Raw genomic sequence first — 54197 nt, 5'->3', positions numbered from 1 at the left:
GGCCCGCGGCCTTCAGGTCGCGGATCGCTCCGGGAGTGGTGGCCTTGATCGGATCGGCGATGCCCAGAACGCCCGCGGCCGCGCCGTCGAGGGCCACGAAGATCGCGGTCGCGCCGTCGCTTCGCAGGCCATCGGCCTCGACCTCGAGCGAGGCGACGTCCACGCCGGTCTCGCTGAGATATCGGGCGTTGCCGAGGGCGACGCGTCGCCCGTCGACGACGCCGGTGACGCCGCGCCCGACCGGGCTGTCGAATTCGGTCGGCTGCGAGAGAGTCAGATTGCGCTCGGCGGCGGCGCGCACGATCGCGCCCGCCAAGGGATGTTCGCTGCTCCGCTCCAGGCTGGCCGAAAGGCGAAGCAGCTCCGCCTCGTCAACGCCGGGCGCCGGGCGGATGACGGTCACCGAGGGCCGACCCTCGGTAAGGGTGCCGGTCTTGTCGATCACCAGGGTGTCGACCTTCTCGAAACGCTCCAGCGCCTCGGCGTTCCGGATCAGGACGCCGGCGCGGGCTCCGCGTCCCACCCCGACCATGATGGAGATGGGGGTGGCCAGGCCGAGCGCGCAGGGACAGGCGATGATCAGCACGGAAACCGCGGCCACGAGGGCGTAGGACAGGCGCGGCTCCGGCCCGGCCAGACCCCAGACCACAGCGGCCAGCACCGCGACGCCGACCACGGCCGGCACGAACCAGCCCGAAACCTGGTCGGCCAGGCGCTGGATCGGCGCCCGGCTGCGCTGGGCCTCCGCCACCATCTGGACGATGCGTGCCAGGAGGGTGTCCGCCCCGACCTTGTCGGCCCGCATCACGAAGGAGCCGGTCTTGTTGAGCGACCCGGCCACCACCCGGTCGCCGGCCGTCCTGGTGACCGGCATCGACTCGCCGGTGACGAGCGACTCGTCGATGGCGACCCGGCCCTCAAGGATCTCGCCGTCGACGGGAATCTTCTCCCCCGGACGCACGCGAAGGCGATCCCCCACGACGATCAGGTCCAGCGCCACATCCTCATCCACCCCGTCGTCGCGGAGGCGCCGGGCCGTGCGCGGCGCGAGGTCGAGCAGGGCGCGGATCGCGCCCGAAGTCTGCTCCCGGGCCCGCAACTCCAGGATCTGGCCGACCAGCACGAGGACGGTGATCACCGCCGCCGCCTCGAAATAGACGGGCGCGCTGCCGTCCATGCGCCGGACCGCGGATGGAAACAGCGCCGGGGCCAGAACGGCGACCACGCTGTAGATCCAGGCCGCGCCCACGCCGAGAGAAATCAGGGTGAACATGTTGAGGCTGCGGTTGCGGACGGAGGCCCAGCCGCGCTGGAAGAAGGGCCAGCCGGCCCACAGCGCCACCGGCGTACCCAGGGCGAGCTGGATCCAGTTGGACGTCTGGCCGGGGACCCTCATCGCCAGTCCGGTCACATGCCCGCCCATCTCGAGGGCGAAGACCGGGATCGTCAGCGCCAGACCGATCCAGAATCGCCGCGTGAAATCGATCAGCTCGGGATTGGGCGGCGTCTCGGCCGTGAGCGTCACCGGCTCGAGCGCCATGCCGCAGATGGGGCACGAGCCCGGCCCGCGCTGGCGGATCTGCGGATGCATGGGGCAGGTGTAGATCGCGTCCGGTGAGGCCGGCTCCGGGGGAGAAGCGCGCGAGCCGGTCGGGTCGCAGCAGTCATAGGTCATTGTCTCGCTCCTCATACCCGACCGTCGAACGCACCCTGGCCGCGGGTTCAGCCCTTCCGGGCGCCGGCCGGACCTCCTCGGGATGGAGCAGCGGAGTCCCTCGGAACCGGGAAGACAGGCCCGGACTGTCCTCGTGTCAAGGCGCGCGCGCCTTGCGCTCGATCAATGTCCAGCGCGCACCGGAACGGCAGACTGATGGAAATGGAGGTCGCCATGGACAAGTCCATACGCCGGATCATCGTCTGTCTGGACGGCTCGCTCCATGGGGACCTTCTGGGCCGCCAGGCCGCCGCCCTGGCGCGGCGGCTGGGCGTCGGACTCACCGGACTCCGGGGTCTGCATCGTCCCTTTCCGTCCCCGCCCGAGACCTTCGCGCGCGGCGCCGAAGCGATCCACGAAGTGCTGGAGCATCAGGCGGACCGCGAACAGGCGCTCGTCTCCGCAGCGCGACAGGCCTTCGACGCCCTCGTCCAGCCTTACGGGGTCGAGGCGGAATTCCGCCCCGCGTGGGACGACGATCCGGACGCCGGCGAATTCGCGACCACCGGCGACCTGATCGTCGTCGGCCACCCTCGCCTGCCCGGCTTGTCCGAGGCCCTGTCCGCGGACAGGCTCCTCCTGCGCGCCGCCCGGCCCATCCTCATCATCCCGGCCGCCTGGACCGGAGCTATCGGCGGCCGCGTGCTGATCGGGTGCAACGGCAGCATGGCGGCGCGGCAGGCCGTCGACGACGCCTTGCCGCTGATGGCCGCGGACGCGCTGGCGATCGTCCTCGTGGTCGATCAGGCCGCACGGCCCGACGCCACCGCCGAACTGACAGCCCTCCTGGAGGCCGTCGGCGTGCGCGCCACCGTGAAATCCATGGAATCGGGCGCCGCCGCCGTGGCCGAGACGATCATCGAGGCCGCGGAGGACTTCACCGCCGACCTCGTCGTCGTCGGGGGCTACAGCCGATCCCCCACGGCAGAAAAATGGTTCGGCGGCGTCACGCGATCGCTCCTCGCGACCGCGCCCCGGCCGCTCCTGCTCTCGCACGTCCCCGACGACGTGCGCAGGGCGATCGCGGCGGATCGGGATGCGGGTCCCGCCGTCCACGGCCCGCGCCCGACATTCAGATAACAAAAATCGCCCCGCCGGGGTGCGCCGGCGGGTGGCCCCGTCGACGTCAAATTTCGTCGACGGCCGCCCGCAGATGCTCGCCCACCGTTCGCGCGTGACCCAGCAGTTCGGCATTGTCGATCGCGGCCATCGAGGCGGCGGGGTCGACGGCGAAGACCTCGACGCCGCCTTCCGCCTGCTGCACCACGACGTTGCAGGGCAGCATGACGCCGACATGAGGCTCCATCTTCAGCGCCTCGTGCGCCATGACCGGATTGCAGGCGCCGAGAATGCGGTAGGGGCGGAAGTCCTGCCCGATCTTGGTCTTCAGCGTGGCCTGGACGTCGATCTCGGTGAGGACGCCGAAGCCGTGCTTCTGCAGGGCGGCGCGGGTGCGCTCGACGACGGCTTCGAAGTCGCCCTCGATGGTGCGGGCATGGAAATAGGTCATGGAGTCGGGTCCTTTGGTTTGTCGCGGTAGAGGTCGCAGAGCAGGGCGATGACCCGGGCCGCGGCCGGATCGGCGATGCCGTAGTAGATGGTCTGGGCGTCGCGGCGGGGGGCGATGACGCCGGCGTCGCGCAGGCGGGCGAGGTGCTGGGAGCAGGCCGACTGGGACAGTCCGACGTAGTCGGCCAGATCGCCAACGGGGCAGTCGCCCTCGCTGAGCCGGCACATCAGCATCAGCCGCTGCTCGTTGGCGAACAGGCGCATCAGGCGCGCGGCAGGCGCGGCGCTGGCTTCGAGCCTGGCCAGGGCGTCGGCGTTGGGCGTGGGCAGGGTGTCGGTCATGGCGCCTCTTCGGCGGCCAGGGGGCGGCCGTCGTCCTTCAACGCGATATAGATGGCCGGGATCACCAGCACCGTCAGAATCGTCGAGGAGATCAGGCCGAACAGCAGCGAGATCGCCAGACCCTGGAAGATCGGGTCGAACAGGATCACCGCCGCCCCGATCATGGCCGCCAGGGCGGTGAGCAGGATGGGCTTGAAGCGGATGGCCCCGGCCTCCAGCAGGATCTCGCGCAGGGGTCGTCCCGGGGTTCGGGCGTGGCGGATGAAATCGACCAGCAGGATCGAATTCCGCACGATGATCCCCGCCAGGGCGATGAAGCCGATCATCGAGGTGGCGGTGAAGGGCGCGCCGAACAGCATGTGGCCGATGACGATGCCGATCAGGGTCAGGGGGATGGGCGTCAGGATCACCAGCGGAATGCGGAAATCCTTGAACTGGGCGACGACCAGAACATAGATCCCCAGCAGGGCCACGCCGAAGGCGGCGCCCATGTCGCGGAAGGTGACCCAGGTGATCTCCCACTCGCCGTCCCACAGCACCGTGGGCCGGGTCTCGTCCGTCGGCTGGCCGTTGAGGCGGACCTCGGGACGCGGCAGGCCTTTCCAGTCGTGGTCCTTGATGGCCGCGTCGATGGCCAGGATGCCGTAGATCGGGGCCTCGAACTGGCCGGCCAGTTCGGCGGTGACCATCTCGGCGGCGCGGCCGTCGCGGCGGTAGACCGGCCAGCTCGCCAGCTCGTGACGGGCCTCGACGATCTCGCCCAGTTCGACCAGGCGCCGGCCGCCGTCGAGGGTGGTCACGGCCACGGGCATGACGGCCATCTGTTCGTTCCAGGTCCGGGCCGACTGGGGCAGGCGCACGGCGATCTCGACCGGGGTCCGCTCGTTGTCGCGGGCGGCGTAGCCCAGGATCTGGCCGCCCATGACGGCGGCGATGGAGTCGTGCACCTCGCGTTCGGACAGGCCGAACCGCTCGATCTTCTCGCGGTCGGGAATCAGGCGCAGGACCGGCCGACGTACGCCGTAGCTGTTGTCGACATCGACCACCGAGGACTCGGCGCGGAACAGGGTCTCCAGCTCGGCGGCGACGGCGCGGCGCGTCGCGGGATCGGGGCCGTAGACCTCGGCCAGCAGGGTCGCCAGCACGGGCGGACCCGGCGGGGCCTCGACCACCTTGATCGACGAACCCGTCGGCAGCGGCAGGTCGGCCAGACGGCGGCGCAGGTCGAGCGCGATGGCGTGGCTGCTGCGGCTACGTTCGCCCTTGGGCGCCAGCATGACGGCCAGATCGCCCTGCTCGGCCCCGGCGCGCAGGAAGTAGTGGCGCACCAGGCCGTTGAAATTGAACGGCGCCGCCGTCCCCGCGTAGCTCTCCAGCGATTCCACCTCGGGCAGGAGGCCCGCCACGGCCGCGGCTCCGGCGAGGGTGCGCTCGGTGGCCTCGAGGCTGGTCCCCTCCGGCATGTCCAGCACGACCTGCAGCTCGGACTTGTTGTCGAACGGCAGCAACTTCACCGGCACGGCCCGGAAGCCGAACATCGACATGGCCAGCAGGGTGGCGAGGCCGACGACGATCAGGAAGGTCCAGGCGCTGCGGCGCGAGCGGATGACCGGTGTCGCCACCTTGCGGTAGACGCGGCCCAGCAGGCCCTCGCCGTGCTCGTGGCCGTGGCCGCCGGCCAGGGTCTTGCGGGCCAGGCGGATCATCAGCCAGGGCGCGATGACCACGGCGACGAAGAAGGAGAAGACCATGGCCGCCGAGGCGTTGACCGGAATCGGCGCCATATAGGGGCCCATCAGGCCCGAGACGAACAGCATGGGCAGCAGGGCGGCGACCACGGTCAGGGTGGCGACCACGGTCGGATTGCCAACCTCGGCCACGGCCTCGACGGTGGCCTGGGCGCGGCTGCGGCTGTCGTCCATGGCCCAGTGCCGGGCGATGTTCTCGATCATGACGATGGCGTCGTCGACGAGGATGCCGATCGAGAAGATCAGGGCGAACAGGCTGACGCGGTTGATGGTGTAGCCCATCAGGTTGGAGGCGAAGAGGGTCAGCAGGATGGTGGTCGGGATCACCACCGCCGTGACGCCCGCCTCGCGCCAGCCAATGGCGAAACCGATCAGGATGACGATGGAGATTGTCGCGAGGCCGAGGTGCATGAGCAGCTCATTGGCCTTTTCATTGGCTGTCTCGCCGTAATCGCGGGTGACCACGACCTCGAGGCCGTCCGGAATCAGCGTGCCCTTCAGCGCCTCGACCCGCTGCATCACCCCGTGCGAGACGACCACGGCGTTGGCGCCCTGGCGCTTGGCCACCGCCAGGCTGACGGCGGGCGTGCCCCTCCAGCCGTCGCCGACGCGGGCGTAGTGGGCGGCGCGGGCCTGGTCCTCGCGCGGGGCCTGCACGACGGCGGCCACGTCGCGCAGATAGACGGGCTCGCCCGCCATCGAACGGACGGTCAGCAGGGAGGCGTCGTCCGGGGTGGCCAGCCGCTCGCCCGAGCGCAGGGCGACGGCCTGGCCCTGGTCGCGGAAGGCGCCGGCGGGGAAGCTGCGGTTGGCCTGGGAGACCGTCTCGAGCACCGAGGACAGGGCCACGCCGCGCGCGGCCATGCGGGCCGGATCGGGCTCGACCCTGATCTCGGACGGTCGTCCGCCGACGATGAAGGTCAGGCCGACGTCCTCGACCTTCCCGATCTCGGTGCGGAGGCGGGCGGCGACGTCGTACAGGGCCTGGTCGCTCCAGCGCCCGGCCGCGTCGGCGCGCGGCGTCAGGGTCAGGACCACGGCGGGCACGTCGTTGATGCCCCGGGTGACGATCTGCGGCTCGGACACGCCGACGGGGATGGAGCCGTAGCTGGCGCGCACCTTCTCGTGGACGCGAACCGCCGCGTCGTCGGGATCCGAGCCGACCACGAAGCGGGCGGTGACCATCACCTGGTCGTCCTGCACCTGGGTGTAGACGTGTTCGACGCCGTCGATGCTGCGGACGATGGCTTCCAGCGGCTTGGCCGCCAGTTCGGTGGCGTCGGAGGCGCTCAGCCCCGGGGCCGCGACCATGATGTCGACCATCGGCACGCTGATCTGCGGCTCCTCCTCGCGAGGGATCGACAGCACGGCCATCAGGCCGACGGCGATCGCCGCCAGCAGCATCAGGGGAGTCAGCGGCGAATTGAGCGTGGCGCGGGTCAGGCGTCCGGAAAGGCCGAGGTTCATCGGGCGCGCTCCGGTGCGGGCGCGCTTGCAGGGGCGAGGACGATGTCGCCGGCCCTCAGGCCCGACAGCACCTCCACCCGATCGCCCGGGACGCGCCCCCCCAGCTGAACGGGCGCCTCGCTGACGCGGCCGGCGCGGTCGACGGTGCGGACGAAGTCGATGCCGAAGCGGGTGGCGACGAAGCGAAGCGGCAGGACGAGGGCGCGGCGCTGGCCGACCGGCACCTGGACGATGACCCGCTGTCCGACCCGGTCGCTTGCGAGGCCGTCGACGGCGATGTCGGCCGTGGTCCGCCCGGCCGTCGAGGCTGGATAGACCTGGGCGATCGCGCCGCTTGTCACGCCGGGCAAGTCCTCGCCAGACAGGGCGACGGTCTGGCCGACCCGCAGGTTGCGGCCCTGGGCCTCGGGCAGCTCCAGCCTGAGGACCAGCGGGCCGGCGGTGATGGTGGCGACGGATTGTCCGGCGTTGACCACCGAGCCGGCGGGCACGTCGGCGGCGAGCACCCGACCGGACGTCGGGGCGAGAATCCGGCCTTGGGCGCCGGTCTCGGCGCTGGCCGAGCGCACGGCGCGCGCCGCCCGGACCTGGGCGTTGGCGGCCTGGGAGGCTGCGAGGGCCTGGTCGAGCCGCGCCTGGGCGTAGATGCCCCGATCGAACAGGGTCTGGATTCGCGACAGGTCGGCCCGGGCGCGCGCGGCCTCGGCCTCGGCCGCCGCGACCTGTGCGCCGAACGCCGCCGTCTCGAGGCCGACCCGGTTGTCGGTGACCACGCCGATGACCTGGCCCTGGCGCACGGTATCGCCCTCGCGCACGTTCAGCTGCGTGAGCGTGCCCGGAATGCGGGCTCGCGCCTCGCCGAGGTCGCGGGAAGCGACAATGGCCGAAGCCGGCTTGACCGCGTCTATCAGGGCCTCGGTCACGGCGAGGCGTTCGCCTCGTACCGGCGCGGCCGCCACGACCTCGGGCTCCCCGCCGCAGGCCGACAGGCCGCCGGCCAGAAGGGCGGCGGTGGCGAGGGCGGCGAACAGGGCCGTGGGCTTCGTCATCGGATGTCCTTATGTAAGTTTGCGCTAATATTAGGCAGTGCTAATATGAATGCAAGCCCGAGAACTGTCCTCCCGGCGCCGATCCCTGGCCTTGACTACGATCAAGGCGCGACGGTCCGGGCGGCGCAGGATCAGGCATCGGAATCGTCCCGGGAAGGAAACCGCGCATGAACCGGCCCACCATCGTCATCCTCGGCGCAGGCCTCGGCGGCGCCATCGCCGCCTATGACATCCGCCACGCGCTCGGCGACCGGGCGCGGATCGTCATGGTGTCGAAGGGCGACACCTTCCACTTCACCCCCTCCAACCCCTGGGTGGCGGTGCACTGGCGCAAGCGCGAGGCCATCGAGGTCAGCCTGACGGAGGTGATGAAGCGCAAGGGCGTCGAATTCATCAATGTCGGCGCCAGCCGCATCCGGCCCGCCGAAAAGGGCGTCGATCTCGCCGACGGCCGGGCCCTGCATTACGATTATCTGGTCATCGCCACCGGTCCCGACCTGGCCTTCGACGAGATTCCGGGCCTCGGGCCTGACGGCCATACGGTCTCGATCTGCCATGTCGACCACGCCGTGCACGCGGCCGAGGCCTTCGACGCGTTCGTGCAGAACCCCGGTCCGATCGTCGTCGGGGCGGTCCAGGGCGCGTCCTGCTTCGGGCCTGCCTATGAGTTCGCCATGATCCTCGACACCGAACTGCGCCGGCGCAAGCTGCGCGACCGCGTGCCGATGACCTTCGTGACCTCCGAGCCCTACATCGGCCACCTCGGCCTTGACGGAGTGGGCGACACCAAGGGGCTGCTGGAAAGCGAGATGCGTCAGCGGCACATCAAATGGATCACCAATGCCAAGGTGAAGAGCGTCGACGCCGGCCTGATGCATGTCGAGGAGGTCGGTGAGGACGGAGCCGTAAAGGCGAGCCACGACCTGCCGTTCGCCTACTCCATGATGCTGCCGGCCTTCCGGGGCGTGGAGGCGGTGCGCGGGGTCGAGGGGCTGACCAATCCCCGCGGCTTCATCCTCGTCGACAAGCACCAGCGCAATCCGACCTGGCCCGACATCTTCGCCCTCGGCGTCTGCATCGCGATCCCGCCGACCGGCCCGACGCCGGTGCCCGTGGGCGTGCCCAAGACCGGCTTCATGATCGAGAGCATGGTCACGGCCATCTCGGCCAATCTGAAGCAGATCCTCGACGGCGAGGCCCCGACCAACGAGGCCAGCTGGAACGCCATCTGTCTGGCCGATTTCGGCGACGGCGGCGTGGCCTTCATGGCCCAGCCGCAGATTCCGCCGCGCAACATCAACTGGTCGGCCAGCGGCCGCTGGGTGCACACGGCCAAGGTCGCCTTCGAAGGCTATTTCCTCCACAAGGTCCGCAAGGGCCAGGCCGAGCCCCTCTATGAGAAGCTGGCCCTCGACCTGATCGGCGCACACAAGCTGCGCCGCCCCGCCCCCGTTCAGGAAAACAGGCCATGAGTCTCGACCGCGCCGTCATGATGTTCGCCGGATTCATGGTCCTGCTCAGCCTGGCCTTAACCCATTGGGTTCACCCGGCCTGGGTGTGGCTGACGGTGTTCGTGGGCGTGAACCTGATGCAGGCCTCGGTCACCGGCTTCTGTCCGGCCGGAATGCTGCTCGGGCGGCTGGGAGTCGGCCGGCCGCGGAGTCCCGACGTCACCCCGCTCTGAGCCCGGTCACGAGGCCTTGGCGGCCTCGGCGCGGGCCACGGCCGCGACGGTTTTTGGAAAGCGTCCCGGATTGACGCTGATCGAGTCGATCCCCGCTTCAGCCAGCAGGCCCGCCGCTTCGGGATAGGACGCCGGCGCCTCGCCGCAGATTCCGACAGGCCGGCCATTGCGTTTGGCGCCGGCGACGGCCTGCCGAAGCATCTCCAGCACGCCCGGATCGCACTCGTCGAAATCGAAGGCGACCTCGACCGAGTCCCGCCGGTTCAGGCGCGGGAGGCGTCGAGGCAGGCGATCACCTCGGCGTCCTCCACCTGGTGGAAATCCCCATAGGCCTGGCCGACGGACCGGAAGGGCTCCGGCTCCGAAAGGCAGACGATCTCGTCCACCTCATGCCGCAGGACCGCCACGAGAGCCGGAGGCGCCACCGGGACCGCCAGCAGGATGCGGCGGACGCCCTGGGCCCGCAGTCCCGCGATCGCGGCGCGCGCCGTGGCCCCGGTGGCCAGCCCGTCGTCGACGAGCACGGCGACACGTCCGTCGGGATCAAGGCGTTCGTGATCCCTGAAGTACAGCCGCCGGCGCCGCTCGATTTCCTCCAGCCCCGCGACCCGCTCACGCTCCAGATAGTCCGCCGAGGCCCCGGAAACCCTCACGACGTCCTCGTTGACGATGGTGCGGGGATGACGCCCGTCGATCACGGCCGCCAGCGCCACCTCCGGGTTCCCGGGCGCGCCGATCTTGCGCACGAGCGCCAGGTCGAGCGGAGCGCCCAGGGCGCGCGCCACCTCGAGCGCCACGAGGGTCCCGCCCCTCGGGATGGCGTAGACGATCACGTCGCCATGGACACGGTCCGCCAGAACCTCGCCGAGACGACGGCCCGCTTCGGCGCGATCGGAAAATTCAGCAAGCCTGGCGGGCACGGGTCACCTCCTTAGCTGCGGCGCGAGGCGGTCGCGGCGCGCGTCAGGGTCATGGCCGCCTTTCCTGACCGGGGTTCGGCTCTCCGCCCAGGACCAACCATGACCCGCCAGACCGAGGCGGCCTTGATCAGGATCAAGCTGTCCGCCGCGCTAGGCGCCCAGGCGGAGCTCGCGCAGGCGGGTCCGGAGCGACGCCGGGGTCTCGGACACACGGTCATGGGCCTCGGTTTCGGCCACCGTGACGCGGGCGTGCGCCATCGCCTGCCGCAGCTGGCCGAGCGCGCGGGGCGCGGCGATCAGGATCAGGTCCTGATAGCCGCCCCGTCGCATGATCTCCGCCGCCCGGACGCCCACAAGGCCGACGAAGTCAGCCTCGCGTCGGTCCTGGGGCGTCGGCCCGTCGCCCGTGTGGGAGGCCGGACCGAGACGGTCGTGGGCGCCGCCTCGGGAGCCCGAAGCCTCCGGCCGATGAGGCGACAGATCGCCAAGCAAGGTGGTGACGTCGGTCAATGGTCCACCCCGGCGGTGTTCTTCGAACAACCGGGCCTGCCGTCCGTCGGCGACCACGATCAGGCTTGGACCCGCGAGTTCCATGCCGGCCTCCTTCAACCGCCCTTCACCGGGATCGCGACCTTTCGGGCCGCGGCGCCAGTATCGACCGGCGACGTCCCGGTCAGGCCCCCGGTGCGGGTCGGGAACGAAGCGGTGCGGAAGGTCATGGGGTTGCTCTGTGATGCTGCGCGCCTCAACGACGCTCCGCCAGAAATGCAGTGGACGGCGACCCGCGCCTTGATCGACATCAAGGCGGGAATCGCCACGGAGAGGGATGGAGAACGGTCCTCAGGAGGCGATGATGACGACAGACGCTCTGCCGCAATGGTCCGACGGGATGCTGCGCCACCTCGACCTCCGGCCCCGCCTGGTCTTCCTGGCGGCGCTGGTCTTCATTCTGGTCGGCGCCGTCGTGTTCGGGGCGCCGCTCCCGGCCGGCGTCATTCTGGGCGGGACATCAGGCTGGCTACTCTGGTTCGGGGGCGTGACCCTCCTGGCCGTCTGGCTGATCCTGCTGCTGGGCGGGCGACCGCTGAGGGGCGTCCTGATCGCGGGCGTGGTCGCCGCGGCCTCGGGGGCCTTCCTGTTCTACAATCCGCGCACCGGAGCGTTGGCCGTCGCCATTCTGGTGATCTCGACCCTGGTGATGGACGGCGGCGTCCAGCTGGCGCTCGCCCTGAAGCTTCGCCCCGCCGGCGCCTGGCGGTGGCTGTTCGCTTCCGCCCTGGCCTCCGTGATCGCCGCGATCGCACTTTCCGGCGGTGCCTTCGTTGGCGCGACGCCGGGCTGGGGGCCTCTGGTCGGGACCGCCCTGATCAGCAGCGGCCTGGCGCTTCTGCTTTTCGGGCGGGCGGCCGCTCGCCGGATCGCGGCGCACCACGCGGATTGAGCGCGCCTTCCGTCCGGGACGCTGGTTCCGGATCGCGGATCATACCCATAATCCGGTCACCACGCCTCGCAGGACGGAGCCGGCCATGCCCATCGACAGCGCGGGTCTTCTCATCCATCGGCCCGGGCCAGCGGGACCGGAGGTTCTGCTGGTGCATCCCGGCGGTCCCTGGTGGCGCGGCCGGGACGCCGCCGCCTGGTCGATCCCGAAGGGACTGCCCCATGCCGGAGAGACGCTCCCTGAGGCGGCGCTGCGCGAGTTCCGGGAGGAAACCGGACTGGAGCCCCCGCCCCCGCACGCCGCGCTGACCCCCGTACGCACCGGCGGAGGCAAGATCGTCCACTGCTGGCTGGCCGAGGGCGACCTCGACCTGCAAGGTTTTCGCAGCGGGTCGTTCGAGCTCGAGTGGCCTCCCCGGTCCGGGCGGCTCGTCGCCGTGCCGGAGGTCGACGCCGCGCGCTACTTTGGCGAGCCGGAGGCCCTGACGCGGATTCACCTGGGCCAGCGGGCCGTACTGCGGGAAGCCTTCGAGCGGCTGGGCGCGACACCTCCGACCCTGCCGTGAGAGGCGTCGAATTCGGTCCCCGGAGGGGCCGACTTGATCCGCGTCAAGGTCCCGCGGGCGGATACGCCCAAGCTGGGAGGATCACGCCCGCGCCTGGCCGGGCGCCAGTGGAATCGCCATGCCCCCGGAACCGTCCTTCCATGGACTCCACGCGGAAGAGGCGGCCCGGCGGCTGGCTGCGGAAGGGCCCAATCTGCTGTCGGCGGACCGGACCCGGCCCGTGGCGGCGATCGCCCTCTCGGCTCTGCGCGAGCCGATGTTCGTACTGCTCGCCGCCGCCTCGGGGCTCTATCTGGCGCTCGGCGATCGGACGGAGGGGCTGCTGCTGGCGGCGGCCGGCCTCGCCACCATTGCCCTGGTCGTGGCCCAGGAGGTCCGGAGCGAGGCCGCGCTCAGGGCGCTTCGCAGCCTCGCGGATCCCGTGGTCCGGGTGGTCCGCGCGGGCCGGACCCTGGCGATCCCGGCGCGGGAGGTGGTGCGCGGGGATATCGTGCTTCTGGCCGAAGGCCAGCGGGCCCCGGCCGACGGCGTGCTGATCGGACCGGAGGTCCTGCAGATCGACGAATCGGCGCTGACGGGCGAATCCGTCCCGGTCGTCCGCAGCGGCGCCGGCGGATCGTCGGACGGCGCCCTGTCAGACCGGGTCTTCGCCGGAACCCTCGTCGTCGCCGGGCAGGGCGTGCTTCGCGTCACAGCGACCGGCCCGCGCACCGCCCTGGGCGAGATCGGCGCCTCGCTGTCGACGATCGACAGGGACCGCACGCCCCTGCAGAAATCGACGGGCCGCATCGTCGTCTGGATCGGCGTCCTGGCGCTCGTCTTCGCCGTCGCCGTGGCCATGACCTACGGCCTGCTGCGGGGCCTTTGGATCGAAGGCGCCCTGGCCGGCATCACCATCGCCATCGCCCTGATCCCGGAAGAATTCCCGGTGGTCCTGTCGGTTTTTCTCTCCCTCGGCGCCTGGCGCCTGGCGCAGCATCGGGTGCTGGTGCGGCGCGCCGCCGCCATCGAAGCGCTGGGCGGGGCCACCCTGCTTTGCGTCGACAAGACCGGCACCCTGACCGAAAACCGCATGGCCGTGGTCGTTCTCTGGTCGCCGGAAGCCGAGGGGCCGCCCGAAGACGACGACCTGGCGCCGTCCCTGAGGGCGGTGCTGGACATGGCGGTTCTGGCCAGCAGTCCGCAACCGACCGATCCCATGGACATGGCCCTGACGGCGCTGGGGCCGCCGGCGACGGATCGGCCGGAACAGGTCTGGCCGCTGGCGCCGCATCGGCTGGCGGTGGTCCAGACCTGGCGTGAGGCCGGGCGGCTGCGCACCGCGGCCAAGGGCTCGCCGGAAGCGGTCTTCGCCCTCTGCCGGATGACGCCCCTCGAGACCGCATCGGCGCGGTCCGCGCTTGAGCGGCTGGCCTCCGACGGGCTGAGGGTCCTGGCCGTCGCCGAGGCGGTCCATGACGCCCCGGTCGCGGCCCCGGAGGCGCTCGTCTTCGCCTTCAGGGGTCTTGTCGGATTCCTCGACCCCGTCGCCCCGGACGTGCCGGCCGCGCTCCAGGACGCCCGGACGGCCGGCATCGGCGTGGCCATGATCACCGGAGACTATCCCGCGACGGCGTTGAAGATCGCCACCGACGCCGGGATCGACGTGTCAGGCGGCCTGATGACCGGCGCCGGGATCGCAGGGCTTGGCGACGCCGCCCTGGCGGAGCGGCTGCGCACCGTCCGGGTGTTCGCGCGGGTGCAACCCGGCCAGAAGCTGGCGCTTGTCCGCGCCTTCCAGGCCAACGGCTCGGTCGTGGCCATGACGGGCGACGGGGTCAACGACGCCCCGGCGCTGGAAGCCGCGGATATCGGCGTGGCCATGGGCGCGCGCGGCACCGACGTCGCCCGGGAGGCGGCGGACCTCGTTCTGCTCGACGACCGGTTCGGGTCCATCCTCGGCGCGGTGCGGCTGGGCCGCCGCATCTTCACCAACCTGCGCCGCGCTCTGGTCTACATAACCGCCATCCACGTGCCGATCGCCGGCCTGGCCCTGCTGCCGATCCTGCTTGGCGCGCCGCCCCTCCTGTTCCCGGTCCATGTGGTCCTGCTGGAGCTGGTGATCGACCCGGTCTGCTCCCTCGTCTTCGAGGCCGAGCCGAGCGAGCCGGACGCCATGCGACGGCCGCCGCGGGCCCGGACCGCGGGGCTCTTCGGGGTGCGCGAGATCCTCACCGGGCTGGCGCAGGGCGTTGTCATCCTCGCGGCGGTTCTCGCCCTCTACTTGGGCCTCCTGCCCGCCGCGGGCGAACCCGTCGCCCGGGCCGCGGCCTATGTCGCGCTCGCCGTCGGCAACCTGGCCCTGGCCATGGCGATCGGCGCTTCGGCGGGCGTGGGCCTGTTCGGTCCGCATCGCCGGCTCTTCTGGGGCATCTGCGCGGGCCTGGGCGCGATTCTGCTCGTCAGCCTCTACGCGCCGCCGGTCGCCGAGGTCTTCCGCTTCGGCGCGCCCTCCCTGCCGGTCCTGGCGCTGGCGCTGGGAACCGGTCTGCTGGCCGGCGGCTGGCGTGGCGTCGTCCGCGCGCTGCGGGCTTCGCGGTGGCTGGGGCGGGTCAAAACCGGTCGGGCGTCATCCGCGATCCAGACTTGATCGGGATCAGGGGCCGCGTGGTGCGAGCGGCGGGGATCGAACCCGCATGACCGAAGTCGAGGGATTTTAAGTCCCTTGCGTCTACCAGTTTCGCCACGCTCGCGGGCCGGAGCGTGATCTAGCAGCGCCCGCCGGCTTCGGCCATGCGCGCGGATCAGTAGCCGACGGTGGCCGAGGTGGTCATCAGGGCGCCGAGGCCGACCACCCAGAGGATGCAGATCATCAGGCCGATGCCCGAGGTCACCACGCCGCCCATCGCCATGTTCCGGCCCGTCGGCTTGCCGAGGGCGACCAGGCCGAGAACCAGCCCGACCGGGGCCAGGATCCACGAGATCAGGCCGATGACCGGGATCAGCCCGAACACGATCGACAATATGCCCAGCACCAGCGAGGCGACGCCCAGCCCGTTGCTCTGCGGCTGCAGCGGATACAGCCCGCCCTTGTCGTCGTCGCTCATGGTTCCCCCATCGGTTAGAGCCGGATTCGACCTAACGTCGCATGCGACCCGCCCCGGTCAAGCCGGAAACCGTTCAGTGCGCCGCGGCCGCCGCCGGCCGCATCGCCCGGAAGTCCACCTCCGAATCCGCGATCAGCCAGACCAGCGCGGCCCAGGCGGCGACGTTCTGGCTCATCTGCTTCGGATCGATCTTGTCGATCGTATCGTCGGCCGTGTGGTGCAGGTCGAAATAGCGGGTCCCGTCCTGGTTCAGGCCGAACACCGGCACGCCGGCCCCGGCCAGGGGCCCGATGTCGGCCCCGCCGTGCAGTTCGGGCTCGGCCGACGACAGGACGCCGAGCGGATACAGCACCCGGGCCGCCGCCCTGGCGAAGTCGCTGTTCTGCGCGCCGGGCGGCAGGCCGAGCGCATAGACCCGGTCGGCGCCGAAATCGCTCTCGCCGGCGATGATGTGTTTCTCCACCGCCGTCCCGATGCCGCGCAGATAGGCGCCGCCGCCGTTCCCGGTGTCGGTCGGCTGGGCCACCTCTTCCGAGCCGTAAAGGACCACGCGGACCGTGCGGGCCGGACGGCGGCCGCTGTCGCGGATGGCTCTGGCGGCCGCCAGGGTGATGGCCCCGCCGGCGCCGTCGTCGATGGCGCCCGTGCCGAGGTCCCAGCTGTCCATGTGCGAGCCCAGCACGATGATCTCCTCGGGCCGCGACCGCCCCGGGATGTCGCCGATGACGTTCTGGGACACGGTCTCATAGGTGTGCGCGGTCGAGGACAGGCGAACCCGCACCGTCTCGCCCATCCCGATCAGGCGCGAGACCTGGTCGGCGTCCGGCGCGCTGAGCGCGAAGCCCGGCAGCGGAACGCGGCCCTCGACATAGCGGGTCGTGCCCGTATGGGGCATGCGGTGCTCGTCCGAGCCCGCCGAACGCATGATGAAGGCGACCGCGCCCTTGGCGGCGGCGGCGGCCGGTCCCGCGCCCCGGACGCGGCTCAGCGGGCCGTAGCCCGCCCCGTTCTGCATCCGCACCATCTGGCCGGCGTCGACGAAGGCGATCTTGCCCGCCAGCGATCCGGCCGGGGCGGCGTTCAGGGCCTCGAGGCTGTCGAAGCGCACGACCTCGGCCTCGATCACCCCGTTGGTGCCGGGCGAATGGCCCAGGGCGGCTATGGCCAGACGTTGGGGATGGTCGCCCACGATGGAGGCGCTCTCCTCGCCGCGCTCCCAGCCGACCAGCGGGAACTGTTCGATGCGGACGTTCTGGAAGCCCTGCGCCCGCATGTAGCCGGCGGCCCAGGCGGAGGCGTCCTGTTCAGCCTTCGATCCCGCCGGCCGCGGTCCGAAGCGGGTGGTCAGCTGGGTGACGTAGTCGAGCGCGATGTTCTGGTTCAGCGCGGCGTCACGGACCGCTTCAGCCCGCTGGATGGTGGCGGCGTCCTGCGCGAAGGCCGGAGCGGCGAGCGTCAACGCGAACGCGCTGGCGGCGAGAAGGCGGGCGGACAGACGCATGACGGCTCCGGGACTCAGACGGGGGAGCCGGAACCTGGACCGTGCGAGGACAACGGACAAGCTGGACGGGCCAGAGTTTTCACCCTGCTGCCATAACCGGGCTTACTCGCCCTTGATGTACGGCTCGACCGGCCCCTGCAGCTTGACCGTCAGAGCCTTGCCGCGACGGTCGACGCGGTTGCCGACGGCCAGACGGACCCAGCCTTCCGAGACGCAGTATTCCTCGACATTGGTCTTGTCCTCGCCCTTGAAGCGGACGCCGATCCCCTTCTGCAGCAGTTCGCCGTCGTGGAAGGGGCTGTCGGGATCGACGGACAGGCGGTCGGGAAGGGCGGCGTCGGTCATGAGATCGCTCGGAAGGCGGAACAGTGGCGACGGCCTTTAGCCGACCGCGCGGGCCCTGTCCAAGACCCTTGACCTGACGCCGCGTCAATCGGCTAGGTTCGTTGCGAATAGCTACGGACCCCGAATGAGCGACCTCGTCATCCGCGACTTCATCGCCCCGGCCGCCGACGGCTATCCGCTGTCCATGCGTCTGGTCTCGGCGTCCGACCCGACCGTCGCCGTCATGGTCAGTTCGGGGACGGGCTTTCCCAAGGGATTCTACGACCGGTTCGCCCGCCGGCTGGCCGGGCGCGGCGCGGCGGTCCTGACCTATGACTTCCGCGGCATCGCCGGATCGCGACCCGACGATCTGGCCGGCATGGAAATGGACTATCCGGACTGGGGCCGCCTCGACATGCCCGCCGCACTCGACGCCCTGCTCAAGGCCGCGCCCGGCCTGACGGTCGTCCATGTCGGCCACAGCGTCGGCGGCCATTTCCTCGGCTTCATGCCCAACCAGCACCGTATCGCGCGCCACGCCTTCGTCTCGGTCGGCAGCGGCTTCTGGGGCCGCCACCATCGGGCCTACAACCCGCTGGAACTGACGTTCTGGCTGCTGTACGGCCCGTGGAGCCTGATGCGGCATGGCTATATCAAGGGCGGCGGCCTGTGGGCCGGGACCGATCTGCCGCGCGGCGTCTACACCACCTGGCGGCGCTGGTGCCTGAAGGAGCCCTATTTCCGCGACGAGCTGAAGGACCGGCTGCAGCCGCATCATTTCGACGCCGTGACCGCCCCGATCCGCTCGTGGATCTTCACCGACGACCCGATCGCGACCCCGGTCACCTCGCCTATCCTGCTCGACGTCTATCCCAACGCGCCGCGCGAGGTCGCCGTCCGCGCCCCGTCCGACTACGGGGCGGCGCGCATCGGCCACGAGGGGGCCTTCCGGAAGGGCATGGAGACTTTGTGGGACGAGATGTTCGACTGGCTGGTTGAACCGGACGCCCCGGCGCCTAGTTAGACGGCTCCCCCGCCCGCTTCCGGGCCCGGAGCCTTCCATGACCGACCAGCCCGTGATCACCGTCGACGGCCACGCCATTCCCCTGCTCGGCTTCGGAACCTGGAACCTGACGCCCGAGGACGCCCGGCGCATGGTCGCCGAGGCCCTCCGTATCGGTTATCGCCACCTCGACACGGCCTGGATCTACCATAATGAGGCGGCGGTCGGAGACGGCATCCGCGACGCCATCGAGGCCGGCCACATCGCCCGCGACGACATCTGGCTGACCACCAAGATCTGGGTGCAGCATTTCGACCGTGAGGGCCTGCTGAGGCAGGCCCGCGAATCCGCCGCCAGCCTCGGCTTCACGCCCGACCTACTGCTGCTGCACTGGCCGAAGACCGAGCCGTCATTCGCCGAAACCCTCGGAGCCCTGAACGAGGCGCAGGAGCAGGGCCTGACCCGGACCATCGGCCTGTCCAACTTCCCCTCGGCCGAGTTCCGCGAGGCGCAGACGCTGTCGAAGGCCAAACTGGTCACCAACCAGGTCGAATACCACCCTTACCTCAAGCTCTCGAAGCTCAAGGCCGCGGCGAAGGAACTGGGCTCCTCCATCACCGCCTGGTCGCCCCTGGCCCAGGGCAAGATCGCCGACGACCCCACCCTGATCGAGATCGGAAAGGCTCACGGCAAGTCGCCCGGTCAGGTGACCCTGCGCTGGCTGATCCAGCAGAACGTCATCGCCATTCCGCGCACCTCCAAGGTCAGCCGGGCCGAGGAGAGCTTCGACATCTTCGACTTCCAGCTCTCGTCCGAGGAGATGGACCGCATCCACGCCCTCGCGCGCCCCGACGGCCGTCTCGGCGACTGGATTGATCCCGCGTTCAAATGGGATGAAGAATGGGCCTGAAGCGCCGCGCAGAGTCGGCGCGCCAAGGGAGCGAACCATGGGCTCGGTGCTTGGGTTTCCCGGCGTCGATCCGCTTGATGCAGCGGTCGGCGCGAGGCTGAAACGGTGGCGCGAAGACCGGGGCCTGTCCATCGAGGACGTCGCGGCCCTGATCCACATGCCCGTAGAGAACGCCCGCCGCGCCGAGGCCGGCCGCGCACATCTGACCACCGCCCAGATCGGCGCCGCGACCAGCGCCCTGCACCTGCCGCTATGGGCGCTGGTGTCGGACACGCGGGCCTACTGAAAAGGCCGCACCCGCCATGGCGTGACACGACGCCCGCGCCCGCCTAATCCATGACGCTCGGACGGAGCGTTTCATTGGCCTACAAATCCCTGCGCGACTTCATGGCCATGCTTGAGGCCGAGGGCGAACTGGTTCGCGTGTCCGAGCCGGTCTCCACCCATCTCGAGATGACCGAGATCCAGACCCGGCTGCTGCGCAACGGCGGCCCGGCGGTCCTGTTCGAAAAGCCCGTCATGCCCGACGGCTCGATCAGCCCCATCCCCTGCCTCGCCAATCTGTTCGGCACGGTGAAGCGCGTGGCCATGGGCGTGACCATGGACAAGAAGACCCGCACCACCGCCGCCGAGCTGCGCGAGGTCGGCGAACTGCTGGCGTTCCTGCGCAACCCGACGCCGCCGCGCGGCCTGTCGGACGCCATGGAGATGCTGCCGCTGGCCCAGACGGTCATGTCGATGCGGCCGAAGGTGGTGAAGACCGCTCCCGTCCAGCAGGTCGTGCTCAAGGGCGACCAGATCGACCTGACCTCCCTGCCCGTCCAGGGCTGCTGGCCCGGCGAGCCCGCGCCCCTGATCACCTGGGGCCTCGTCGTCACCAAAGGCCCGTCGGAGGATCGCGAGGATGACTTCAACCTCGGCATCTACCGCATGCAGGTCCTGGGCAAGGACAAGGCGATCATGCGCTGGCTGGCCCATCGCGGCGGGGCCCAGCACTACGCCCGGCACAAGAAGGCGGGGAAGAAGGGCCCACTGCCCTGCGCCGTCGTGCTCGGGGCCGATCCCGGGACCATTCTGGCGGCGGTGACGCCCGTGCCGGACACCCTGTCGGAATACCAGTTCGCCGGCCTGCTGCGCGGGGCCAAGGCCGAGCTGGTCCCCTGCAAGACCATCCCGTTGATGGTCCCGGCCAACGCCGAGATCGTGCTGGAAGGCCATGTCCTGTTCGACGAGCACGCACCCGAGGGGCCCTACGGCGACCACACCGGCTATTACAACTCGGTCGAGACCTTCCCGGTCTTCCAGGTCACCGCCATCACCATGCGCCGCGACCCCATCTATCTGACCACCTTCACCGGCCGCCCGCCGGACGAGCCCTCGGTGCTGGGCGAGGCGCTGAACGAGGTCTTCATCCCCCTGCTGCGCCAGCAGTTCCCCGAGATCACCGACTTCTGGCTGCCGCCCGAGGGCTGCAGCTACCGCATCGCCGTGGTGTCGATGAAGAAGGCCTACCCCGGCCACGCCAAGCGGGTGATGCTGGGCGTCTGGAGCTATCTGCGCCAGTTCATGTACACCAAGTGGGTGATCGTCGTGGACGACGACATCGACGCCCGCGACTGGAAACAGGTCATGTGGGCCATCTCGACCAAGATGGACCCGGCGCGCGACATCACCCTGATCGAGAACACCCCGATCGACTACCTGGACTTCGCCAGTCCCGAGAGCGGCCTCGGCTCCAAGATCGGCCTCGACGCCACCGACAAATGGCCGCCCGAGACGAAGCGCGAATGGGGCGAGGAAATCCGCATGGAGGAGGCCGTCGTTTCGCGTGTGTCCGACATCTGGGACGCGCTCGGATTGCCGGGTGACGGAACGCCGATCTGGAAGTGATGCGCGGGAGCGACGCTGTCCGCGTCCCTTGGCGGATTGTGACCAAAAAACGCTTTCCAGATGACGAAACCGTAATCTAACGTGCCGGTCCGGCTTGTCTCCCATGGAACCGTCCCGATGAAATCTGTTCTCGTCCTCGCCGCCGCCATCGTCATGGCGATGCCCGCAGTGTCGGTCCCGACCGTCGCTGACGCCCAGGTGCTGACCGGCCGGGGCCGCGCCACCCCCATGCGCCGGGCTCGCCCCGCTCCGCCGCGCCTGACCGAGGCCGAGGAAGATCGTCTGTGGGACGCCCAGAGCGAAGTCGGGACCATCGACGACAGGGTCGCCGAACTTCAGGCCGCCGGCCAGGCCCAGGGCGGCCTGACCCCCGAGCAGCAGGCCCAGCTGAACGCCCACGCCGCGCGGCGCACGGAACTTCAGACCATAATCACCCGGCTGGAAGCCAAGCGCGACCGCTGAACCGCCTTCAGTCGCAACAGCGGGCCCAGAACCTCGGCCCGGCCACCAGCCGCAGCCATGAGCGGGCCGTTTAAGCGCAGGCTGATCGCGCCCGCACGTTCAAGCCCAACCTTGCGGACTTGCCTCGAACGAACGGACGGCGGATGAGGGGGGCCATGCGCTCCGCCCTGATCCTCGCCGCCTGCGCGGCCCTCGTGTCGAGTCCCGTCATGTCCCAGTCCGCGTCCCCGTCCGTCCCCAACGCCGCGCCGTGGGATCAGCCCTTCCTGCCGCCCGCGCCCGAATGGGACGGCGCCAGCCGAACCCTGCTGCGCGACGCCTCGGACCCCTGGGTCACAGCCTTCGAGATCGATCCCGCTCACGACTTCAGCCCGACCTATGCCGACACCCGGGCCTGGTTCGACCGGCTGGACGCCGCCTCTGACCTGATCCGCATCGAACAGTTCGGCGTCTCGCCCGAGGGCCGGCCGATCTACGCGGTCATCGCCTCAAAGGACGGCGCGGCCTTCGATCCGTCCAAACCCGTTCTGATGGCCCAGGCTGGCATCCACCCGGGCGAGATCGACGGCAAGGACGCGGGCATGATGCTGCTCCGCGACATCGCCTTCAACGGCAAGGACGAGTTGCTGGACCGGGTCAATCTGATCCTCATCCCCATCCTGTCGGTCGACGGCCACGAGCGCGCCTCGGCCTACAGCCGCCCCAACCAGCGCGGTCCCCGCATCCAGGGCTGGCGCAACACCGCGGCCAACCAGAACCTGAACCGCGACTATCTCAAGCTGGACCAGCCCGAGATGCGGGCGGTGCGCGGCCTGATCCTCAAATACCGGCCCGACCTCTACGTCGACATCCACGTCACCGACGGCATGGATTACCAGTACGACGTCACCTACGGCTTCAACGGCGAGAACGGGGCCTACTCCCGCTCGCCCGCCAGTTCGCACTGGCTGAACGACGTCTTCAAGCCCGTGATCAATGCGGGGCTGGAGGCCCGGGGCCATATCCCGGGCGAGCTGGTCTTCGGCGTCGACGACGCCAATCCGCGCGCGGGCCTGTCGGACGGCGGGCTCGGCGAGCGCTTCTCGAACGGCTGGGGGACCGCGGCCCACGTGCCGACCATCCTGATCGAGAACCACAGCCTGAAACCGTATGAGCAGCGAGTTCTGGGGACCTATGTCTTCCTCGAGGACGCCTTGCGCCTGCTCGCCCGCGACGGAAGCGCCCTGCGCGCCGCCATCACCGCCGACAGCGCCCTGCGCCCCGCCGCCATTCCGGCGAACTTCCAGGCCGAGACCACTCCGGCCTACACCCGAAGCTTCAAGGGCATCCGCTACGAGACGTATGACAGCCCCGCCTCGGGCCGCCGGGAAATCCGCTGGCTCGGCCAGGCCGATCCCGAGCCCTGGGCCCTGCCCTTCTTCGGTTCGAAGCCGACCCTGACCCTGGCGCGGCCTGAGGCCTACTGGGTGCCGTCGTATCGGTCCGACATCATCGAACGCCTGCGGATCCACGGCGTCCGCATGGAGACGCTCGACGCGCCGCGCACCGTATCGGTCGAGATGCTCAGCCTCGACGACCCCAAGGTCGCCGCCCGCCACAACGAGGGCCATGTGCAGGTCGCCGTCACTGCCGTGACGCCCCGCCGCCGCGACTGGACCTTCCCCGCCGGCTCGGTCCGCGTGCCGACCGACCAGCCGCTGGGCGACGTCGTCGTCCTGCTGCTGGAGCCCCAGTCGAGCGAGAGCTTCTTCGCCTGGGGCATGTTCCCCGAGGTGCTCAGCCGCGTCGAATACATCGAGGGCTACGCCATCGCCCCGCTGGCCGAGGCCATGATGGCCGCCGACCCCGCCCTGAAGGCCGCCTTCGAGGCCAAACTGGCCGCCGACCCGGCCTTCGCCGCCGACGGCGACGCGCGTCTGCAGTGGTTCTACGAGCGAACCCCGTTCTATGATGACCGCTACCGGCTCTATCCGGTGGGGCGCGAGACCTGATCCATGGACATCCTGACCGACATGACCCACGGCCAGGCCGCCGCTCTGTGGAGCGGCCTGATGATCCTGCTGATGGTGGTGCTCGGCGCTCGGGTCGCGGTGGCGCGACGAGGGAACAAGGTCGTGCTGGGTGACGGGGGCAACGCCGAGGTCCTGCTCGCCTCGCGGATTTTCGGCAACGCCGCTGAATACATCCCGGCGGGGATCGGCGCCCTCGCCGTCCTGGCCATGCTGGGGATGCCCGCCTACGTGCTGCATGGCCTTGGCGCAGCCCTGTTCCTCGGCCGTCTGGTTCACGCCGTTAGCCTGAGCGAAAAACGCCCGACCGCTGGCCGTGTCATCGGCATGGGCCTGACCTGGCTCTCACTGGGCCTCGCCGGCCTGATGCTCATCGTGCACGCCTTTGCCGGTCCCGCGCATGGCTGATGGCGGCGGCTGACGCCCCTCGAACGGCCGACCCCGTCGAGCCGGTTGCGCCGGCTCCCCGGCCCGGCCATATCGGGGCATGACCTCCCCGCGTGACGCCGCCGCCTCTCCCGACATCCTGCCCGAACTGGTCGCCGCCGCGCTGAGGGCCGGCGCCGACGCCGCCGAGGCCGTCTCGGCCGAGCGCGCCTCCCTGTCCATCGGCGTCCGCAACGGCGCCCTCGAGGACGTCGAGCGCGAGGAAAGCCGCGACCTGGGCCTCCGCGTCTTCATCGGCACGCGTCAGGCGACCGTCTCCGCCTCCGACCTGTCCGACGCGACCCGCGCCCGGCTCGTCGAGCGCGCGGTGGCCATGGCCCGGCTCGCCCCGGAAGACCCTTACGCCGGCCTCGCCCCGCAGGACCGGCTGGCCCGCGGCCCTCTTCCCGACCTCGACCTGTACGATTCGGCCGAACGCAGCGCCGCCGAACTGGAGGCCGTCGCCGCGGAAGCCGAGGCCTCCGCCCTCGCCGTGCCTGGCGTCGCCAAATCCGAGGGGGGCCACGCCTCAGCCTCGACCAGCCGCTGGCGGCTGGTGACCTCGCACGGCTTCGACGGCGCCTATCACGGCTCGGCCTTCTCGCTGGGCGTCGGCGTCATCGCCGAGAAGGACGGCGCCATGGAGCGCGGGGGCGAGCATCGCGCCGTGCGCCACCTCTCGGACCTCCCGGGCGCGGAGGCTATCGGCTCCGAGGCCGGACGTCGCGCCGTCGCCCGCACCGGCCCGCGCAAGATCGCCTCGACCACCGCCCCGGTGATCTTCGAGAACCGCGTCGCCGGCCAGGTTCTGTCGCCGCTTCTGGGCGCCATGTCCGGCCCGTCGGTCGCGCGCGGCGCCTCCTTCCTCAAGGATCGGCTGGGCCAGCGGGTCCTGCCGGCCGGCGTCAACCTCATCGACGACCCCTTCCGGCCACGCGGCCTCGGCTCCACCCCCTTCGACGACGAGGGCGTCGCCGTCTCGCGCCAATCAATCATTGATGACGGCCTTCTGACCACCTGGCTGTTGAACAGCGCCGCCGCGGCCCAGCTGGGCATGGCCTCGACCGGCCACGCCTCGCGCGGCCTCGCCGGCCCGCCCGGAGTGGCGACCCACAACCTGCATCTGGAGCCGGGCGAGGTCGATCTGGCCGGCCTGATGGGCGAGGCCGGAACCGGGCTTCTGGTCACCTCCATGTTCGGTCCGTCGCTGAACGCCCACACCGGCGACTGGTCGGCCGGCGTCTCGGGCTTCTGGTTCGAGAACGGCCAGATCGCCTGGCCGGTCAGCGAGGTCACTGTCGCCGGCAAGCTGCTGGACCTCTACGCCCGCATGCAGCGCGGCTCGGACCTGGAGTTCCGCAGCTCGTTCAACAGCCCGTCCCTGCTGTTCGACGGCGTCGCCATCGCCGGCAAATGACCGACCTCGCCGCCGACCTGCTGCTGATCCGCGACGCGGCCCTCGCCGCCGGCACCCTGGCGCTGGCCGAGCGCGAGGGCGGGCTAAAGATCTGGTCCAAATCCGGCGGCTCGCCCGTCACCTCGGCCGACATGGCCGTGGACGCCCTGCTGAAGGACGCGCTGCTCTCCGCCCGGCCGGACCACGGCTGGCTGTCGGAAGAAACGGACGACACCGACGCGCGCCTCTCGCAGCGCCGTCTGTTCGTGGCCGATCCCATCGACGGCACCGTCGCCTATATGAAGGGCAAGCCGTGGTGGTGCATTCCCATCGCCATCGTCGAGGACGGCCAGCCCGTCGCCGCCGTCATCCACGCCCCGGCCCTGGGCGAGACCTTCACCGCCGTGCGCGGCGGCGGCGCCTTCCTGAACGGCCGACCGATCACCGCTTCGGACACCACCGATCTGGACGACGCCTCGGTCCTGGCCGACGCCCGGCTGATGGAAGGGCCGCACTGGCCCGAGCCCTGGCCGGTCATGCGCTATGAGAAGCGCAACGCCATCGCCTACCGCATGGCCCTGGTCGCCGCCGGCGCCTTCGACGCCGCCATCGCCCTGACCCCGAAATGGGATTGGGACGTCTGCGCCGGCGCCCTGATCGTCGAGGAGGCGGGCGGCCGCGTCAGCGACCACCACGGCCATCCCTGGCGCTTCAACCAGTTCGATCCGCGGCAGAACAGCCTGATCTGCAGCGCCCCGGCGCTTCACCCGTTGATCGTACGACGCACAGCGCCTATTCCGCTCGCGCCCCGCCAGACCGACCGGATCCCCTGATGACCACCGAATCCAACGCCCCCCAGCTGCTGCACCTCGTCATCGGCGGCGAGCTGCGCCACCTCGACGCCCCGGTGTTCCGCGATCTGTCCAAGGTCGAATTCGTCGGCGCCTTCCCCAACTACGAGGAAGCCCGCAAGGCGTGGAAGGCCCGGGCCCAGGCCACGGTCGACAATGCGCATATGCGGTATTTCATCCTCCACGCGCACCGGATGATCGATCCGCGCGGCGACGACCACGCCCACTGAGCGGAACTCCCCCTCGGCCTGGGACGCTTTCAGGCGTATATTGCCACGCCTGAAAGCGGAGAAATCCCATGACTCCCACCCTGATCGTCCTGGCCCTCGTCGCCCTCGGCGTCGCCATCGTCGTCTGGGCCACCCGCCGCAAGCCGGACTCCCCGCGCGTGGGCCCGCAGGAAGGCGACACCGCCTGGAACGACCCCGTCACCCCGGGTGAGCCGGCCCGCCCGATTCCCCGCGCCGACGCCTTCGCCGACGCGCCCCCGGTCCGCGACCTGCCCCGCGATCCGCAGCCATGACCCTGTTCGGACGCACCCTGGGCGGCGAGGAAATCGCCTCCCTCGTCTTCCTGCTGATGGCGCTGGTGCTGTGGATCGGGGTGTGGCGCGGCGCGCGCGGCTGGAAAAGCTGGATCAACCGGTCGCCGGAAGGTCGGGAGGCCAGGCGGGCCGCCGGCGTGGAGGGCAAGGACCCGCCGCCGCCGGCCTCGACAGGCCCGCGCGACCCGACCCGGCCGTGGGATTGACGCCGCCTACTCCCGCTTCAGCAGTTTCTCGGTCAGGACCGTGCCCCACCAGCCGGCCTTGAACTCGGCCCGGATCGCCTTCGGGTCGTAGGCGTCGCTGTCGATCCAGTCGATGAAGCTGACCCCCGTCGGCTCGACCTCCTTCAGGTATTTCTCCAGCGTATAGTCCAGCACCCCGGTCAGCCCCTCGCGGTGGTGCAGGTATTTTTTCGACAGCTGGTCGATGGCCACGCTGATCGGTTCGCCCAGATGGAAGTGGCGATAGAAGACCGCCATCATCCCGGCCCGGTCCGCCCCTGACTTGCAGTGGATCAGCACCGGATAGTCGATGGTCCGGAACAGTTCGCGCGCCCGGTGCACCCGGTCCTTCTGCGGTGGATCGCGCGAGTCCAGCGGCGCGTCGATCAGGGTCAGGCCGAGCCGTTCGCAGGCCTCCTTCTCCAGCGCATAATAGGCCTCGTCCCGCGCACCCCGCAGGTTGATGACCGTCCTGATCCCCTGCGTCTTCCAGTACGCCAGCTGGCGCGGCGACGGCTGGTTGGTCCGCACCAGATCGGGCCCCAGCCAGTGGGCGTTCATGAACCACCGGCGCAGGAAGGCGTGATCCTTCCAGACATAGTCCCACCGGGCCTTGAACCGGCCGGCCGGGGTGGTGAGGTCGTAACGGGGCATGGGGGTGAGATAGCCTCCACCGCGGCACGACGCCACCGTCGGGCAGGCGAGACAATTCGTGTGAGACATGATCGACACTCGCCCGGCCACAACCACGACAACCGCGACAAGGTCGACACCGCTTGACTTCCCTCCCGAGCCGTCCGACCTCGGACCGATGACGCCGCCCGCCCCCGCCGACGAAGAGAAGGAGTCCCTTCGCCCCCTGCTGGCGCGGATCTGGCGCGACTACCTTTCGCATCACAAGGCAGCGCTGTTCCTGTCGATGCTGTGCGCCGCCGTGGCCGGCGGCCTGTCGGCCCTGACGCTGAAGCTGCTCGAGCCTGCCGTGAACGGCCTGTTCCTGCAGACCGACACGCCCATCAAACTGTGGGGCGTGATCGACATCCCGCCCGGTCAGGCCCTGATCTACATCCCCGCCGCCATCGTCCTGGTCGCCATCGTCTGGACGATCGCCTCACTGGGGCAGGCCGCCCTGGTGAACCGGCTGGGCCACGGCATCGTCGGCGACATCCAGGTGCGGCTGTTCGGCGCCATGATCCGCGCCGACCTGGCCCGGCTGCGCAGCCAGCACAGCGGCAGCTTCGTCTCCTCGGTCCTGTTCGACGCCAACCTGGTGCGCGAGGCCTTCACCAACGGCGTCGTCAACTACACCCAGCACAGCATCACCCTGTTCGCCGTCATCGTGGCCATGGCCCTGATCGACTGGCAGCTGACCGCCATCGTCCTGCTGGGCGTGCCCCTGATCACCGTCGTCCTGCGCCGCTTCTCGCGGCGCACGCGCAAGGCCACCACGGGAGCGATGAAGGAGACCGAAAACCTCTCCACCGCCCTGATGGAGAACCTCGACGGCGTCCGCCTGATCAAGATCGAGAACCGCGAGGCGGCCGAGGAGGCCCGCGTCGGCGACGTCGTCTCCCGCCGCCAGCGGCACGTGATCAAGAGCGCCGACTCCAGAGCCTTCGCCGGCCCCTTCTCCAACCTCGTGGCCATGATCGTGGTCGCCGCCGTCATGGCCTACGCCGGCTGGCGCGCGCAGGACGGAGCCATGAGCGTGGGCGCCTTCGCCGCCTTCATCGGCCTGCTGATGGCCGCCGGCCAGTCGCTGCGGCAGGTGACCAATCTGCAGACCGTGATGACCGAGGGCCTGACCGCCGCGCGGCGCCTGTTCGCCGCCCTCGACATTCAGCCCGAGATTCGCGACACGCCCGACGCCGCGCCCTTCGACAACGGCCCCACGACCGTCGCCTTCCACCATGTGTCGTTCGCCTATGGGCCGGCTTCCGAAGGGACGGCCCCGACCCTGTCGGACGTCAGCCTGACCGTCGCCCCCGGCGAGACCGTCGCCCTCGTCGGCCCGTCCGGCGGCGGCAAGTCGACCATCCTCAGCCTGCTGCCGCGCTTCTATGACGTCACCGGCGGCGCCGTGACCCTGAACGGCCGCGACATCCGCGAATTGAAGCTGCACGACCTGCGCGCCTCCATCGCCCTGGTGACGCAGGAGCCCTTCCTGTTCGACGACACCCTCGCCGCCAACATCGCCTACGGCCGCCCCGGCGCCACGGCAGAGGACATCGTCGCCGCCGCCCGCGCCGCCGCCGCGCACGACTTCATCACCGCCCTGCCCGAGGGCTACGCCACCCGCGCCGGCGAGGCCGGCCTGCGCCTGTCCGGCGGCCAGCGCCAGCGCATCGCCATCGCCCGCGCCTTCCTCAAGGACGCCCCGATCCTGCTGCTGGACGAGGCCACCAGCGCCCTCGACACCGAGAGCGAGGCGCTGGTCCAGGAGGCGCTCGAGCGACTGATGAAGGGACGGGCTGCGCTGATGATCGCCCACCGTCTGTCGACCGTGCGCAACGCCGACCGCATCCATGTGATCGAGGCCGGCCGGGTCGTCGAGACCGGGACCCATGATCAACTGGTCCGCAAGGGCGGCCTGTATTCGCGGCTGGCGAAGCAGCAGTCGCTGGACGGCGATCCGGTAACCGTGGCGGCGGTCAGTTGAACTTGCCTCCCTCGCTCCGCCCTCCCGCCGTCATCCTCGGGGTTGACCCGAGGATCGGACCATCGGCCTCTCGACGCCCGGCGTTGCTCCACCGTCCGGAGGGCCGGCACGACGACCGTGCGGCTCTACATCTGGCCCTCGGGTCAAGCCCGAGGGTGACGGTTCTGGAAAGCGGCGCGTCATGAGACCCCTCCGCAACCCCCTCATCCAGGCCGTCCTGGCCTGGACCCTGGCCCAATGGATGCGTTTCTGCTTCGCCACCATCCGCTGGACGCACGAGAACGAGGCCGTGGCCGAAAAAGTCTGGGCCGACGGCGGCGGCGTGCTGTGCGCCTTCTGGCATTCGCGGATCGGCCTCAGCCCCGCCTGCTGGCCGCTGGACAGAGCCCAGCCGGCCAAGGCCCTGATCTCCCTCAGCCCCGACGGCCAGTTCATCGCCAGGGCCGTCGCCCGGCAGGGCTTCCCGGCCATCCGCGGCTCTTCCTCCAACAAGGACAAGGCCGACAGGGCCAAGGGCGGCTCCCAGGCCCTGCGCGACGGCCTGCGCCAGCTCAAGATCGGCGCCCTGGCCATCACCCCCGACGGCCCGCGCGGCCCGATGCGCGAGATGGCCGAGGGCATGCCTCTGCTGGCCAAACTTTCGAAGGCGCCGGTGCTGTTCATCGGCCTGTCCTGCAATCCGGCGATCCGGCTCAGGAGCTGGGACCGGGCGTTGCTGCCCCTGCCATTCGGACGCGGCGCCATCGTCTGGGATGTCGACCGCTATCCGGAGGGGGCCGAACTGGCCGATGTGGCCCGCGCCTGGGCCGGACGGCTGACCGCCGTCGAGGCCGCCGCCGACGCCCTCGTCGGCCTGGAGCGCGTGTGACGTGAGCCCGGCCCTGATCGTCTACCGCCTGCTGACCCGGATGCTGGAGCCGCTGGCCCCGCGCCTGCTCGACGCCCGCGCCAAACAGGGCAAGGAAGACCCCGCCCGGGTCGATGAACGCCTCGGCCTGACCTCGGTCGCCCGGCCGGCCGGCGATCTCGTCTGGCTGCACGGCGTCAGCGTCGGAGAAACCCTGTCCCTGCTGCCCGTTGTGGAGCGGCTGCGGCAGGCGCGGCCCGACCTGACCGTGCTGGTCACCTCCGGCACCCTGACCTCGGCCACGCTTCTGGCCCGCCGCCTGCCCCCCGGCGTCATCCACCAGTTCGCCCCCGTCGACGCCCCCGGGGCCGTCGCCGCCTTCCTCGACCACTGGAAGCCGTCGCTGGCCGTCTTCGTCGAGAGCGAGCTGTGGCCCAACCTGATCCTCGCGGCCCGCAAACGCGACGTCGGACTGGTCCTCGCCAGCGCCCGCATCACCGAAAAGACCGTCGCCGGCTGGCGCCGTTTCCCCGGCGCGGTGCGGGAAATCCTCTCCGCCTTCGACCGCATCCTGCCGCAGGACGAGACCTCGGCCGCCCGACTGGAAAGCCTCGGCGCCCGGATCGACGGCCAGGTGAACCTGAAGCTTTCGGGCGAGGCGCCGCCGCACGACGCCGCCGCCTTCACCCGCCTCAGCGCCGCCATCGGCGACCGGCCCGTGGTCGTCGCCGCCAGCACCCATGACGGCGAGGAGATCGCGCTCGTCCGCGCCCTCGACAAGCTGGCCGACCGGCTGTGTCTCATCATTGTGCCGCGCCATCCCGAACGCACCCCCGCGATCGCCGCCGCCCTGACCCGCGACGGCTACCGCTTCGCCCTCCGCTCCGAGGGACGCGAGCCCGACCGCGACACCGACCTCTATGTCGCCGACACCCTCGGCGAGATGGGCCTGTTCCTGCGGCTGGCCGACGTCGTGGTGATGGGCGGCTCCTTCTCCGCCGCGCTGGAGAAGCCCCCCGTGGGCGGCCACAATCCGCTCGAGCCGGCCCGCCTCGGCAAGCCCGCCGTCACCGGTCCGGACATGACCAACTGGGCCGCCGTCGCCGACGCCCTGGTCGCGGCCGGGGGCCTGACGGTGGTTCAGGCGCCGTGGGACCTGCCCGCCGTCATCGCCCCCCTGCTGGCCGATGACGCCGGGGCCAAACGCATGGGCGAACGCGGCCGCCGCGCCGCCGCCGAGGCCGGCTCGGGCCTCGACCGGCTGTGGGATGTGGTCGAACCCCTGCTGCCCCGCCCCCCGCTGCGAGGCCGCCGATGAAGCTGAACACCCCCCGCTGGTGGTATACGCGCGACGCCCGCCACGGCGCGGTCGCCCGCACCCTGCTCAAGCCCCTGTCATGGGTCTGGGCGACGGCCACGGCGCGCCGCATCGCCCGCGCCACGCCGGTGGATCCGGGCGTGGCGGTGATCTCGGTCGGCAATCTGACCGTCGGCGGCTCGGGCAAGACCCCGGTGACCCGCGAGGCCATCCGCCTGCTGCACGAGGCCGGCGTCGACGCCCATGGCCTGTCGCGCGGCTATGGCGGATCGCTGCGCGAGCCGACCCGGGTCGACCCCGCCATCCACACCGCCGCCGATGTCGGCGACGAGCCCCTGATGCTGGCCCTCGGCGGCCCGACCTGGATCGCCCATGACCGCGTCGCCGGCGCCCGCGCTGCGGCGGCGGCCGGCGCCCAGGTCATGGTCCTCGACGACGCTCACCAGAACCCGACCCTCGAGAAGACCCTCAGCCTCGTCGTCGTCGACGGCGAGACCCGGGGCGACGAATGGCCTTTCGGCGACGGCTCGGTGTTTCCCTCGGGTCCGATGCGCGAGAAGCTCCGGCACGGCCTGGCCCGCGCCGACGCCGTGGTCGTGCTGCTCCCGGCCGACGCCCCGGGCGCCGATCCGGAACTGCTCGAGGCCTTCGGCGACCTGCCGGTCCATATCGCCCGGCTCATGCCCGCGGGCCCGCCGCCCCGGGGGCCGATCGTCGGCTTCGCCGGCATCGCCAAGCCGTGGAAGGTCGAACGCGCCCTCGACGCCGCCGGCGCCGAACTGGTCGACTTCGCCCCCTTCCCCGACCACGCCGCCTTCCGCGAGGCCGACCTGGCCTTTCTCGCCGACCGCGCCTCGCATTTCAAAGCCCGGCTGGTCACCACCGAAAAGGACTGGTTCCGCCTGCCGCCCGCGTGGCGCGGCCGGGTGCTGTCGTGGCCGGTCAAGGCGACGTTCGAGGACGAGGCCGCCTTCCAGCGGCTGCTGCTGGGGGCGGTCCGATCCTATTCCGCCCGGTAGACGATCCCGCCCCGCATCACGAACCGCACCCGCTCGAGCTCCGTCACGTCGCTCAGCGGATCGCCCGTCACCGCGATCAGGTCCGCCGGCATGCCCGCCGCGATGCGCCCGGCCTCGTTCGAGATCCGCAGGTGCGCCGCGGCCCCGACGGTCGCCGCCTGCACCGCCTCCAGCGGCGTCAGGCCCGCGCGCACCAGCAGGGCGAACTCCTGGGCGTTGTCGCCATGGGCCGAAACCCCGGTGTCGGTGCCGAACGCGATCCGCACCCCGCCGTCATGCGCGCGCCGCGCCATGTCCAGCATCTTCGGGCCCGCTTCCAAGGCCTTGGCCGTCTGCGCCGGGGTGAAGAAATTGTTCGGTCCCGAAGCGATCCGGCCCACGAAGTCGCCCGCCAGCAGGGTCGGCACCAGATACGTCCCCTCGCGCCGGAACAGGCGGATGGACTCGTCGTCCAGATAGGTGCCGTGCTCGATCGAGTCGCCGCCGGCGCGCAGGAAGGCGTTGATCCCGTCCACGCCGTGGGCATGCGCCGTCACCTGGCGCCCCATCCGGTGCGCCGCGCCGACGATGGCCGCCAGCTCCTCGTCCGAGAACTGCTGGCCCAGGCCCGCCGCCGTATTCGACAGCACCCCGCCCGTGGCCGTGATCTTGATGATGTCGGCGCCCGAACGGACCTGCAGCCGCACCGCCCGCATGCAGTCGTCCACGCCCGAGCAGACGCTCTCGTCCGACAGCAGGTGCATGACGTCTTCGCGGTAGCCGTTGATGTCGCCGTGCCCGCCGTGAACCGAGACGGCCGAGCCCGAGGCGATGATCCGCGGGCCCGGCACGTCGCCGCGGCGCACGGCCTCCCTCAGGGCGAAGATCGACTCATTGGTCGCCCCCAGGTCCGCCACCGTCGTGAACCCCGCCATCAGGGTGCGCCGCGCATAGCGGGCCCCGACCATGGCCTGTTCGGAATTGGACTGGGTCACCGTCTCCAGCCGCCCGTTCGGGTTCTGCTGACTGGTCAGGTGCACATGGCTGTCGATCAGTCCGGGCAGCACGAATGAGTCGCGCAGGTCGACGATCCGGCCTTCCCCGACAAAGCCGTCGCGCACTTCGACGACCTGGTTCCCTCTGATCACGAGAGTTTTATCGCGCTGCACAACGCCGGTCGCCGGATCGGCCAGCAGCCGGCCGATCTGGACGAACGTCGTTCCCTCCGCGGGCGAAACCGGCGCGATAGCGGGCGTTTGCGCCGCGACGCCTGTGGCCATCAACACGGCCGCGGCCGCCAGCAACGATGTGATCGACTTCACGAAACCCTCCTGGACAAGACGCGCACCTTAGACGTCCGGGCCGTTTCGCCAAGGCTCAGGTTGATCCGGCCGTTACGACCTGAAACAACCCGTGCTTCCGAAACGTGCGAGGGGCGTCGCATGCGGCTAGCAAGACGTGGATTCATTCTGGGCGGCGCAGCGCTCCTGTCGGGCTGCGCCACGGCCTCGGCCGCGACGCGGACGACGGCGTTTCAGCCGCTTCCGGCCCTGGCCCGGACCCAGGTTCCGACCATCACCCTCTCGCAACCGCCCGAAACCATCACCGCCGCGCTGAACACCACACGCCCGCTCGATCCGCGCGGCCAGGTCCGCCAGGAGCTGATGGACCGCGCCCTCGCCGCCCTCGACGTCCACAAGGACCGGATCTCCCGCCGCGACCGGATGTATCTGGTCGACTTCCAGAAATTCTCCGGCGACGAGCGGCTGTACGAGGTCGATCTGCACGGCGGCGCCATCACGCTGATGCGCACCAGCCACGGCCGCGGCTCGGACCCGGCGCACACCGGCTTCGCTCGTGAGTTCGGCAATACGCCGGACAGCTACAAGTCCTCGGTCGGCGCCTATGCGACCGCCGGGGCCGGCTACGGCGCCCAGCAGGGTCCGAACGTCCTGCTCGACGGGCTCGAGTATTCCAACGACCGCGCCAGGGAACGCGCCATCATCATCCATGGCGCCGACTACGCCGACCCGGACTTCCTCGCCCGGGAGGGCAAGCTGGGCCGCTCGTACGGCTGTTTCTCGGTCGCCCACGCCGACCTGCCCGCCCTGCGCGAGCGGATGGGCGAAGGCCGGCTGCTGTTCGCCTGGGCCTGAGCCCGATCTATTTAAGCACGGCCAGCAGCACGGCGACCCAGTGGACGGCGGCGGCCACCACGACATGGCCGTGCCAGATCGCGCGCCGGAAACGCATCGCCTTGTTGGCGTAGAAGATCACGCCGACGGAATAGAGCACGCCCCCGACCGCCATCAGGATCAACGGCGCCAGGCCCAGGCTCTGCAGGATCGGCTGGATGGCGATGACCATCAGCCAGCCCAGCGCCAGATAGACGACGATCCAGAACCCCTTGCCGAGCCCGGGCAGGAACAGCTTGGCCAGGGCGGCGAAGATGGCCGTGCCCCAGACCGCCGAGGTCATCCCCCACGCCCAGGCCCCGGTCAGGTGCTGGGTCGTGAACGGGGTGTAGGACCCCGCGATCATGATGAAGATGCCGGCGTGATCGAACCGCCTCAGCAGCGGCTGGAACTGCGGCGCGGCGAAATTATAGGCCGTCGACAGCCCCAGCATGGTCAGCAGTCCGACCGCATAGATCGCCGCCGCCGTCAGGCTTCCGGCGTCGCCGAAGCCGATCGCCAGCCCCAGCAGCATCCCCCCGCCCACCAGCGCCAGCGCCAGCCCGGTCAGATGCACGATCAGATCGGCCAGCCGCTCCTTGCCGTCGCGATAATGGCTCGGCGGCTCGGGCGGCAGGACGGCGTCAGTCATGGATTCAGTTCCCCCCAGGGCCCCGCTCCAGCGCCCGCCAGCCGATGTCCGTGCGGTGAAACCCGCTCGGCCAGTCGATCTTCTTCACCGCGGCATAGGCCCGTTCCCGCGCCTCGGCGATATCCCTGCCGCGGGCGCAGACGTTCAGCACCCGTCCCCCGGCGGCCGCCAGCTGGCGGTCCGGCCGCCGCTTCGTGCCGGCGTGGAACACCTGCACATGGGGCCCGAAATCCTGCTCGGCCCCGCGGATGATCGAGCCCTCCAGCGGACTGTCGGGATAGCCCGAGGCGGCCAGCACCACGCAGATCACCGTCTCGTCGCGGAAGGCTGGCATCGGGGCCCGGGTCAGGTCCCCGCGCGCGCAGGCCAGCAGCAGCGGCACGATGTCCCCGTCCAGCCGCATCATCAGCACCTGGCATTCCGGATCGCCGAAGCGGGCGTTGAACTCGACCACCCTGGGCCCGTCCTCGGTCGCCATCAGCCCGACGTACAGCACCCCGCGATAGGGGGCGCCCTCGGCCGCCATCGCCGCCACCACCGGCTGGACGATCAGCCGGTCCGACGCCTCGACCAATTCGGGCGTGAACACCGGCGCCGGAGAATAGCTGCCCATGCCCCCCGTGTTCGGCCCAAGGTCGCCGTCATAGGCGCGCTTGTGGTCCTGCGCCCCGCCCAGCAGCACGGCCCGCTGGCCGTCGCACACGGCGAACAGCGAACCCTCCTCGCCGTCCATATATTCCTCGATGACCACCCGCGCGCCGGCGGTTCCGAACCGGCCGCCCAGCATCCGCTCGATCTCGGCCTCGGCCTCGCGCTTGTTCGGGCTGATGGCCACGCCCTTGCCGGCGGCGAGGCCGTCGGCCTTGATCACATAGGGCGGCTTGAACACCGACAGCGCCTGACGCGCCTCGTGCAGCCGCTCATAGACGCCGAACCCGGCGGTGGGGATGTCGTGCCGCTCCATGAAGGCCTTGGAGAAGGCCTTGGAGGTTTCCAGCTGCGCCGCCTTCGCCGTCGGCCCGAAACAGGGAATGCCCGTCGCGGCCAGCCGGTCGGCCAGTCCGGCCTCCAGCGCGGTCTCGGGGCCGACCACGACGAGGTCGGCCTTCATCTCGCGCGCCAGGGCGACCAGACCCTCGGCGTCCGTGACCTTCAGCGGCGCGAGTTCGCCCAGCTTTTCCATGCCCGGATTGCCGGGCGCGATGACCAGACGCCGCAGCAGCGGCGACTGGGCGATCTTCCACGCCAGGGCGTGCTCACGCCCGCCCGATCCGACCAGCAGGATATTCATGCGCGGGCAATGACCGCACGCGCGAAGCCGGTCAAGTCGCGGATCGCATCAGACAAATACGGCGGAGATCACATAGACCGCGAGGCCGAGCAGGACGATCCCGCCGATGACCAGCCACAGACTGGTCGACGCGCCGTCGCTGCGCCGTCCCATCTCGCTTTCGCGCGGGTCCCTGTCGACGGGGTCGGTGTCGCGGGGGTCGGCGGCCATGGCTTCCCGACCGTGACTCGCATCCGCCGTTCCCGCAAGCGCCGACTGTCGCTAGTCTGCCCCGATGAGCGACGACTCCTACGTCTTCGAGGGCCCGGCCGACGAACCGCCGCCGCCCGCGCGGGACAACAATCCGCCCCAGACGGTCTCGGAGCTGTCCTTCGCCCTCAAGCGCACGCTCGAGGACCGCTTCGGCCATGTCCGGCTGCGGGGCGAGATCTCCAAGGTCAATCACCACGCCTCGGGCCACGTCTATCTGACCCTGAAGGACGACAAGGCCGCCATCGACGGCGTGATCTGGAAGGGTTCGGTCCGGGGCCTCGGCGTCCGGCCCGAGTCCGGCCTCGAGGTCATCGTCACCGGCAAGATCACCTCCTACCCCGCCCGATCCTCGTACCAGATCGTCATCGAGACCATGGAGGCCGCCGGCGCCGGCGCGCTTCTGGCCCAGCTGGAGCGGCTGAAGGCGAAACTGGCCGGCGAGGGTTTGTTCGAACCCGGACGCAAGAAGCCCATCCCGACCTTCCCCGCCGTGGTCGGCGTCATCACCAGCCCGACCGGCGCCGTGATCCGCGACATCCTGCATCGCATCGCCGAGCGCTGGCCGTGCCGCGTCATCGTCTGGCCCGTGGTCGTCCAGGGCGACGCCGCCTGCGGCCAGGTCTCCAACGCCATCCGCGGCTTCGACGCCATGACGTCCGGCGGCGCCCTGCCCCGCCCCGACATCCTGATCATCGCCCGCGGCGGCGGCTCGGTCGAGGACCTGTGGTGCTTCAATGACGAGGGGCTGGCCCGCACCGTCGCCGCCGCCTCCATCCCCATCATCTCCGCCGTCGGCCACGAGACCGACACCACCCTGATCGACTTCGTCTCGGACCGCCGCGCGCCGACCCCCACCGGCGCGGCCGAGATCGCCACCCCGGTGCTGGCCGACCTGCGCTACGCCGTCGCCGACCTCGACCGCCGTCTCGCCCGCGCCGGGGGCCGCATCCTCGAGGACCGCCGCACCCGCCTGCGCGCCGCGGCCCGCGGCCTGCCCGCCCGGCCCGAGGACGTCCTGGCCCTGCCGCAGCAGCGCCTCGACCACGCCGGCAGCCGCCTCGCCTCCGGCCTGACCCGCAACCTCGTCCTGCACGAGCGCGCCCTCGTCGGCGTCACGGGCCGGCTTGCGCCCGCCCTGCTGGACCGCGCCATGGAGCGCCGCCGCGACCGGCTGGAGTCCGTCTCCGCCCGCCTCGGCTCCGGCCTCAGCGCCAATGTGAAGGCCCACGAACACCGCCTGTTGCGGGCCCTCTCCCGACTGTCGCCAGAGCCCTTGCATCGCCGCCTCGACCAGCGCGCGGCCCGGCTGGAATCCGTCGGAACCCGGCTCGTCGCACTGCCGAGACGGCTTGAGCGCGATGAGGCCCGCCTCGCCGCCCTCGCCCGCGCCCTGGCCGGCCTCAATCCGAAGACGCCCAAGCCCGGCTTCGCCCGCGTCGAGAGCGAGGACGGCGCCATGATCGCGGCCGCCGCCGCTCTGCACGACGGCCAGGCGGTGCGGCTGGTCTTCGCCGATGGATCGAGGGGCGCGCACATCGACGGCGACGCGGCCCCACCGCCCGCCCGCCCCAGGCCTTCTCCGGCGCCGAAACCCAAGACCCCGGCGCCGGGCCAGGGCGACCTCTTCTGACGCGGGAAATCCGTGGCGCGATCCGCAAGCCCACGCTAGCCTGACGGCCATGACCAAGCCTTCCTCCGACACCGCGACCCTCCACTACGGCGACGGCGAATTCGCCGTGCTGAAGCCGGGGCGCGCCGTGACCTGCGCCGTCAGCGGCAAGGCCATACCACTCGAAACCCTGCGCTACTGGTCGGTCAGCAAGCAGGAGGCCTACGCCGGCCCGGCCGAAGCCTTCCAGAGCCTGGGCCAGACCCCGTGATCCTGCCGCGCCGCCGGCTGCTGATCGGCGGCGGCGCGCTCGCCGCGACCGGCCTGACGCCGCGAAACGCGCGCGCCCAGGCGGCGGACCTCAGCCTGACGGGCCGTTTCGTTCAGGGCGGCCACGCCATGGGCCGGACCTGGCCTCGGGCCCTGGTCTTCGTGGACGGCGAATCCCTGACCACGGCCTCGGCTGACGGCGTCTTCATCGTCGGCTTTGACAGGGACGCCCCCGCCAGCGTCCAGATCGAGGCCCGGACGGACGGACGCTACGCGACGCGGACCCTGGGCATCGCGCCCGGCCGGTTTCCGGAAACCCGCGTCGACGGCCTTCCGCCCTCGACGATCGAGCCCAGCGACCCCGCCCTCCTGGCCCGCATCCAGCGCGAGATCGCCCTCAAGGCCGAGGGCTTCGCCAGCCGCCTCGACGCCGACCATTTCCGCGACGGCTTGATCTGGCCACTGGAGAGCTTCCGCGTCACCAGCCGCTGGGGCAGCCAGCGCGTGCTGAACGGCACGCCGGCCCGGCCGCACTACGGCATCGACCTGGCCGCGCCCCTGGGAACGCCCATCCGCGCGCCCGCCGCCGGGCGGGTGACTCTGGCCCAGCCCGGTCTGCATTTCGAGGGCGGCCTGGTGCTGATCGACCACGGCCAGGGCCTGATCACCGCCTACCTGCACCAGTCCCGGATCGACGTCGGCCCCGGCCAGGTCGTGAAGCGCGGAGACCGGATCGGGCGGGTCGGCATGACCGGGCGGGCGACCGGTCCGCACCTGTGCTGGCGCATGAAATGGCGCGATCGCAATCTCGACCCGTCACTCATGGTTGAAACTGCACAGCGGTAACCGGTTCCGGCCAGGTGATCGCTGTTCGGTCATGGACGGGAAACGAATCGGCTCGTAGATCGTCGTTATTCCCGACTCAGGCCGGGGCTGTAGAAAATCGATCCATGGCCTCCCTCAGCGCCCTCAAAGTCCTGCTCGTCGACGACAACGCCCACATGCGCGCGATCACCTCGGCGGTGCTGCAGTCGGCGGGCATCCGTTCGGTGCGCGAGGCGTCCGACGGCGGCGCCGCCCTGGAGGTGCTGCGCCGGCATCTGCCCGATCTGGTGATCGTCGACTTCAACATGTTCCCGCTGGACGGCGTCGAATTCACGCGCCTGGTCCGCAACAGCCCGGACAGCGCCAACCCCTATCTGCCGATCATCATGATGACCGGCCATTCGGAGAAGTCGCGCGTCTATGAGGCGCGGGACGCCGGCGTCACCGAATTCGTGGTCAAGCCGATCACGGCCAAGGCCATCCTCGACCGCATCCAGTCGGTGATCTTCCAGCCCCGGCCGTTCGTGAAGACGGAAAGCTATTTCGGCCCCGACCGCCGCCGTCGGGACCTGCCCGGCTACAAGGGTCCGATGCGCCGCGCCGGCGATCAGTCGCGGGCGCCGGACTCCAGCGCGGCATAGACCCGGTCGGGCCACCGCTTGTGGACCCAGAACCAGTCGACCGGGCTTTCGCGCACCCGGTCCTCGATGAAGCTGGTGATCGCCTGCACGCCGCGCACGATGTCGGCCGAGCGGTCCCCGGTCTTCTCCAGTTCGATCGGCTCATAGACCGTCAGCCGGAACCGCACCCCGGGCAGCCGCACCACCGACATCGGCTGCAGCACCGTGCCGAACCGCAGCGCCAGCCGGCTCGGCCCCGGCGCCGCGTTCACCGGCTGACCGAAGAAGGTCACCTCGGGCCCTTCCGAGAATTTCTGATCGTTCATCAGGGCCACGGACTCGCCCCGCGCCATCCCCGCCAGCAGCTCCCGCGCCCCGTCCCCGCCCTTGGGTGCGAACAGCTTGACCCCGTACCGCGCCCGCGCGGCGATGATCTGGGCGTCGACGTAGGGGTTGTTGGCGGCGCGATAGGTGATCTGGCACGGCACGCCCGAGCCCGTGATCGTCGCCGCCAGCGTCTCGATATTGGCGAAATGCCCGCCCGCGAAGACCACCGGCTTGCCGCTGTCGCGGATCGCATGCAGCCGCTCCAGCCCGACCACCTCGATCCGGCACTGTTTGACCAGAATGTCCATCACCGCCGTCTCGGCGAAGGCCCGCCCGGTCTGCTCCCACTGCGCCAGCGCCAGGGCCTCGCGTTCGTCATCCGGCATGTCGGGGAAGGCGATGCGCAGGTTCCGCATCACCGTGCGCTGCGTGCCTGTCTTCGGCCCCAGGGTGCGCAGCAGCCATCCGCCCAGCGCCGACGCCCGCTCGACCCCGAGCAACCGCATGAAGCCGATGAAGCCGGCGAAGGCGGCCGCCTCCAGCCGCCAGATCAGGTCCTGGCGGAAACTCACCCGTTTGGGCCCGTCACCAGGCAATGGTGATCCCGCCGTCCACGACCAGCGTCTGGCCGGTCATATAGCTGGAGGCCGGCGCCGCCAGATACACCGCCGCCCCCGCGATCTCGTCCGGCTGGCCGATCCGCTTCAGCGGCGCGGGGTCCGTCACCTGCTTCAGCAGGTCCGGATTCTCCCACAGGTATTTGGCGAAGTCGGTCTGCACCAGGCCCGGGGCGATGGTGTTGACCCGCACGTTCGACGGCCCCCACTCGACCGCCAGGTTGCGCGCCAGCTGCATGTCCGCCGCCTTGGAGATGTTGTAGGCGCCGATCAGGGCGTTGCCGCGCAGGCCGCCGATCGACGAGACGATGATCACCGACCCGTCCCGCCGCTCCAGCATCTGTGGCGCGACCATCTGGATCAGCCAGTGGTTGGACACGACATTGTTCTGCAGGATCTTGCCGAACTGCTCGTCATTGATCCCCGCCATCGGCCCGGCATAGGGATTGGTCGCGGCGTTGCAGACCAGGATGTCGATCTTGCCGAAGGCGGCGTTGGTCTCATCGACCAGCCGCTGCAGATCCTCCTTCGAGGCGATGTTGGCGGGCACGACCATGGCCCGGCCCTCGCCATGCTTCGCATTGATCGCGTCGGCGACCTCCTGGCACGGCCCGGCCTTGCGCGAACTGATCACCACCCGCGCGCCATGTTCGGCCATACGCTCGGCGATGGCCTTGCCGATCCCCTTCGAGGAGCCGGTGATCACCGCGACCTTGCCGGTCAGATCGAACAATTCCATCGTTAACCTCGAAGAAGTGGGGAGAATCCGTGCCGCGCCCTAGGCGATCCGCACTGTTACCCCGATACTCGGGCGATTCCATCCGGGAAGACGGACCATCCGTTTCCAATGCGCGCACTCACCCAGGGCTTCCTGTTCTTCACCTACCTGTTCCTGGCCCTGACGGCCGGGGCCTTCCTTTGGAGCGCCAACCTGGGCGCCGGCGCCGCCGTGGCCGCGGGCTTCGGCGTGCTGGGCCTGTTCCTGGCCCTCCATACCCTGATCACGGCCAAGGCCGACAAGGCCGCGCTGAAGAAGGAAATCGAGCACGTCCGCGAGGCCCACCGCCTGCTCGCCGACGCCATGGAGTCGACCCAGGGCGCCCTGACCGAACTGGCCCAGGCCATCGAATCCGGCGCCGTCACCTCCAACGAGGCCCTGTCCGGCGAAGTCCGCATGCTCGAGACCCTGATCTCGCAGATGAGCGAGTCGCTCGACCACCGCATGGCCCAGCCGACCCCGGTCAACACCTATGAGGCGCGCCACCGCGAACAGTCCAACGTCCTGCTGCAGACCATCCACGAGGCCCTGGCCGAGAACCGGGTCGACCTCTACCTCCAGCCGGTCGTCTCCCTGCCCCAGCGCCGGACCATCTTCTACGAGAGCTTCACCCGCCTGCGCGCCGCGGACGACCGGGTGATGATGCCGGCGGAATATCTCTCCGTCGCCGAGGGCGAGGGCCTGGTCCCGGCCATCGACAACCTGCTGCTGTTCCGCTGCGCCCAGATCGTGCGCCGCCTCGCCCGGCAGGACCGCAAGGTCGGGGTCTTCTGCAACGTCGCCCTGTCGTCCCTGGGCGACGAGACCTTCTTCCCCCAGTTCCTCGACTTCCTCAGCGAGAACCGCGACCTGAACCAGGCCCTGATCTTCGAACTGGGCCAGGCCACCTTCGACGCCCGCGGCGCCGCCGAGGCGCGCAACATGGCCAAGTTGGCCGACCTCGGCTTCCGCTTCTCGATCGACAAGGTCCAGACGCTCGACCTCGACTTCGCCGACCTACAGCGCTCTGACGTCAAGTTCATGAAGGTCGCGGCCGACCTGCTGATCGAACAGCTGCTCGACATGGACGGCGCCTCGGCCCTGCCCAGTCTGCGCGACATCTCGGCCGCCGATTTCGCCGGCCTGACGCGCCGCTACGGCATCGAGCTGATCGCCGAGAAATGCGAGACCGAGCGCCAGATCGTCGACATCCTCGAACTCGACATCGGCATGGGTCAGGGCCACCTCTTCGGCGAGCCCCGCGCCATCAAGGAGGCCGTGCTGGCCGAAACCGATCCCCCGGCCGACTTCATCCGCTCGACCCTGCGCAGCGCCGACCAGCGGCGCCGTTTCAGCTAGCCCCTTCTCGCTCCGTTACGTCTTAACCCCTGACGCCCGCGCCGGGCGTAGAATGGCGGCGTCATGTCCAGTCCCGACGATCCTCCTCCTGACGCCCGCCGGCGACCGCGCCCCCGCGTGGCCATGAGCGGGCAGCTTCTGCACGGCATTCATCGGGAATGCGCCGACGTCGTGATCCGCAACCTCACCGAAGGCGGCGCCAAGGTGCGTCTGACCTCGACCAGCGGCGTCCGGATTCAGGGTCCGCTCGTCCTGCGGATCGCCTCCGTCGACCGCCCCTGCGCCATCGCCTGGCAGTCCGGCGACGAGGTCGGCCTGAGATTTGACCCGGCTCAGGGGTAGTAGCCGTAATCCCCGCGCCGCGGCACGCGCGTATAGCCGTAGCGGCCATCCTGGTTGTAGCCGCCGAAGCCGTAGCCGCACGGGTCCTCGCGCGCCGACAGCTGGTTGCCCAGCAGGCCGCCGGCCAGGGCGCCGATGGCCGCGCCGCGCTCCCGGTCGCTCTCACCCGCGATCGCCGCCCCCACCGCGGCGCCCAGCAGGGCGCCGGACGCGGTCGCATATTGCCGGTTCCGCTCATAGTCGCGCTGGCAGGCCGAGGCGTAGTTGTCGGTCGTGGCGCAGCCCGTCAGCGTCAGTCCGCAGACCGCGACCGCCGCCAATTTGATCATGCCTTGCATCCCGTCTCTCCCTTGCAGCCCCGTGTTCCAACGACAGAGCGGGCGGAGCGTTCCGGAAAGCCGCCCCTGTCCTCCCCCTACGCAGTCCCTCCTTCATCCGTGCATCCCCGCGACGCTCCGCCCACGCCTCCCGCAACCGCTTTTCCCGAAGCGGCGATGACGCACGCCTTCTCCCCCATCCCCGAACCCGCTATCCCCGCCCCATGACCCTGCCCCACGCCCTGAACGGCCTGTCCGACATCGCCGCCGACTACGACATCCTGCTCTGCGACGTCTGGGGTGTTATCCATAACGGCCGCGAAAGCTGGCCCGCCGCCTGCGAGGCCCTCGCCCGCTTCAACCGCGATCACGGCCATGTCGTGCTGATTTCGAACTCGCCGCGCCCGGGGCCGGGGGTGGTCGACCAGATGGACGGCCTGGCGGTGCCGCGCGACGCCTGGCGCGCGGTCGTCACCTCGGGCGACGCCACCCGCAGGGAGCTGGCCCTCCGGGCGCCCGGCCCGGCCTGGATCATCGGCCCCGACCGTGACGGGCCGCTCTATGACGGCCTCGGCCTCGACGTGGCCCGGGGGGCCGAAGACGCCGCCTTCATCTCGGTCACCGGCATGATCGACGACGAAACCGAAACGCCCGAGGACTATCGCGACCGCCTGGCCGCCGGCGCCGCCCGCGATCTGGAGCTGATCTGCGCCAACCCCGACCGCGTGGTCCAGCGCGGCGACAGGCTGATCTGGTGCGGCGGCGCGCTCGCCGACCTGTACGAAAGCCTCGGCGGCCGCGTCACCATGGCCGGCAAGCCCTTCGGCCCCATATACGACCTGGCCCTGAGGCAGGCCGCCGATCTGCTGGGCGAGCCCGTCAACCGCTCACGCGTCCTGTGCATCGGCGACGGCGTGATCACCGACGTCCTGGGGGCCAACAGGCAGGGCCTCGACTGCCTGTTCATCGCCCAAGGCATCCACGGCGACGCTGCCCGCGGTCCCGACGGACGGCTCGATCCCGCCCGCGCCGCCGACCTGCTGAAGGCGGAAACGACCTACGCCCGATACGCCGCGCTCGATCTGACGTGGTGAGCCGCTTCAAATCACGCTAAGGCCGGGCCATGGTTGAACTTGTCTCGAAACATCCCTCCGGCGGCTACATCCTCGAGGAGCTGCACGTCGGCATGACCGCCGAAAAGGTCATCCCCGTCACCGAGCAGCGTATCCAGCAGTTCGCCGAGGCCTCGGACGACTTCAATCCCGTGCACATGGACGAGGCCTTCGCCTCGAAGACGGCCTATCGCGGCCGCATCGCCCACGGCCTGCTGTCGGCCTCGTTCGGCTCGGCCGTGGTCGGCACCATCCTGCCCGGCGCGGGGGCGATCTACCTGTCCCAGACGCTCGGCTTCCACCTGCCCGTCCGCATCGGCGACGAGGTCCTGGTGCGGGTCAGCGTCAAATCCGTCGACCCCGAAAGCGCCCGGGTCGAACTGGACTGCGAGGGCTTCGTCGACGGCAAGCTGATCATGGACGGCGTCGCCCTGGTCCGCGTCCCCCGCCGCCGGCGCCCCGCGAAAGACTGACTTGGTCGCGATCGTCACCGACTGGCGCGGCCTGCCCGACCGGCTGAAGGGCGCGGCGGTGGCCATCGGCGCCTTCGACGGCGTGCATCGCGGGCATCAGGCCGTGATCGCCAACGCCCGCGAGGCGGCGCAACGGCTCGGCGCCCCCCTCGGCGTCGTCAGCTTCGACCCTCATCCCCGCCGCTGGTTCCAGCCCGACGCCGCCCCCTTCCGCCTCATGACGCCCGACCAGATGGCCCGGGCCATGGCGCCGCTGAAGGTCGACATCCTCTACCTCCTGCCCTTCGACGCCGGCATGGCCGCCATGTCGGAAGAGGCCTTCGCCGTGGACGTCCTCTCCGGCGGCCTCGGCATCCGCCACGCGGCGGTCGGCTTCGACTTCACCTACGGCAAGGGCCGCACCGGCTCGCCCGAGGCCCTGCGCCGCCGCGGCGAAAGCCTCGGCTTCACCGTCAGCGTCACCGACCGCGTCGACGATCCCGATGGCCTGAAACTGTCGTCCTCCGCCGTGCGCGAGGCGCTCAAGGCCGGCGACATGGCCCGCGCCACGGCCATCCTCGGCCGCCCCTTCGCCATCCAGGGCGAGGTGGTCCACGGCGACAAGCGCGGCCGCACCATCGGCGTCCCCACCGCCAACATCCGCATGAGCGACTACATGCGGCCCGCCTTCGGCATCTACGCCACCCGCACCCGACTGCCGGACGGCCGCGTCATCGACGGCGTCGCCAGTCTCGGCGTCCGCCCCATGTACCGGCTGCCCGAGCCCCTGCTCGAGGTCTGGCTGTTCGATTTCGACGAGGATCTCTACGGCCAGACGGTCGAGACGGAACTGGTCGCCTTCCTGCGCGGCGAAAGGACCTTCGACGGCCTCGACGCCCTCAAGGTCCAGATCGACGCCGACGCCGACGCGGCGCGAACCGCCCTCAGCTGATCGCCGCCATCAGCTGCTCGGTCAGCGGCTTCTCGCCGGGAACCAGGACGTCGCTGACCTTCCACATCGCCCCCTCCTTCACCAGTTTCAGCGTCGGCCGCTTCGTCTCGCCCATATTGGTGAACACCACCGCCGCCTCGGCGGCCTGCGGCCCCGTTTCAGTCACCGTGACCGAATCCAGGGTGAAGTCGCCGCTGTCCTGACAGCCGCAGATCGGGTCGTAGTTCAGCGTCGGCACCTCGCCGTTCGCCTTGCGGAAGTCCTCGCCGATCATGGCGTTCAGCATCCGGTCGTAGATCGGATCCCGTCCCGGCGGCGGCGGCGGCTCGCCGGGCCCCTGCCCCGGCGCGGCGTATACGGCGTACAGGGCCCGGACGAATGCCTCGGGGCCCACCTTCGCGGCCTCATAGATGGCGGGACGCCCCGGCGGCAGGGCGGCGGGGGCGTCGGCCGGCTCGGACGGGGCTCCCTCCGGCGAACAGGCGGCGAGGCCGGTCAAGACGGCGGCGATCAGGACGTGACGCATCGGAACCCTCCCAGGACGCCGGACTATCCCGCTGCCGCTGTCGCCTGGCAATCCCGGCTGGCGTCCAGCCCTCGCCGTCTGCTAGACCATACCCACCATGACCGTCCGCGTGTTTCGCCCGATTTCGATTAGCGCCCCGGCGTAGCGCCGCAGGGCCGAAGGCCCCGTGCACGCCGGGATATCGACACGCGCCGACCAGCCTTCCCGGGCGATGGCGCATCGAAAACTACGCGAACGATCACAAACGACGAGACGAGACTTCATGGCCGACGCCGCCGACACGCCCTCCACCGCTCGCGACTACCGCGAGACGGTCTTCCTGCCCGAGACGCCGTTCCCGATGCGCGGCGGCCTGCCGCAGAAGGAACCGGGGATCATCGCGCAGTGGGGCGACCTCTATTCCGCGCTCCGCAAGCAGCGCCAGGCGGAGGGCGCGCCCCTCTACGTCCTGCATGACGGCCCGCCCTACGCCAACGGCGACATCCACATCGGCCACGCCCTCAACAAGACGCTGAAGGACTTCGTCGTCCGCAGCCGCTTTCTGCTCGGCAACGACGTCGACTACGTCCCCGGCTGGGACTGCCACGGCCTGCCGATCGAGTGGAAGATCGAGGAACGCTACCGCGCCCAGGGCAAGCGCAAGGACGAGGTCTCCAAGGCCGAGTTCCGCCAGGCCTGCCGTGAATACGCCGCCGGCTGGATCGACGTGCAGCGCGACCAGTTCAAGCGGCTGGGCGTCCTCGGTGACTGGGACCACCGCTACGCCACCATGGACTTCACGACCGAGGCGGCCATCGTCGCCGAGTTCCACAAGTTCAAGAACTCGGGCCAGCTGTACCGCGGCTCCAAGCCGGTCATGTGGTCGCCGGTCGAGCGCACCGCCCTGGCCGACGCCGAGATCGAATATCACGACCACGTCAGCCCCACCGTCTGGGTCAAATTCCCGGTCGTCGCCGCCACCGACGATCATCCCGACGACCTGCTGGCCTTCCGCCACGCCACGCCCGCCGTGGTGATCTGGACCACCACGCCCTGGACCATCCCGGCCAACCGCGCCGTCAGCTACGGCCCCGAGATCGCCTATGGCCTCTATGAGGTCACGGCCATGGAGACCGGGCTGGAGTTCGAGCCCTGGGCCAAACCGGGCGATCGCCTGATCCTCGCCGACAAACTGGCCGAGGACGTCTTCAAGGCGGCGAAGATCGCTTCGTGGACCCGCGTCGACGACCTCAACCCCTCGGGCCTGGAATGCGCCCACCCGCTGGCCCAGCTGTCGCCGGGGTACGGCTTCTCCGTGCCCCTGCTGGCCGGCGACCACGTCACCGACGACGCCGGCACCGGCTTCGTGCACACCGCTCCGGGCCACGGCGCCGACGACTTCGAGGTGTGGAAGGCCCACGGCCATCACGAGGTGCCCGACACCGTCGACCCCGACGGCGCCTACTACGACCACGTCCCCCTGTTCGCCGGCCTCAAGGTGCTGGAGACCGAGGGCAAGAAGACCGGCAAATTCGGTCCCGCCAACCCCGCCGTGATCGAGAAGCTGATCGAGGCCGGGGCCCTGCTCGCCCGCGGCCGGATGGAGCACTCCTATCCGCACAGCTGGCGCTCAAAGGCCCCCATCATCTTCCGCAACACGCCGCAATGGTTCATCCGCATGGATGCGCCGCTGAAGGGCGACGGCACCCTGCGCGAGCGGGCGCTGGAGGCCATCGACAAGACCGACTTCCACCCCGAGGCGGGCCGCAACCGCATCCGCTCCATGGTCGAGGGCCGGCCGGACTGGCTGGTAAGCCGCCAGCGCGCCTGGGGCACGCCCCTGGCCATGTTCGTCGACAAACAGACCGGCCAGCCCCTGATCGACGCCGAGGTCGACGCCCGCATCACCGCGGCGGTGGCCGAGGGCGGCGCCGACGCCTGGTTCACCCGCCCCGACGCCGACTTCCTCGGCGCCCACGACCCCGCCCGCTACGAGAAGATCGAGGACATCCTCGACGTCTGGTTCGACTCCGGCTGCACCCACGCCTTCACCCTGGAGGCGCGCGATCCGGCGCACGGCTACACCGGCGACCGCCCGTCGCACTGGCCCGCCGACCTCTATCTCGAGGGCTCGGATCAGCACCGCGGCTGGTTCCAGTCCAACCTGCTGGAAGGCGCCGGCACCCGCGGCCGCGCGCCCTATGACGCCGTCCTGACCCACGGCTTCACCCAGGATGAGAACGGGGAGAAGATGTCCAAGTCGCGGGGCAACACCACCGACCCCGCCGTCGTCATCAAGGAATCCGGCGCCGACATCCTGCGCCTGTGGGTCTCGCTGGTCGACTACGCCGAGGACCAGCGGATCGGGAAGCAGATCCTGCAGACCACGGTCGACGCCTATCGCAAGCTCAGGAACACCGTCCGCTATCTGCTGGGCGCCCTCGTCGGCTTCGACGAGGAAGAGCGCCTGGAGCTCGACCAGATGCCGCCGCTTGAGCGGTTCATCCTGCACCGGCTGTGGGAACTGGATGGCGACGTGCGCAAGGCCTACGCCGAATACCGCTTCCAGGATGTGGTCCGCCCGGTGCTGGAGTTCTGCTCCAACGACCTGTCGGCCCTGTATTTCGACATCCGCAAGGACAGCCTCTACTGCGACCGTCCCGACGCGATCCGCCGGCGCGCGGCCCGCACGGTGATGCATGAGGTGTTCATGCGCCTGACCGCCTGGCTCGCGCCCCTGACTCCGTTCACCATGGAAGAAGCCTGGGGCACCCGCTTCCCGGAGGGCGGCTCCAACTGCGCCCGGGTGATCCCGGAGACGCCGGACAAGTGGCGCAACAAGGACGAGGCCGATCGCTGGGCCGGCGTGCAGACGGTGCTCGAAATCGTCAACGAGTCGCTTGAAGCGGCCCGCCGCGAGAAAATCATCGGCGGGGCGCTGGACGCATGGCCCGTCGTCACCGGCCCGGCCGGCGTCTTCTCGGCGTTCGAAGGCCTGGACGCCGCGGAGGTGTTCCGCACCTCCGGAGCGGAACTCGTCGCCGGCGGCGACGCCGTCACCGTCGACGTGCGGCTGGCCGACCATCCCAAATGCGCCCGCTCCTGGCGGCGCGTGCCGGATGTCGGCTCCGATCCCGCCTATCCCGAGCTCAGCGCCCGTGACGCCGACGCCGTGCGCTGGTGGGACGCCCGGAAGGGCTGAGGATCGCCGGCGAGGCGCCCGGCCGGGTCGCGACATCGACTTCCGGCCAGCCCTCGGGGCCTTCGGTGACCCGCACCGTCACGCGGACGCTCGGGCGCAGTCGCGATCGTCGTCTCGCGCCCAGCAGCCGCACCAGCCAGCGGAAGCACGCCGGCTCGATCCATGGCGCGCCAACCGGCTCGCGCCACCGGACCTGAACCAAGGCGACCGTCAGTCCCGCCGGCGCCAGCCGCGCGCGCCCGGCCTCGAACGCCGCGACCAGACCGGGCGTCACCCGCCCGGCCCAGACGCTCTCCGGTCCGTTCACTCCAGCCATGGCGGCTTCCGCGAAAAGCCGACGTGATAGACCGTGTACTGCAGCACCACCTGATGCTCGCCGATGTTGAGCAGGGAGAAGCTCTTCTCCAGCCCGACAATCACCCCCTTGGGCAGGTCGGTCAGGCAACGGTTCAACAACCCCATCGCCTGCTCGATCTCCGCCTCCGACTTGAGCGGCGACGGATTCTGGCTGCCCACGACGATGCGCTTCACGAACCGCATGTCGGAGAGCTGGAACCTGTCGTCGGCCAAGGCGGCGCTCCTTCTTCAGGGATCAGGCCGCCTTCGGCAGGGCCTTGGGCACGATCGCCGAGTTCATGATGTCCATGACGCGCGCCAGGCCCTCGGGCATCCCCTTGTCCGAGGCATGGACCTCGACGTGGTATTTGGCCGAGTTGTCGGACGAGCGGGTGTTCTCCTTGTGGGTCGCCACCGAGCCCTCGACATGAACCTTGATGCTGAAACAGCCCCAGCCGGCCTCCATGTCGGCGGCGAATTTGCCCGCCTTGTCCTCGGACTCCTTCTGCGAGCTCGAGGATTTCACCTCCATGTCGAAGGTGATGTCGACCGTGTCGATGAACAGGGACGGCACCTTGACGATGGCCAGCAGGGGCACGTCCATGACGACGTCCTCGTCCTCCGTGCCGGTGCCGTCGTCCTTCATCCTCGACCGGGTGAATTTGAACTGGGCCGTGCGGATGTCGCCCACGGCGTTGGCGTCATCGCCCTCGGTCGGCGGCCTGAAGCCGACCACCTTGACGAAGGTGGCCGTGGCGTTCGCCAAGGCGATCTGGGCGTCGCACGCCGCCCGCAAGGGTCCGCCGATAAGATCGGCCATCGGCAGTCCCTTGAACTGGGACGCCATATCGACAAGTTCACCGTCCGCCATCGTCTCTACTCCCCGCATCAGGGCCGCACAGCGCGACCCTCTCTCCGCAACGCCGCCTATGCGGCGCGCAGTCTCAGGTCGGCTCGATCGTCGGCGCCTGCCGCATGCCGTGCATCTTGTTCAGTTCGGTCAGCAGCCGGGCCAGCCCCTCGGGCACCTCGGCGTCGCGGACCTTGATCATGACGTGGGCTTTCGGGCCCTTGGCTGAAGAGGCCCCGCTGAACGCGTCGGTCAGGATGCGCCGCACCCTGGGCTGGGGCGCCACCTTCTCGTGAGCGTCGTCCGTCTCCTGGATGACGTTCGGGGAGTCCAGCTCGCCGCCTTCCTCGACCCCGCCCAGCTCGATGTCGAACTCGACCTGGGCCTCGCTGATCCGCAACGGATTGTGAGGCAGCAGGGTCAGCAGCGGGATGTCGACCAGATCCTCGGTCCCCGGATCGACCCCGTGTCGCAGCGACGGGAGACGCAGGCTCATCATCAGCGGCCGCAGCGTCTGGTCGAAGAAGGCGCCCAGGTTGAGAATCTGCTGGCGCTCGATCTCCTGCTGGGCGCTGGCGATCGCGCCGGCGATGCCCTGGATCAGGGACCGCAGTGTCGTCCGTTCCGCCATGGCGCGTGCTCCATCCACTTCGCTACCCTAGCGCGATTATTTGGACAGCTCAATACTTATAGTTGTGTCGGTGCACGCGCGACTCCTGGCGTTGTCACCCGGCTTGAACGCGGCCCTCGCGTTCGGGCGATGGTCCAGCCAGCTCCAGGCCCGCATGGGCACGGTCGAGCCCTTGGTCTTCCTCGATCGGGCCGGTGACGGGCGCTACCAGGTCGGCGAAGACGAGCCGCTGGCCGATGTGCAGCTCTTGGTCAACGGATATCCGGCGCCCGCGGCGCAGACCAGGGGGGGACGGCCGGGTCTGGCTCGGCGGGCTTTCAGTGGGCGAGCCGATCCGCCTGGCCGTGGATTCCGCCAGCCTGCCGGACGCCTTCCTGGCCCCCGCGGCGCCTGAGATCGTCGTCCAGCCTCGCCCGGGCCGAGCCTTCCGGCTCGAGATTCCGGTCGTCGAAACCGGGGAGATCGCCGGCGTTGCGGAACTGATTGACGACGCGCAGCGCGTGGCCGCCCAAGCGGGCGTCCCCCTGTCGATCGGGGTGACCGACGCATCGCCGGACTGCGAATTCCTGCTCACCATCACGCCGGCCAGCCGGGACTTCGCCACGTCCTTCACCGTCGTCGCCGACCGCATCTCCGTCCTCGAGGGGACATTGCTGAATTCGAACCCCGGCAACCGCGAATGGCTGGTGCCGATGACCAGCGGCGTCGCACGGGTCGCCGTGGGCGGGGTGCTGCAGATGAACACCAGCGCGGATCTGTTCGACAGCTATGCTGCGACCCTCACCGTGTCGGCGGCCCCGCCATGACGCCCGCGGAGCGGCCAGACCCCGAACAGCAAAAAGCCCCGCCGGCGGATGCCGGGCGGGGCTTTGAGATCTTGGGTGCGGGAGCAGGATTTGAACCTGCGACCTTCAGGTTATGAGCCTGACGAGCTACCGGGCTGCTCCATCCCGCGGCAAGAGCGGCGTTGTAAGGGAAGAACTGTTCGAGAGATGGGCGACAGCCCAAAATACAATCATCTATCCGTCTGGTAGACCCGGCGGCGACCTACTCTCCCGCGCCTTAAGACGAAGTACCATCGGCTCTGGAGGGCTTAACGACCGAGTTCGGAATGGGATCGGGTGGGGAACCTCCGACATAGCCACCAGGTCAACCAGGCGGATAGACGATTGTGAGAAGACATTGTCAGTCCAGCAGTAACGCTGGAAAATCGTATGAGTTTTGCTGAGAAACGATCAAGCCGATCGGATTATTAGTACCAGTAAGCTTCATGGGTCGCCCCACTTCCACACCTGGCCTATCAACGTGGTAGTCTTCCACGATCCTCAGCGAAGCCTTGTTTTGAGGTTAGTTTCCCGCTTAGATGCTTTCAGCGGTTATCTATTCCATACATAGCTACCCTGCTGCGCGGCTGGCGCCACGACAGGTCCACCAGAGGTATGTCCATCCCGGTCCTCTCGTACTAGGGACAGATCCTCTCAAGCTTCGAACACCCACGGCAGATAGGGACCAAACTGTCTCACGACGTTCTGAACCCAGCTCACGTACCACTTTAAATGGCGAACAGCCATACCCTTGGGACCTGCTCCAGCCCCAGGATGTGATGAGCCGACATCGAGGTGCCAAACTTTGCCGTCGATATGGACTCTTGGGCAAAATCAGCCTGTTATCCCTAGAGTACCTTTTATCCGTTGAGCGATGGCCCTTCCACGCGGGACCACCGGATCACTATGGCCGACTTTCGTCTCTGCTCGACTTGTCAGTCTCGCAGTCAGGCGGGCTTATGCCATTGCACTCGACGACCGATTTCCGACCGGTCTGAGCCCACCATCGCGCGCCTCCGTTACACTTTAGGAGG

The 54197-nt window shown here is 70.0% G+C and carries 58 protein-coding genes, 2 tRNA genes and 2 rRNA genes (2 of these 62 running past the window's edge); 34 read left to right on the top strand and 28 right to left on the bottom strand.

Going from position 1 to position 54197, the window contains the following annotated elements; genetic code table 11:
* Positions 1-1675, bottom strand: the 5' portion of a protein-coding gene (locus ASD59_RS04140) for a copper-transporting P-type ATPase (RefSeq protein ID WP_156376919.1). It extends 500 nt beyond the left edge of the window; 1675 of the gene's 2175 nt are visible here — the first part of the coding sequence; its start codon is at positions 1673-1675; its stop codon lies off the left edge, out of view.
* Between the two features lie 213 nt (positions 1676-1888).
* Between ASD59_RS04140 and ASD59_RS04135 the strand changes: the two genes are divergently transcribed.
* Complete coding sequence (locus tag ASD59_RS04135) at positions 1889-2794, top strand: universal stress protein (protein ID WP_162246618.1); 906 nt, start codon at positions 1889-1891, stop codon at positions 2792-2794.
* Positions 2795-2840: 46 nt separating this feature from the next.
* Here ASD59_RS04135 and ASD59_RS04130 read toward each other — a convergent pair whose 3' ends face one another.
* Genes ASD59_RS04130 through ASD59_RS04115 form a run of 4 tightly spaced genes read right to left on the bottom strand, consistent with a single transcriptional unit; the run spans position 2841 to position 7829 of the window.
* Positions 2841-3224, bottom strand: a complete 384-nt coding sequence (locus ASD59_RS04130) for a DUF302 domain-containing protein (RefSeq protein WP_055828708.1) — start codon at positions 3222-3224, stop codon at positions 2841-2843.
* The gene (locus tag ASD59_RS04125; protein ID WP_055828705.1) at positions 3221-3565 is read right to left on the bottom strand and encodes an ArsR/SmtB family transcription factor; all 345 of its coding nucleotides are present in this window, start codon (positions 3563-3565) and stop codon (positions 3221-3223) included. The genes ASD59_RS04130 and ASD59_RS04125 overlap by 4 nt, the downstream gene beginning before the upstream one ends.
* Positions 3562-6780: an efflux RND transporter permease subunit gene (locus ASD59_RS04120; protein ID WP_055828702.1), complete on the bottom strand. Its 3219-nt coding sequence runs from the start codon at positions 6778-6780 to the stop codon at positions 3562-3564. The genes ASD59_RS04125 and ASD59_RS04120 overlap by 4 nt, the downstream gene beginning before the upstream one ends.
* A complete protein-coding gene (locus ASD59_RS04115; RefSeq protein WP_055828700.1) occupies positions 6777-7829 on the bottom strand; it encodes an efflux RND transporter periplasmic adaptor subunit in 1053 nt (350 codons plus the stop codon). Before ASD59_RS04115 ends, ASD59_RS04120 begins: the two co-directional genes overlap by 4 nt.
* Before the next feature lie 167 nt (positions 7830-7996).
* Between ASD59_RS04115 and ASD59_RS04110 the strand changes: the two genes are divergently transcribed.
* Positions 7997-9301: an NAD(P)/FAD-dependent oxidoreductase gene (locus ASD59_RS04110; RefSeq protein ID WP_055828696.1), complete on the top strand. Its 1305-nt coding sequence runs from the start codon at positions 7997-7999 to the stop codon at positions 9299-9301.
* Entirely contained in the window at positions 9298-9513 is a 216-nt protein-coding gene (locus ASD59_RS04105; RefSeq protein ID WP_055828693.1) for a YgaP family membrane protein, read from the top strand. Before ASD59_RS04110 ends, ASD59_RS04105 begins: the two co-directional genes overlap by 4 nt.
* 6 nt (positions 9514-9519) lie before the next feature.
* Here ASD59_RS04105 and ASD59_RS14515 read toward each other — a convergent pair whose 3' ends face one another.
* The 3 genes from ASD59_RS14515 to ASD59_RS04090 form a co-directional block, all read right to left on the bottom strand.
* The gene (locus ASD59_RS14515) at positions 9520-9780 is read right to left on the bottom strand and encodes a putative PEP-binding protein (protein ID WP_255356138.1); all 261 of its coding nucleotides are present in this window, start codon (positions 9778-9780) and stop codon (positions 9520-9522) included.
* On the bottom strand, positions 9777-10433 hold the full coding sequence (locus tag ASD59_RS04095; protein ID WP_055828688.1) for a phosphoribosyltransferase: 657 nt from the start codon (positions 10431-10433) through the stop codon (positions 9777-9779). Before ASD59_RS04095 ends, ASD59_RS14515 begins: the two co-directional genes overlap by 4 nt.
* Positions 10434-10583: 150 nt before the next feature.
* Complete coding sequence (locus tag ASD59_RS04090) at positions 10584-11027, bottom strand: host attachment protein (protein ID WP_156376918.1); 444 nt, start codon at positions 11025-11027, stop codon at positions 10584-10586.
* A gap of 259 nt (positions 11028-11286) precedes the next feature.
* Here ASD59_RS04090 and ASD59_RS04085 point away from each other — a divergent pair, with 259 nt between their 5' ends.
* The 3 genes from ASD59_RS04085 (at position 11287) to ASD59_RS04075 (ending at position 15068) form a co-directional block, all read left to right on the top strand.
* Positions 11287-11874 carry a hypothetical protein gene (locus tag ASD59_RS04085; protein ID WP_156376917.1) on the top strand — a complete coding sequence of 196 codons (588 nt, stop codon included), beginning with the start codon at positions 11287-11289 and terminating at the stop codon, positions 11872-11874.
* 85 nt (positions 11875-11959) lie between these two features.
* Complete coding sequence (locus tag ASD59_RS04080) at positions 11960-12439, top strand: NUDIX domain-containing protein (RefSeq protein ID WP_055828679.1); 480 nt, start codon at positions 11960-11962, stop codon at positions 12437-12439.
* 118 nt (positions 12440-12557) lie between these two features.
* The gene (locus ASD59_RS04075) at positions 12558-15068 is read left to right on the top strand and encodes a cation-translocating P-type ATPase (protein WP_055828675.1); all 2511 of its coding nucleotides are present in this window, start codon (positions 12558-12560) and stop codon (positions 15066-15068) included.
* Between the two features lie 18 nt (positions 15069-15086).
* On the opposite strand, the gene ASD59_RS04070 is transcribed toward ASD59_RS04075, so the two are convergent.
* The 4 genes from ASD59_RS04070 to ASD59_RS04055 all read right to left on the bottom strand — a co-directional run bounded on the left by ASD59_RS04070 (position 15087) and on the right by ASD59_RS04055 (position 17371).
* Positions 15087-15171 (bottom strand) — tRNA-Leu (locus tag ASD59_RS04070).
* A 51-nt stretch (positions 15172-15222) separates the two neighbouring features.
* A complete protein-coding gene (locus tag ASD59_RS04065) occupies positions 15223-15525 on the bottom strand; it encodes a hypothetical protein (RefSeq protein ID WP_055828672.1) in 303 nt (100 codons plus the stop codon).
* A gap of 73 nt (positions 15526-15598) precedes the next feature.
* Complete coding sequence (locus ASD59_RS04060; RefSeq protein ID WP_055828669.1) at positions 15599-17026, bottom strand: M20/M25/M40 family metallo-hydrolase; 1428 nt, start codon at positions 17024-17026, stop codon at positions 15599-15601.
* 102 nt (positions 17027-17128) lie between these two features.
* Positions 17129-17371: a DUF3297 family protein gene (locus ASD59_RS04055; RefSeq protein WP_055828666.1), complete on the bottom strand. Its 243-nt coding sequence runs from the start codon at positions 17369-17371 to the stop codon at positions 17129-17131.
* 124 nt (positions 17372-17495) lie between these two features.
* On the opposite strand from ASD59_RS04055, the gene ASD59_RS04050 reads away from it, so the two are divergent.
* The 12 genes from ASD59_RS04050 to ASD59_RS03995 all read left to right on the top strand — a co-directional run bounded on the left by ASD59_RS04050 (position 17496) and on the right by ASD59_RS03995 (position 27047).
* Positions 17496-18374 (top strand): alpha/beta hydrolase family protein, encoded by an 879-nt coding sequence (locus ASD59_RS04050; protein WP_055828663.1) that lies wholly within the window; start codon positions 17496-17498, stop codon positions 18372-18374.
* Positions 18375-18411: 37 nt separating this feature from the next.
* On the top strand, positions 18412-19263 hold the full coding sequence (locus tag ASD59_RS04045; protein ID WP_055828659.1) for an aldo/keto reductase: 852 nt from the start codon (positions 18412-18414) through the stop codon (positions 19261-19263).
* Between the two features lie 37 nt (positions 19264-19300).
* Complete coding sequence (locus ASD59_RS04040) at positions 19301-19549, top strand: helix-turn-helix domain-containing protein (protein WP_055828656.1); 249 nt, start codon at positions 19301-19303, stop codon at positions 19547-19549.
* A 74-nt stretch (positions 19550-19623) separates the two neighbouring features.
* Positions 19624-21153, top strand: coding sequence for a UbiD family decarboxylase (locus tag ASD59_RS04035; protein ID WP_055828653.1), 1530 nt, complete (start codon positions 19624-19626; stop codon positions 21151-21153).
* 117 nt (positions 21154-21270) lie between these two features.
* Complete coding sequence (locus tag ASD59_RS04030; protein WP_055828649.1) at positions 21271-21615, top strand: hypothetical protein; 345 nt, start codon at positions 21271-21273, stop codon at positions 21613-21615.
* A gap of 155 nt (positions 21616-21770) precedes the next feature.
* Positions 21771-23606 carry a M14 family metallopeptidase gene (locus ASD59_RS04025; protein WP_055828646.1) on the top strand — a complete coding sequence of 612 codons (1836 nt, stop codon included), beginning with the start codon at positions 21771-21773 and terminating at the stop codon, positions 23604-23606.
* Positions 23607-23609: 3 nt separating this feature from the next.
* Positions 23610-24032 (top strand): MAPEG family protein, encoded by a 423-nt coding sequence (locus tag ASD59_RS04020; protein WP_156376916.1) that lies wholly within the window; start codon positions 23610-23612, stop codon positions 24030-24032.
* 79 nt (positions 24033-24111) lie between these two features.
* Positions 24112-25467, top strand: coding sequence for a TldD/PmbA family protein (locus ASD59_RS04015; RefSeq protein ID WP_055828644.1), 1356 nt, complete (start codon positions 24112-24114; stop codon positions 25465-25467).
* Positions 25464-26279 carry an inositol monophosphatase family protein gene (locus ASD59_RS04010; protein WP_055828641.1) on the top strand — a complete coding sequence of 272 codons (816 nt, stop codon included), beginning with the start codon at positions 25464-25466 and terminating at the stop codon, positions 26277-26279. The genes ASD59_RS04015 and ASD59_RS04010 overlap by 4 nt, the downstream gene beginning before the upstream one ends.
* A complete protein-coding gene (locus tag ASD59_RS04005) occupies positions 26279-26527 on the top strand; it encodes a DUF4170 domain-containing protein (protein ID WP_055828638.1) in 249 nt (82 codons plus the stop codon). Before ASD59_RS04010 ends, ASD59_RS04005 begins: the two co-directional genes overlap by 1 nt.
* Positions 26528-26595: 68 nt before the next feature.
* Entirely contained in the window at positions 26596-26820 is a 225-nt protein-coding gene (locus ASD59_RS04000) for a hypothetical protein (protein ID WP_055828635.1), read from the top strand.
* Positions 26817-27047 (top strand): hypothetical protein, encoded by a 231-nt coding sequence (locus tag ASD59_RS03995; RefSeq protein WP_055828632.1) that lies wholly within the window; start codon positions 26817-26819, stop codon positions 27045-27047. Before ASD59_RS04000 ends, ASD59_RS03995 begins: the two co-directional genes overlap by 4 nt.
* A 6-nt stretch (positions 27048-27053) precedes the next feature.
* Here the strand turns inward: ASD59_RS03995 and ASD59_RS03990 are convergent, their stop codons facing one another.
* Positions 27054-27719, bottom strand: coding sequence for a fused DSP-PTPase phosphatase/NAD kinase-like protein (locus tag ASD59_RS03990; protein WP_055828629.1), 666 nt, complete (start codon positions 27717-27719; stop codon positions 27054-27056).
* A gap of 157 nt (positions 27720-27876) precedes the next feature.
* On the opposite strand from ASD59_RS03990, the gene ASD59_RS03985 reads away from it, so the two are divergent.
* The 4 genes from ASD59_RS03985 (at position 27877) to lpxK (ending at position 32908) form a co-directional block, all read left to right on the top strand.
* Positions 27877-29724: an ABC transporter ATP-binding protein gene (locus tag ASD59_RS03985; protein ID WP_055828626.1), complete on the top strand. Its 1848-nt coding sequence runs from the start codon at positions 27877-27879 to the stop codon at positions 29722-29724.
* Positions 29725-29905: 181 nt separating this feature from the next.
* Positions 29906-30592, top strand: a complete 687-nt coding sequence (locus ASD59_RS03980) for a lysophospholipid acyltransferase family protein (protein ID WP_055828622.1) — start codon at positions 29906-29908, stop codon at positions 30590-30592.
* A gap of 1 nt (position 30593) precedes the next feature.
* Complete coding sequence (locus ASD59_RS03975; RefSeq protein WP_055828619.1) at positions 30594-31889, top strand: 3-deoxy-D-manno-octulosonic acid transferase; 1296 nt, start codon at positions 30594-30596, stop codon at positions 31887-31889.
* Positions 31886-32908, top strand: coding sequence for a tetraacyldisaccharide 4'-kinase (gene lpxK / locus ASD59_RS03970; RefSeq protein ID WP_055828617.1), 1023 nt, complete (start codon positions 31886-31888; stop codon positions 32906-32908). Before ASD59_RS03975 ends, lpxK begins: the two co-directional genes overlap by 4 nt.
* Here the strand turns inward: lpxK and ASD59_RS03965 are convergent.
* Positions 32893-34167: a metal-dependent hydrolase family protein gene (locus tag ASD59_RS03965; protein ID WP_055829692.1), complete on the bottom strand. Its 1275-nt coding sequence runs from the start codon at positions 34165-34167 to the stop codon at positions 32893-32895. The genes lpxK and ASD59_RS03965 overlap by 16 nt on opposite strands.
* 162 nt (positions 34168-34329) lie before the next feature.
* Here ASD59_RS03965 and ASD59_RS03960 point away from each other — a divergent pair, with 162 nt between their 5' ends.
* Complete coding sequence (locus tag ASD59_RS03960) at positions 34330-35043, top strand: murein L,D-transpeptidase catalytic domain-containing protein (protein ID WP_055828614.1); 714 nt, start codon at positions 34330-34332, stop codon at positions 35041-35043.
* Positions 35044-35050: 7 nt separating this feature from the next.
* Here the strand turns inward: ASD59_RS03960 and trhA are convergent, their stop codons facing one another.
* From trhA to ASD59_RS14415, 3 genes are read right to left on the bottom strand one after another with little or no spacing between them, the layout of a single operon-like run.
* Positions 35051-35713 carry a PAQR family membrane homeostasis protein TrhA gene (gene trhA, locus ASD59_RS03955; RefSeq protein WP_055828611.1) on the bottom strand — a complete coding sequence of 221 codons (663 nt, stop codon included), beginning with the start codon at positions 35711-35713 and terminating at the stop codon, positions 35051-35053.
* A gap of 4 nt (positions 35714-35717) precedes the next feature.
* Entirely contained in the window at positions 35718-37004 is a 1287-nt protein-coding gene (gene purD / locus ASD59_RS03950) for a phosphoribosylamine--glycine ligase (RefSeq protein WP_055828608.1), read from the bottom strand.
* A 48-nt stretch (positions 37005-37052) separates the two neighbouring features.
* A complete protein-coding gene (locus ASD59_RS14415; protein ID WP_200943531.1) occupies positions 37053-37214 on the bottom strand; it encodes a hypothetical protein in 162 nt (53 codons plus the stop codon).
* Between the two features lie 64 nt (positions 37215-37278).
* Here ASD59_RS14415 and xseA point away from each other — a divergent pair, with 64 nt between their 5' ends.
* The 4 genes from xseA to ASD59_RS03930 all read left to right on the top strand — a co-directional run bounded on the left by xseA (position 37279) and on the right by ASD59_RS03930 (position 40601).
* Complete coding sequence (gene xseA, locus ASD59_RS03945; RefSeq protein WP_055828603.1) at positions 37279-38886, top strand: exodeoxyribonuclease VII large subunit; 1608 nt, start codon at positions 37279-37281, stop codon at positions 38884-38886.
* Positions 38887-38935: 49 nt separating this feature from the next.
* Positions 38936-39136, top strand: a complete 201-nt coding sequence (locus ASD59_RS03940; RefSeq protein WP_055828600.1) for a DUF2093 domain-containing protein — start codon at positions 38936-38938, stop codon at positions 39134-39136.
* On the top strand, positions 39133-39981 hold the full coding sequence (locus tag ASD59_RS03935) for a M23 family metallopeptidase (RefSeq protein ID WP_055828597.1): 849 nt from the start codon (positions 39133-39135) through the stop codon (positions 39979-39981). Before ASD59_RS03940 ends, ASD59_RS03935 begins: the two co-directional genes overlap by 4 nt.
* A gap of 104 nt (positions 39982-40085) precedes the next feature.
* Positions 40086-40601, top strand: a complete 516-nt coding sequence (locus ASD59_RS03930) for a response regulator (RefSeq protein ID WP_055828594.1) — start codon at positions 40086-40088, stop codon at positions 40599-40601.
* Here the strand turns inward: ASD59_RS03930 and ASD59_RS03925 are convergent.
* Positions 40568-41479, bottom strand: coding sequence for a lysophospholipid acyltransferase family protein (locus ASD59_RS03925; RefSeq protein ID WP_235561710.1), 912 nt, complete (start codon positions 41477-41479; stop codon positions 40568-40570). The genes ASD59_RS03930 and ASD59_RS03925 overlap by 34 nt on opposite strands.
* Positions 41480-41492: 13 nt before the next feature.
* Positions 41493-42263 (bottom strand): SDR family NAD(P)-dependent oxidoreductase, encoded by a 771-nt coding sequence (locus tag ASD59_RS03920; protein WP_055828589.1) that lies wholly within the window; start codon positions 42261-42263, stop codon positions 41493-41495.
* Positions 42264-42371: 108 nt separating this feature from the next.
* Between ASD59_RS03920 and tipF the strand changes: the two genes are divergently transcribed.
* Together tipF and ASD59_RS03910 are read left to right on the top strand one after the other, a co-directional pair.
* Positions 42372-43640, top strand: a complete 1269-nt coding sequence (gene tipF, locus ASD59_RS03915) for a flagella assembly cyclic-di-GMP phosphodiesterase TipF (RefSeq protein WP_055828587.1) — start codon at positions 42372-42374, stop codon at positions 43638-43640.
* A 63-nt stretch (positions 43641-43703) separates the two neighbouring features.
* Positions 43704-43982: a PilZ domain-containing protein gene (locus tag ASD59_RS03910; protein WP_156389181.1), complete on the top strand. Its 279-nt coding sequence runs from the start codon at positions 43704-43706 to the stop codon at positions 43980-43982.
* Here ASD59_RS03910 and ASD59_RS03905 read toward each other — a convergent pair.
* Positions 43973-44311: a glycine zipper domain-containing protein gene (locus ASD59_RS03905; protein ID WP_162246617.1), complete on the bottom strand. Its 339-nt coding sequence runs from the start codon at positions 44309-44311 to the stop codon at positions 43973-43975. The genes ASD59_RS03910 and ASD59_RS03905 overlap by 10 nt on opposite strands.
* Positions 44312-44523: 212 nt before the next feature.
* On the opposite strand from ASD59_RS03905, the gene ASD59_RS03900 reads away from it, so the two are divergent.
* Genes ASD59_RS03900 through ASD59_RS03890 form a run of 3 tightly spaced genes read left to right on the top strand, consistent with a single transcriptional unit; the run spans position 44524 to position 46815 of the window.
* Positions 44524-45393, top strand: coding sequence for a TIGR01459 family HAD-type hydrolase (locus ASD59_RS03900; RefSeq protein WP_055828578.1), 870 nt, complete (start codon positions 44524-44526; stop codon positions 45391-45393).
* Between the two features lie 29 nt (positions 45394-45422).
* On the top strand, positions 45423-45884 hold the full coding sequence (locus ASD59_RS03895) for a MaoC family dehydratase (RefSeq protein WP_055828575.1): 462 nt from the start codon (positions 45423-45425) through the stop codon (positions 45882-45884).
* 1 nt (position 45885) lies between these two features.
* Positions 45886-46815, top strand: coding sequence for a bifunctional riboflavin kinase/FAD synthetase (locus ASD59_RS03890; protein WP_055828572.1), 930 nt, complete (start codon positions 45886-45888; stop codon positions 46813-46815).
* On the opposite strand, the gene ASD59_RS03885 is transcribed toward ASD59_RS03890, so the two are convergent.
* Positions 46808-47341, bottom strand: a complete 534-nt coding sequence (locus ASD59_RS03885; RefSeq protein ID WP_055828569.1) for a DUF3828 domain-containing protein — start codon at positions 47339-47341, stop codon at positions 46808-46810. The genes ASD59_RS03890 and ASD59_RS03885 overlap by 8 nt on opposite strands.
* A 262-nt stretch (positions 47342-47603) precedes the next feature.
* Here ASD59_RS03885 and ileS point away from each other — a divergent pair, with 262 nt between their 5' ends.
* On the top strand, positions 47604-50522 hold the full coding sequence (ileS, locus tag ASD59_RS03880) for an isoleucine--tRNA ligase (RefSeq protein ID WP_055828566.1): 2919 nt from the start codon (positions 47604-47606) through the stop codon (positions 50520-50522).
* Here the strand turns inward: ileS and ASD59_RS03875 are convergent.
* The 4 genes from ASD59_RS03875 to ASD59_RS03860 form a co-directional block, all read right to left on the bottom strand.
* Positions 50470-50838: a hypothetical protein gene (locus ASD59_RS03875; RefSeq protein WP_156376915.1), complete on the bottom strand. Its 369-nt coding sequence runs from the start codon at positions 50836-50838 to the stop codon at positions 50470-50472. The genes ileS and ASD59_RS03875 overlap by 53 nt on opposite strands.
* Positions 50826-51092, bottom strand: coding sequence for a hypothetical protein (locus ASD59_RS03870; protein ID WP_200947902.1), 267 nt, complete (start codon positions 51090-51092; stop codon positions 50826-50828). The genes ASD59_RS03875 and ASD59_RS03870 overlap by 13 nt, the downstream gene beginning before the upstream one ends.
* Positions 51093-51114: 22 nt before the next feature.
* Positions 51115-51729 carry a DUF2589 domain-containing protein gene (locus tag ASD59_RS03865; RefSeq protein ID WP_055828560.1) on the bottom strand — a complete coding sequence of 205 codons (615 nt, stop codon included), beginning with the start codon at positions 51727-51729 and terminating at the stop codon, positions 51115-51117.
* Positions 51730-51802: 73 nt separating this feature from the next.
* The gene (locus tag ASD59_RS03860) at positions 51803-52339 is read right to left on the bottom strand and encodes a DUF2589 domain-containing protein (RefSeq protein ID WP_055828557.1); all 537 of its coding nucleotides are present in this window, start codon (positions 52337-52339) and stop codon (positions 51803-51805) included.
* Positions 52340-52659: 320 nt separating this feature from the next.
* Between ASD59_RS03860 and ASD59_RS03855 the strand changes: the two genes are divergently transcribed.
* On the top strand, positions 52660-53145 hold the full coding sequence (locus ASD59_RS03855; protein ID WP_055828553.1) for a hypothetical protein: 486 nt from the start codon (positions 52660-52662) through the stop codon (positions 53143-53145).
* Between the two features lie 72 nt (positions 53146-53217).
* On the opposite strand, the gene ASD59_RS03850 is transcribed toward ASD59_RS03855, so the two are convergent.
* The 3 genes from ASD59_RS03850 to ASD59_RS03840 form a co-directional block, all read right to left on the bottom strand.
* Positions 53218-53294, bottom strand: a tRNA-Met gene (locus tag ASD59_RS03850).
* Between the two features lie 79 nt (positions 53295-53373).
* A 5S ribosomal RNA gene (rrf, locus tag ASD59_RS03845) occupies positions 53374-53488 on the bottom strand.
* 82 nt (positions 53489-53570) lie between these two features.
* Positions 53571-54197: ribosomal RNA gene (locus tag ASD59_RS03840) — 23S ribosomal RNA — on the bottom strand; it runs 2162 nt beyond the window's last position.

The organism is Brevundimonas sp. Root608, assembly GCF_001427825.1.
GTDB lineage: Bacteria > Pseudomonadota > Alphaproteobacteria > Caulobacterales > Caulobacteraceae > Brevundimonas.
The sequence above is the reverse complement of the archived record's forward strand: the minus strand, read 5'-3'. Positions and strand labels throughout refer to the sequence as shown.

Excerpts from the sequence above, each read along its gene's own strand:
- ASD59_RS03895 (WP_055828575.1), top strand. The coding sequence starts at position 45,423 with ATGGTTGAACTTGTCTCGAAACATCCCTCCGGCGGCTACATCCTCGAG.
- ASD59_RS03865 (WP_055828560.1), bottom strand. The coding sequence starts at position 51,729 with ATGGCGGACGGTGAACTTGTCGATATGGCGTCCCAGTTCAAGGGACTG.
- ASD59_RS03980 (WP_055828622.1), top strand. The coding sequence starts at position 29,906 with ATGAGACCCCTCCGCAACCCCCTCATCCAGGCCGTCCTGGCCTGGACC.
- ASD59_RS03990 (WP_055828629.1), bottom strand. The coding sequence starts at position 27,719 with ATGCCCCGTTACGACCTCACCACCCCGGCCGGCCGGTTCAAGGCCCGG.
- ASD59_RS04045 (WP_055828659.1), top strand. The coding sequence starts at position 18,412 with ATGACCGACCAGCCCGTGATCACCGTCGACGGCCACGCCATTCCCCTG.
- ASD59_RS04130 (WP_055828708.1), bottom strand. The coding sequence starts at position 3,224 with ATGACCTATTTCCATGCCCGCACCATCGAGGGCGACTTCGAAGCCGTC.
- ASD59_RS03910 (WP_156389181.1), top strand. The coding sequence starts at position 43,704 with ATGTCCAGTCCCGACGATCCTCCTCCTGACGCCCGCCGGCGACCGCGC.
- ASD59_RS03995 (WP_055828632.1), top strand. The coding sequence starts at position 26,817 with ATGACCCTGTTCGGACGCACCCTGGGCGGCGAGGAAATCGCCTCCCTC.
- ASD59_RS04010 (WP_055828641.1), top strand. The coding sequence starts at position 25,464 with ATGACCGACCTCGCCGCCGACCTGCTGCTGATCCGCGACGCGGCCCTC.
- ASD59_RS04020 (WP_156376916.1), top strand. The coding sequence starts at position 23,610 with ATGGACATCCTGACCGACATGACCCACGGCCAGGCCGCCGCTCTGTGG.
- ASD59_RS04085 (WP_156376917.1), top strand. The coding sequence starts at position 11,287 with ATGACGACAGACGCTCTGCCGCAATGGTCCGACGGGATGCTGCGCCAC.
- ASD59_RS03960 (WP_055828614.1), top strand. The coding sequence starts at position 34,330 with ATGCGGCTAGCAAGACGTGGATTCATTCTGGGCGGCGCAGCGCTCCTG.
- ASD59_RS04050 (WP_055828663.1), top strand. The coding sequence starts at position 17,496 with ATGAGCGACCTCGTCATCCGCGACTTCATCGCCCCGGCCGCCGACGGC.
- ASD59_RS03875 (WP_156376915.1), bottom strand. The coding sequence starts at position 50,838 with ATGGCTGGAGTGAACGGACCGGAGAGCGTCTGGGCCGGGCGGGTGACG.
- lpxK (WP_055828617.1), top strand. The coding sequence starts at position 31,886 with ATGAAGCTGAACACCCCCCGCTGGTGGTATACGCGCGACGCCCGCCAC.
- trhA (WP_055828611.1), bottom strand. The coding sequence starts at position 35,713 with ATGACTGACGCCGTCCTGCCGCCCGAGCCGCCGAGCCATTATCGCGAC.
- ASD59_RS03860 (WP_055828557.1), bottom strand. The coding sequence starts at position 52,339 with ATGGCGGAACGGACGACACTGCGGTCCCTGATCCAGGGCATCGCCGGC.
- tipF (WP_055828587.1), top strand. The coding sequence starts at position 42,372 with ATGCGCGCACTCACCCAGGGCTTCCTGTTCTTCACCTACCTGTTCCTG.
- ASD59_RS03930 (WP_055828594.1), top strand. The coding sequence starts at position 40,086 with ATGGCCTCCCTCAGCGCCCTCAAAGTCCTGCTCGTCGACGACAACGCC.
- ASD59_RS04015 (WP_055828644.1), top strand. The coding sequence starts at position 24,112 with ATGACCTCCCCGCGTGACGCCGCCGCCTCTCCCGACATCCTGCCCGAA.
- ASD59_RS04030 (WP_055828649.1), top strand. The coding sequence starts at position 21,271 with ATGAAATCTGTTCTCGTCCTCGCCGCCGCCATCGTCATGGCGATGCCC.
- ASD59_RS03965 (WP_055829692.1), bottom strand. The coding sequence starts at position 34,167 with ATGGCCACAGGCGTCGCGGCGCAAACGCCCGCTATCGCGCCGGTTTCG.
- ASD59_RS04125 (WP_055828705.1), bottom strand. The coding sequence starts at position 3,565 with ATGACCGACACCCTGCCCACGCCCAACGCCGACGCCCTGGCCAGGCTC.
- ASD59_RS04060 (WP_055828669.1), bottom strand. The coding sequence starts at position 17,026 with ATGCGTCTGTCCGCCCGCCTTCTCGCCGCCAGCGCGTTCGCGTTGACG.
- ASD59_RS04075 (WP_055828675.1), top strand. The coding sequence starts at position 12,558 with ATGCCCCCGGAACCGTCCTTCCATGGACTCCACGCGGAAGAGGCGGCC.
- ASD59_RS03900 (WP_055828578.1), top strand. The coding sequence starts at position 44,524 with ATGACCCTGCCCCACGCCCTGAACGGCCTGTCCGACATCGCCGCCGAC.
- ASD59_RS14415 (WP_200943531.1), bottom strand. The coding sequence starts at position 37,214 with ATGGCCGCCGACCCCCGCGACACCGACCCCGTCGACAGGGACCCGCGC.
- ASD59_RS03985 (WP_055828626.1), top strand. The coding sequence starts at position 27,877 with ATGACGCCGCCCGCCCCCGCCGACGAAGAGAAGGAGTCCCTTCGCCCC.
- ASD59_RS03885 (WP_055828569.1), bottom strand. The coding sequence starts at position 47,341 with ATGCGTCACGTCCTGATCGCCGCCGTCTTGACCGGCCTCGCCGCCTGT.
- ASD59_RS04065 (WP_055828672.1), bottom strand. The coding sequence starts at position 15,525 with ATGAGCGACGACGACAAGGGCGGGCTGTATCCGCTGCAGCCGCAGAGC.
- ileS (WP_055828566.1), top strand. The coding sequence starts at position 47,604 with ATGGCCGACGCCGCCGACACGCCCTCCACCGCTCGCGACTACCGCGAG.
- ASD59_RS04080 (WP_055828679.1), top strand. The coding sequence starts at position 11,960 with ATGCCCATCGACAGCGCGGGTCTTCTCATCCATCGGCCCGGGCCAGCG.
- ASD59_RS04025 (WP_055828646.1), top strand. The coding sequence starts at position 21,771 with ATGCGCTCCGCCCTGATCCTCGCCGCCTGCGCGGCCCTCGTGTCGAGT.
- ASD59_RS04135 (WP_162246618.1), top strand. The coding sequence starts at position 1,889 with ATGGACAAGTCCATACGCCGGATCATCGTCTGTCTGGACGGCTCGCTC.
- ASD59_RS04005 (WP_055828638.1), top strand. The coding sequence starts at position 26,279 with ATGACCACCGAATCCAACGCCCCCCAGCTGCTGCACCTCGTCATCGGC.
- ASD59_RS04090 (WP_156376918.1), bottom strand. The coding sequence starts at position 11,027 with ATGGAACTCGCGGGTCCAAGCCTGATCGTGGTCGCCGACGGACGGCAG.
- ASD59_RS04110 (WP_055828696.1), top strand. The coding sequence starts at position 7,997 with ATGAACCGGCCCACCATCGTCATCCTCGGCGCAGGCCTCGGCGGCGCC.
- ASD59_RS04115 (WP_055828700.1), bottom strand. The coding sequence starts at position 7,829 with ATGACGAAGCCCACGGCCCTGTTCGCCGCCCTCGCCACCGCCGCCCTT.
- ASD59_RS03940 (WP_055828600.1), top strand. The coding sequence starts at position 38,936 with ATGACCAAGCCTTCCTCCGACACCGCGACCCTCCACTACGGCGACGGC.
- ASD59_RS03920 (WP_055828589.1), bottom strand. The coding sequence starts at position 42,263 with ATGGAATTGTTCGATCTGACCGGCAAGGTCGCGGTGATCACCGGCTCC.
- xseA (WP_055828603.1), top strand. The coding sequence starts at position 37,279 with ATGAGCGACGACTCCTACGTCTTCGAGGGCCCGGCCGACGAACCGCCG.
- ASD59_RS03905 (WP_162246617.1), bottom strand. The coding sequence starts at position 44,311 with ATGATCAAATTGGCGGCGGTCGCGGTCTGCGGACTGACGCTGACGGGC.
- ASD59_RS04000 (WP_055828635.1), top strand. The coding sequence starts at position 26,596 with ATGACTCCCACCCTGATCGTCCTGGCCCTCGTCGCCCTCGGCGTCGCC.
- ASD59_RS04120 (WP_055828702.1), bottom strand. The coding sequence starts at position 6,780 with ATGAACCTCGGCCTTTCCGGACGCCTGACCCGCGCCACGCTCAATTCG.
- ASD59_RS04040 (WP_055828656.1), top strand. The coding sequence starts at position 19,301 with ATGGGCTCGGTGCTTGGGTTTCCCGGCGTCGATCCGCTTGATGCAGCG.
- ASD59_RS04055 (WP_055828666.1), bottom strand. The coding sequence starts at position 17,371 with ATGACCGACGCCGCCCTTCCCGACCGCCTGTCCGTCGATCCCGACAGC.
- purD (WP_055828608.1), bottom strand. The coding sequence starts at position 37,004 with ATGAATATCCTGCTGGTCGGATCGGGCGGGCGTGAGCACGCCCTGGCG.
- ASD59_RS04105 (WP_055828693.1), top strand. The coding sequence starts at position 9,298 with ATGAGTCTCGACCGCGCCGTCATGATGTTCGCCGGATTCATGGTCCTG.